The 57,671-nt window shown below is 30.7% G+C and carries 47 protein-coding genes, 1 tRNA gene and 1 pseudogene (1 of these 49 running past the window's edge); 26 read left to right on the forward strand and 23 right to left on the reverse strand.

Features of this window, described 5'->3' with window-relative positions:
• A pseudogene (locus N5D90_RS09865) lies at positions 1-419 on the forward strand (hypothetical protein); the annotation flags it as partial.
• 94 nt (positions 420-513) lie between these two features.
• Here the strand turns inward: N5D90_RS09865 and N5D90_RS09870 are convergent.
• From N5D90_RS09870 to N5D90_RS09880, 3 genes are read right to left on the reverse strand one after another with little or no spacing between them, the layout of a single operon-like run.
• Positions 514-2,106: a S41 family peptidase gene (locus N5D90_RS09870; RefSeq protein WP_280062343.1), complete on the reverse strand. Its 1,593-nt coding sequence runs from the start codon at positions 2,104-2,106 to the stop codon at positions 514-516.
• Between the two features lie 6 nt (positions 2,107-2,112).
• Positions 2,113-3,735 carry a S41 family peptidase gene (locus tag N5D90_RS09875; protein WP_114998017.1) on the reverse strand — a complete coding sequence of 541 codons (1,623 nt, stop codon included), beginning with the start codon at positions 3,733-3,735 and terminating at the stop codon, positions 2,113-2,115.
• Positions 3,736-3,784: 49 nt separating this feature from the next.
• A complete protein-coding gene (locus N5D90_RS09880) occupies positions 3,785-4,384 on the reverse strand; it encodes an HD domain-containing protein (protein WP_038336469.1) in 600 nt (199 codons plus the stop codon).
• Positions 4,385-4,555: 171 nt separating this feature from the next.
• On the opposite strand from N5D90_RS09880, the gene N5D90_RS09885 reads away from it, so the two are divergent.
• The 7 genes from N5D90_RS09885 (at position 4,556) to N5D90_RS09915 (ending at position 10,818) form a co-directional block, all read left to right on the forward strand.
• The gene (locus tag N5D90_RS09885; protein WP_038336467.1) at positions 4,556-5,083 is read left to right on the forward strand and encodes a 30S ribosomal protein S16; all 528 of its coding nucleotides are present in this window, start codon (positions 4,556-4,558) and stop codon (positions 5,081-5,083) included.
• Positions 5,084-5,107: 24 nt separating this feature from the next.
• The gene (gene rimM / locus N5D90_RS09890) at positions 5,108-5,632 is read left to right on the forward strand and encodes a ribosome maturation factor RimM (protein WP_038336465.1); all 525 of its coding nucleotides are present in this window, start codon (positions 5,108-5,110) and stop codon (positions 5,630-5,632) included.
• Positions 5,633-5,762: 130 nt separating this feature from the next.
• Complete coding sequence (locus N5D90_RS09895; RefSeq protein ID WP_280062344.1) at positions 5,763-7,445, forward strand: glutamine--tRNA ligase/YqeY domain fusion protein; 1,683 nt, start codon at positions 5,763-5,765, stop codon at positions 7,443-7,445.
• Between the two features lie 79 nt (positions 7,446-7,524).
• Positions 7,525-7,998 carry a hypothetical protein gene (locus tag N5D90_RS09900; protein ID WP_114998020.1) on the forward strand — a complete coding sequence of 158 codons (474 nt, stop codon included), beginning with the start codon at positions 7,525-7,527 and terminating at the stop codon, positions 7,996-7,998.
• Entirely contained in the window at positions 7,976-8,677 is a 702-nt protein-coding gene (radC, locus tag N5D90_RS09905; RefSeq protein WP_038336461.1) for a DNA repair protein RadC, read from the forward strand. Before N5D90_RS09900 ends, radC begins: the two co-directional genes overlap by 23 nt.
• A 27-nt stretch (positions 8,678-8,704) precedes the next feature.
• On the forward strand, positions 8,705-9,934 hold the full coding sequence (locus N5D90_RS09910; RefSeq protein ID WP_280062345.1) for a polysaccharide deacetylase family protein: 1,230 nt from the start codon (positions 8,705-8,707) through the stop codon (positions 9,932-9,934).
• Entirely contained in the window at positions 9,931-10,818 is an 888-nt protein-coding gene (locus N5D90_RS09915) for a hypothetical protein (RefSeq protein WP_280062346.1), read from the forward strand. The genes N5D90_RS09910 and N5D90_RS09915 overlap by 4 nt, the downstream gene beginning before the upstream one ends.
• Here the strand turns inward: N5D90_RS09915 and N5D90_RS09920 are convergent.
• Positions 10,792-11,565, reverse strand: a complete 774-nt coding sequence (locus N5D90_RS09920; protein ID WP_280062347.1) for a class I SAM-dependent methyltransferase — start codon at positions 11,563-11,565, stop codon at positions 10,792-10,794. The two genes, N5D90_RS09915 and N5D90_RS09920, sit on opposite strands and share 27 nt — an antisense overlap.
• 28 nt (positions 11,566-11,593) lie before the next feature.
• On the opposite strand from N5D90_RS09920, the gene N5D90_RS09925 reads away from it, so the two are divergent.
• From N5D90_RS09925 to N5D90_RS09935, 3 genes are read left to right on the forward strand one after another with little or no spacing between them, the layout of a single operon-like run.
• Entirely contained in the window at positions 11,594-12,469 is an 876-nt protein-coding gene (locus N5D90_RS09925) for a polysaccharide deacetylase family protein (RefSeq protein WP_280062348.1), read from the forward strand.
• A 10-nt stretch (positions 12,470-12,479) separates the two neighbouring features.
• The gene (locus N5D90_RS09930; RefSeq protein WP_160279605.1) at positions 12,480-13,751 is read left to right on the forward strand and encodes a protein O-mannosyl-transferase family; all 1,272 of its coding nucleotides are present in this window, start codon (positions 12,480-12,482) and stop codon (positions 13,749-13,751) included.
• A gap of 23 nt (positions 13,752-13,774) precedes the next feature.
• Positions 13,775-14,992 carry a hypothetical protein gene (locus tag N5D90_RS09935; protein ID WP_038336451.1) on the forward strand — a complete coding sequence of 406 codons (1,218 nt, stop codon included), beginning with the start codon at positions 13,775-13,777 and terminating at the stop codon, positions 14,990-14,992.
• On the opposite strand, the gene N5D90_RS09940 is transcribed toward N5D90_RS09935, so the two are convergent.
• Genes N5D90_RS09940 through N5D90_RS09955 form a run of 4 tightly spaced genes read right to left on the reverse strand, consistent with a single transcriptional unit; the run spans position 14,985 to position 20,799 of the window.
• Complete coding sequence (locus N5D90_RS09940) at positions 14,985-16,427, reverse strand: polysaccharide biosynthesis C-terminal domain-containing protein (protein WP_280062349.1); 1,443 nt, start codon at positions 16,425-16,427, stop codon at positions 14,985-14,987. The genes N5D90_RS09935 and N5D90_RS09940 overlap by 8 nt on opposite strands.
• 47 nt (positions 16,428-16,474) lie before the next feature.
• Positions 16,475-17,683: a glycosyltransferase gene (locus N5D90_RS09945; RefSeq protein WP_181816252.1), complete on the reverse strand. Its 1,209-nt coding sequence runs from the start codon at positions 17,681-17,683 to the stop codon at positions 16,475-16,477.
• Complete coding sequence (gene asnB, locus N5D90_RS09950; protein WP_280062350.1) at positions 17,680-19,545, reverse strand: asparagine synthase (glutamine-hydrolyzing); 1,866 nt, start codon at positions 19,543-19,545, stop codon at positions 17,680-17,682. The genes N5D90_RS09945 and asnB overlap by 4 nt, the downstream gene beginning before the upstream one ends.
• A gap of 3 nt (positions 19,546-19,548) precedes the next feature.
• Entirely contained in the window at positions 19,549-20,799 is a 1,251-nt protein-coding gene (locus tag N5D90_RS09955) for a lipopolysaccharide biosynthesis protein (RefSeq protein ID WP_280062351.1), read from the reverse strand.
• A gap of 51 nt (positions 20,800-20,850) precedes the next feature.
• Here N5D90_RS09955 and N5D90_RS09960 point away from each other — a divergent pair, with 51 nt between their 5' ends.
• From N5D90_RS09960 to N5D90_RS09970, 3 genes are all read left to right on the forward strand, one after another.
• Complete coding sequence (locus N5D90_RS09960) at positions 20,851-21,546, forward strand: YjjG family noncanonical pyrimidine nucleotidase (protein WP_114998029.1); 696 nt, start codon at positions 20,851-20,853, stop codon at positions 21,544-21,546.
• A gap of 76 nt (positions 21,547-21,622) precedes the next feature.
• On the forward strand, positions 21,623-22,219 hold the full coding sequence (locus tag N5D90_RS09965) for an LURP-one-related family protein (protein WP_280062352.1): 597 nt from the start codon (positions 21,623-21,625) through the stop codon (positions 22,217-22,219).
• 84 nt (positions 22,220-22,303) lie between these two features.
• A tRNA-Arg gene (locus N5D90_RS09970) sits at positions 22,304-22,377 on the forward strand.
• A 41-nt stretch (positions 22,378-22,418) separates the two neighbouring features.
• On the opposite strand, the gene N5D90_RS09975 is transcribed toward N5D90_RS09970, so the two are convergent.
• From N5D90_RS09975 to hisS, 3 genes are all read right to left on the reverse strand, one after another.
• Positions 22,419-22,862 carry a hypothetical protein gene (locus tag N5D90_RS09975; RefSeq protein ID WP_260392379.1) on the reverse strand — a complete coding sequence of 148 codons (444 nt, stop codon included), beginning with the start codon at positions 22,860-22,862 and terminating at the stop codon, positions 22,419-22,421.
• Positions 22,863-22,955: 93 nt separating this feature from the next.
• Entirely contained in the window at positions 22,956-23,876 is a 921-nt protein-coding gene (locus N5D90_RS09980) for a PfkB family carbohydrate kinase (protein WP_114998038.1), read from the reverse strand.
• Positions 23,877-24,014: 138 nt separating this feature from the next.
• The gene (gene hisS, locus N5D90_RS09985; protein ID WP_114998041.1) at positions 24,015-25,385 is read right to left on the reverse strand and encodes a histidine--tRNA ligase; all 1,371 of its coding nucleotides are present in this window, start codon (positions 25,383-25,385) and stop codon (positions 24,015-24,017) included.
• A 162-nt stretch (positions 25,386-25,547) separates the two neighbouring features.
• Between hisS and recF the strand changes: the two genes are divergently transcribed.
• From recF to N5D90_RS10000, 3 genes are read left to right on the forward strand one after another with little or no spacing between them, the layout of a single operon-like run.
• Positions 25,548-26,627 carry a DNA replication/repair protein RecF gene (gene recF / locus N5D90_RS09990; RefSeq protein WP_280062353.1) on the forward strand — a complete coding sequence of 360 codons (1,080 nt, stop codon included), beginning with the start codon at positions 25,548-25,550 and terminating at the stop codon, positions 26,625-26,627.
• Positions 26,624-26,926, forward strand: a complete 303-nt coding sequence (locus N5D90_RS09995) for a DUF721 domain-containing protein (RefSeq protein WP_180905351.1) — start codon at positions 26,624-26,626, stop codon at positions 26,924-26,926. The genes recF and N5D90_RS09995 overlap by 4 nt, the downstream gene beginning before the upstream one ends.
• Positions 26,927-27,889 (forward strand): YheT family hydrolase, encoded by a 963-nt coding sequence (locus N5D90_RS10000; RefSeq protein ID WP_280062354.1) that lies wholly within the window; start codon positions 26,927-26,929, stop codon positions 27,887-27,889.
• A 62-nt stretch (positions 27,890-27,951) separates the two neighbouring features.
• On the opposite strand, the gene N5D90_RS10005 is transcribed toward N5D90_RS10000, so the two are convergent.
• From N5D90_RS10005 to N5D90_RS10030, 6 genes are all read right to left on the reverse strand, one after another.
• Positions 27,952-29,496, reverse strand: coding sequence for a RagB/SusD family nutrient uptake outer membrane protein (locus tag N5D90_RS10005; protein ID WP_280062355.1), 1,545 nt, complete (start codon positions 29,494-29,496; stop codon positions 27,952-27,954).
• A 41-nt stretch (positions 29,497-29,537) separates the two neighbouring features.
• Positions 29,538-32,564 (reverse strand): SusC/RagA family TonB-linked outer membrane protein, encoded by a 3,027-nt coding sequence (locus tag N5D90_RS10010; RefSeq protein ID WP_280062356.1) that lies wholly within the window; start codon positions 32,562-32,564, stop codon positions 29,538-29,540.
• 310 nt (positions 32,565-32,874) lie between these two features.
• Entirely contained in the window at positions 32,875-34,362 is a 1,488-nt protein-coding gene (locus tag N5D90_RS10015; RefSeq protein WP_280062357.1) for a RagB/SusD family nutrient uptake outer membrane protein, read from the reverse strand.
• 13 nt (positions 34,363-34,375) lie between these two features.
• Entirely contained in the window at positions 34,376-37,384 is a 3,009-nt protein-coding gene (locus N5D90_RS10020) for a SusC/RagA family TonB-linked outer membrane protein (protein ID WP_280062358.1), read from the reverse strand.
• Positions 37,385-37,768: 384 nt separating this feature from the next.
• Positions 37,769-39,157: a DUF5689 domain-containing protein gene (locus tag N5D90_RS10025; protein ID WP_038337143.1), complete on the reverse strand. Its 1,389-nt coding sequence runs from the start codon at positions 39,155-39,157 to the stop codon at positions 37,769-37,771.
• Positions 39,158-39,183: 26 nt separating this feature from the next.
• Positions 39,184-41,919, reverse strand: coding sequence for a carboxypeptidase regulatory-like domain-containing protein (locus tag N5D90_RS10030; RefSeq protein WP_280062359.1), 2,736 nt, complete (start codon positions 41,917-41,919; stop codon positions 39,184-39,186).
• A 91-nt stretch (positions 41,920-42,010) separates the two neighbouring features.
• Here N5D90_RS10030 and N5D90_RS10035 point away from each other — a divergent pair, with 91 nt between their 5' ends.
• On the forward strand, positions 42,011-43,216 hold the full coding sequence (locus tag N5D90_RS10035) for an endonuclease (RefSeq protein ID WP_280050609.1): 1,206 nt from the start codon (positions 42,011-42,013) through the stop codon (positions 43,214-43,216).
• Between the two features lie 2 nt (positions 43,217-43,218).
• A complete protein-coding gene (gene trpA, locus N5D90_RS10040; RefSeq protein ID WP_280062360.1) occupies positions 43,219-43,986 on the forward strand; it encodes a tryptophan synthase subunit alpha in 768 nt (255 codons plus the stop codon).
• Between the two features lie 62 nt (positions 43,987-44,048).
• Here trpA and N5D90_RS10045 read toward each other — a convergent pair whose 3' ends face one another.
• Both N5D90_RS10045 and tyrS read right to left on the reverse strand, forming a co-directional pair.
• The gene (locus N5D90_RS10045) at positions 44,049-46,313 is read right to left on the reverse strand and encodes a family 20 glycosylhydrolase (RefSeq protein ID WP_280062361.1); all 2,265 of its coding nucleotides are present in this window, start codon (positions 46,311-46,313) and stop codon (positions 44,049-44,051) included.
• A gap of 134 nt (positions 46,314-46,447) precedes the next feature.
• Entirely contained in the window at positions 46,448-47,743 is a 1,296-nt protein-coding gene (gene tyrS, locus N5D90_RS10050) for a tyrosine--tRNA ligase (RefSeq protein ID WP_280062362.1), read from the reverse strand.
• A 129-nt stretch (positions 47,744-47,872) separates the two neighbouring features.
• On the opposite strand from tyrS, the gene N5D90_RS10055 reads away from it, so the two are divergent.
• The 3 genes from N5D90_RS10055 to N5D90_RS10065 are packed head-to-tail and all read left to right on the forward strand — an operon-like array spanning position 47,873 to position 50,865.
• Positions 47,873-48,775 carry a CorA family divalent cation transporter gene (locus tag N5D90_RS10055; RefSeq protein ID WP_280050043.1) on the forward strand — a complete coding sequence of 301 codons (903 nt, stop codon included), beginning with the start codon at positions 47,873-47,875 and terminating at the stop codon, positions 48,773-48,775.
• 6 nt (positions 48,776-48,781) lie between these two features.
• The gene (locus N5D90_RS10060; protein ID WP_280062363.1) at positions 48,782-49,783 is read left to right on the forward strand and encodes an NAD-dependent epimerase/dehydratase family protein; all 1,002 of its coding nucleotides are present in this window, start codon (positions 48,782-48,784) and stop codon (positions 49,781-49,783) included.
• A gap of 14 nt (positions 49,784-49,797) precedes the next feature.
• A complete protein-coding gene (locus N5D90_RS10065) occupies positions 49,798-50,865 on the forward strand; it encodes a diphosphomevalonate/mevalonate 3,5-bisphosphate decarboxylase family protein (protein ID WP_280062364.1) in 1,068 nt (355 codons plus the stop codon).
• Positions 50,866-51,129: 264 nt separating this feature from the next.
• Here N5D90_RS10065 and N5D90_RS10070 read toward each other — a convergent pair whose 3' ends face one another.
• A complete protein-coding gene (locus N5D90_RS10070) occupies positions 51,130-52,032 on the reverse strand; it encodes a ketopantoate reductase family protein (protein ID WP_280062365.1) in 903 nt (300 codons plus the stop codon).
• 88 nt (positions 52,033-52,120) lie between these two features.
• On the reverse strand, positions 52,121-53,275 hold the full coding sequence (locus N5D90_RS10075) for a hypothetical protein (RefSeq protein ID WP_280062366.1): 1,155 nt from the start codon (positions 53,273-53,275) through the stop codon (positions 52,121-52,123).
• 190 nt (positions 53,276-53,465) lie between these two features.
• On the opposite strand from N5D90_RS10075, the gene N5D90_RS10080 reads away from it, so the two are divergent.
• Positions 53,466-54,893: an amino acid permease gene (locus N5D90_RS10080; protein ID WP_280062381.1), complete on the forward strand. Its 1,428-nt coding sequence runs from the start codon at positions 53,466-53,468 to the stop codon at positions 54,891-54,893.
• A gap of 68 nt (positions 54,894-54,961) precedes the next feature.
• On the opposite strand, the gene trxA is transcribed toward N5D90_RS10080, so the two are convergent.
• Both trxA and N5D90_RS10090 read right to left on the reverse strand, forming a co-directional pair.
• Positions 54,962-55,318 (reverse strand): thioredoxin, encoded by a 357-nt coding sequence (gene trxA / locus N5D90_RS10085; RefSeq protein WP_084106970.1) that lies wholly within the window; start codon positions 55,316-55,318, stop codon positions 54,962-54,964.
• Between the two features lie 234 nt (positions 55,319-55,552).
• Positions 55,553-56,191 (reverse strand): suppressor of fused domain protein, encoded by a 639-nt coding sequence (locus N5D90_RS10090; RefSeq protein WP_280062367.1) that lies wholly within the window; start codon positions 56,189-56,191, stop codon positions 55,553-55,555.
• A 488-nt stretch (positions 56,192-56,679) separates the two neighbouring features.
• On the opposite strand from N5D90_RS10090, the gene N5D90_RS10095 reads away from it, so the two are divergent.
• The 3 genes in view from N5D90_RS10095 to N5D90_RS10105 are tightly spaced (at most 7 nt apart) and all read left to right on the forward strand, a layout consistent with a single transcriptional unit that may run on beyond the window.
• Positions 56,680-57,078, forward strand: coding sequence for a hypothetical protein (locus tag N5D90_RS10095; protein ID WP_225541428.1), 399 nt, complete (start codon positions 56,680-56,682; stop codon positions 57,076-57,078).
• A 7-nt stretch (positions 57,079-57,085) separates the two neighbouring features.
• The gene (locus N5D90_RS10100; protein WP_280062368.1) at positions 57,086-57,511 is read left to right on the forward strand and encodes a hypothetical protein; all 426 of its coding nucleotides are present in this window, start codon (positions 57,086-57,088) and stop codon (positions 57,509-57,511) included.
• Positions 57,512-57,517: 6 nt separating this feature from the next.
• Positions 57,518-57,671, forward strand: partial view of a hypothetical protein gene (locus N5D90_RS10105; protein WP_280062369.1) — the beginning only. It continues 281 nt past the right edge of the window; the window shows 154 of its 435 coding nt (coding positions 1-154); its start codon is at positions 57,518-57,520; the stop codon falls past the right edge of the window.

Below are 57,671 nucleotides of genomic sequence, written 5' to 3' on the forward strand. Positions count from 1 at the left end.
ATCTTATGAAATTAAAAAACTTACTCTTTTTGTCAGCTATATCATGTAGCTTTCTAACTACCTACTCTTGTAACGATGATAATTCATCGTCAAGTTTGAACGAAAATCAAAATGTTAAACAATCAAAAATATCCTTTGATTCTGGAAAAAAACTCTTGAAATTTTCTGGAAGAAAAAATGATATTAAAAAATATCAAGATTTAGTCGCGAAAGCTGTAAAAGAAAAAATGGTTATTGGAACTTTTTCCACAAACGGACCATTAAAATGTAGTGGTTTGGAAATAAAACAAAATGATGAAACTTCTTTAACTTCTACTTTTAAAAATAATTTTGAGAAAATAGATTGTTTTACAATTGATCATAAAACGCCGTTTGATACAATACAGAATTTTATTTTCTGTAGTTTTAACAGAAAATAAAATGCGTTAGGGATTGTAGTGGAAATCCTTTGCTGTTGAGCAAAGATTGAAACGAAAAGCCCGCTCGAACGCCCAGAATATAAAAATCATCTCCTTAATTCAGGAGATGATTTTCTTTTTTTAAAACTTTATTGTATTCGATATTTCCTTTTTTGATATCATTTAAAATCCATTTCAGTTCAGCATCGGTACGTTTAATTTTATCTTGCAAATTGGGCTGAATAAGTTGGTTTGGATAAACGCCATGCGCTTGTTCTTCTCGTTTTTCCGTTGGTGAAAGATATACTGTACCTACTGAAATTTTGAGTTTGGAATTGGGCAACGTGAATTTTGGCATCAACCCAGCAACTGTTCCATTAAAATCTCCTCCCGTTTCTTCACCTACAAAAAAAGCTCGATTTTTTAGTTGAAGATTAGCCGAAATCAACGCCGAAGCAGAGTAAGAACCGCCGTTTATGATCACATACAAATTGTGATGATACACAAGTTCTTTATCTACTTTAACATGGGAAAAAGGTATATTCAATTTGTATTCATTTTTAGCATTTTTGGACGTCGAAAAATAAGTATAACCCGAACCTAACCAAAGCAACGGATAGGAATAAATGGGAAAAAGATTGTACAACGACTTACCAAAAGAGGTTTTGTTCGCGACGATTTTTTCACCTAAAAACACCTTGGAATCATCGACCAAATAAGCGTATAAATAGTGTGAATCTTTTAGGTAACCACCACCATTGTTGCGTAGATCGAGAACTAAATTTTGGACTTTATAATTCTTGATATCCGTAAAAACTTCTTTATATAGTTCGCGTATTTTTCCTTTTCTAAAATCTGTTACTTTTAGTACCGCTATCGTACTATCATTCGTAGGAAAAGCCAAATCTTTGGAATAAGTTTTGGAACTTTTAGAATAGCCGTATTTCTTTTGTTTTATCCTTACTTTTCGCTCAACTTCTTTCTGCTCTTTTGTAATTTTTGGAATTTCTGTAGCCTTATCATTTTTAGGTTTAGAATAAGCACGAAATGTTTTTTTTCGGATGATTGAATTCCCCATTTTAAAGGTTAACTCAACCGAATCTTTAATTCCATTTTCTAAAGTAAAATAATTGAGAAAAGTTCGGTTAAATACATTATCCGAAAAAGTTTGATTTTTTCCATCACCATATATACTCTTCTTATATTTATCGTATAAATACTTTGTAGAAACACTATCTATATAAAGCAAAGCTGAACCTTGATTAATTGGATTTATTTTACTGTAATCTGCCACTAAAAAAACTGAATCATTTTGCCAAAAAAAACTATAATCACTAAACGCCGATTTTGACTCTTTATATTTCTTTGTTCGTTTTTTATCTAATCGTTTATATAACGGATAAATATCTGTATGACCATGTTCTAAACTTTCGAAAATCGGAAAAAATTTGACATAAAAATCATTTGGTTTCAGCGGTTGATTAATTGTTTTTTTTAGGCTATCAAATTTATAATCAATTTGTTCTTGAGAAGTGTATAAATCTAATTTTGGATGATATCTTTTTAGTTTTTTATAAACAAAATCTACATCTTTTTTCAATTTATTTGCAGGAATCTCTTTATCAATATGTGCATTATATTTCTCTACAGAAACACAACTGCCTATCAATAAAAATGACAAATAAATTAGAGTAGATTTTAGTTGCATAGAGGGTTATTGCTTAGCTTTTATATCATTTAATATCCAATCTAGTTGAGGATCTTTTTTATTTATTAAATCTTCAAAACTCATTTTAATTGGAATATCTGGAATAATTCCTCTTCCTTTTAACTCTCGAGAAGTATTTGGTCTATAGGTCATCAATCCAACATGTAATTTTAATTTAGATTCTGACAATTTGTAATCAATAAACTGACCAGCTACTGTACCATTATAATCACCTCCTGTTTCTTCACCAACAAAAATCGCTTTTCCATCATTTTGTATAGAAGCAGAAATTATACTCGATGCCGAATATGACATTCCATTTGTTAGAACATACAAGTTTCCTTTATATTTTTTATCTGGGTTTATTGCATATTTCTTCTTTTTAGTGTTCAAAAAATAATCATTATTCTCTTTCTTTATATCAAATAATGATTTTACCGAACCATATAAGACCAATGGTAAACCAAATGTATGTCCAATAACATTCGGTTTGTTGAAGTATTTATTAATCATCGTAAATTTAGATCCAACTTTTACTTCGTTTGAAATTGCCATTTTAACCTCATCATTGGCTTTCAAAAATGAATATAAATAGTTAATATCAGACACATAACCTCCAGTATTATTTCGAATGTCTAAAACTAAATTTTTTACTTTTAATCTTTCTATAGAATCAAAAATAAATGGATATGCTTCTTTCCCATGACCAATAGAAAAAGACTTTATTTTTAGGACTAAGGTTGTAGAATCTTCTGGGTTTGGAAAAAATAATTCACGTTGATAATCATTTCTAGATTTATTGTAACCAAAGTATTTCTTTATATCTTCTTTATGTTTATATCTTTTTTTAGCAAGTAACTTTTCTTCTTTCGTTAATTTCTTTTTCTCAGTTTTTTTGTCTTCTGATTTTACAACATCAACTTTCTTTTCGTCTCTTAAATTCTTACCTTTCTTTTTAGGATATTCTCTTCTAACTATTTCAGTAAAAATCGAATCATTCTTTACAAGCGATAGCGTAATAGAATCCGTATTTCCGATAACATTTCTCAACTTTGCTGTGTAATAAACTGGTAACAAATATTCATCTAAAGAAGTAATGAAACCATCTCCTTTTCTTACGCCTATATTATCTTTTCGAAAATCTTGATAAGAAATTCCATTAATAGCCAAAATTTCTCCCTGCTTGATTAAACTTGAATCTTTAATATTTTTATTTTTCTCGAAAAAAAGTCTACCATCCAATGTTTTCAATTCAATTAAACTAAAAGGTGATTTTGTTTTCTTATATTTTTTTGCTTCAGCTTTTTCGGTCCTTTTTCTTAACATGGATAATGTAGTGTGTCCATGTCCAAATGAGGAAATAACTTTGGAAAATTCGCGCGAAAAATCATTTGGCAACATTGGTTGATGAATAGAATTTTTAAAACTATCTAATCTATTTGCGATAATCTGTTTTGAATGATACAAATCGATATCAACGTGTTTTGTTAATAATTTCTCTTTTGTATAATCAACATCCTGTTGCAATTTGTCTACGTCAATTTTCTTATCAATATGCGCATTATATTTCTGAACAGACACACAAGAACTGAAAAAAGTAACGATTAAAAGCGTAAAAATTTTATTCATAATCAAGGTTTTAAACAATAGACGGTTGGTTTAATGAAAAGTTACAATATTATTTCACTTCTTGATAAAATTCTTCGATAAAATTTTCCATATACTGATGACGTTTTAAAGCTATTTCTTTCGCTGTTTTGGTATTCATCAATTCTTTTAATCTAAATAATTTATCATAAAAATGTTGCACGCTCGACGCATCTTTCGAATTATCATAAGGATTATACAAAATATTACCAACACTTCCGCCATATGCAAAACAACGCGCAATACCAACCGCTCCAATCGCATCTAAACGATCAGCATCTTGTACAATCTCCGCCTCGATAGTTGTTGGTTTATTTCCTTTGCTAAATGAAACTTGCGAAACAATTTCCAATACTTTCAGGATTGATTCTTCTTCGACATGAATTGATTCTAAAAATTCCCTAATTAATTCCTCCGATTTATCAACTCCATCATGCAATTTATAATCACCAATATCGTGTGTCCAAGCTGCTAATTCAACCAAAAAAGAATCTGCATTCTCCGTTTCCAAAATCTTCTTTGCATTTGTCACCACACGTTCTATGTGAAAATAATCGTGACCTGTTCCTTCATCTAAAAACGTTTTTTTGATATATGCTTGTGTCTGAGTAAGTATTTCTTGTTTGTTCATTTTTTAATTTATTTCTGAGTTTAAAAATACGTCAGAATCATTATTCAAAAAACTTGATTTTTCGGAATTAATTTAATAATCACTTTTAAAATAATTATTTATCAAAAATATTGTATATTTGCACCTCAAATTTGTAAAACGGGACGAGTTCCCAAAATAATTAGTTATACTATGGCTACAAGAATTAGATTACAAAGACATGGTCGTAAAGGAAAACCATTCTTTCACATCGTAGTTGCTGACTCAAGAGCAAAACGTGATGGTCGTTTCATCGAAAAATTAGGTACTTACAACCCAATTACTAACCCAGCTACAATTGAATTAAATGTTGATTCTGCTGTAAAATGGTTACAAACTGGTGCTGAACCTACTAACACAGCTAAAGCTTTATTATCTTACAAAGGTGCTTTTATGAAAAAACACTTATTAGGTGGTGTTGCTAAAGGTGCGTTTTCTCAAGAAGAAGCTGACAAACGTTTCGACGCTTGGTTAGAAGCTAAAGGTGAAAAAGTTCAAGCTAAAAAAGACGGTTTAACTTCAGGTGCTGCTGCTGCTAAAGCTGCTGCATTAGAAGCTGAAAAAGCTGTTAATGAAGCTCGTGTAAAAGCTGCTCAGGAAGCTGAAGCTGCTGCACAAGTTGAAGAAACTCCTGCTGAAGAAGCAGAAGGTACAACTGAAGAAGTTGCTACAGAAGAATAATTTTTAAGTTCAGAGAAGGTCCAAATGACAAAAAATGATTGCTATTATTTAGGTAAAGTTACTAAGAAACATGGTTTCAAAGGTAATTTAATCATTCACTTGGATACAGACGAACCAGAATTATACGATACTTTGGAAGCAGTGTTCATCGAGCAAGATGGTGCACTGGTTCCATTTTTTTTCGAAACTTCTCAGTCTTATCAAGGCACAAAATTATTAGTAAAGTTTGAAGATGTTGAAGACGAAGATGTCGACAAATTGATCAATCGCGAACTTTATTTACCTCTAAAATCATTACCAGAACTTTCTGGAACAGATTTTTATTACCACGAAATCGTTGGTTTCACTATTTATGATCAAACAAATACAGAAGTTGGTACTATAAAATCTGTTAACGATTCTGCAGCGCAAGCTTATTTCGAAGTTGATGCGAATGGAAAAGAAATCTTGATTCCGATGATTGACGAATGGATTCTTGAAGTTAATCGCGAAGAAAAAGCAATGCTTATTCAAATTCCTGATGGGTTATTAGAAATTTATTTGGGATAACTTATCCATTATAAATCACTTATTTACTTCTATTTTTTGATTGAATTTTTCTAATTGTAAAATCCGAAATTTTCGACATTATATTTATTGTCAATTTCGTACCTTTGCAAACTCAATCGTAATTAAAAAAATGGAAGAAGAAAAAAAATCATTGAATTTTATTGAGCAAATCATTGAAGATGATTTAGCCAACGGGATGCCAAAAGAAAATTTACGTTTTCGTTTCCCACCAGAACCAAATGGTTATTTGCATATCGGGCATGCAAAAGCAATCTGCTTAAACTTCGGTTTAGGACAGCGTTACAATGCACCTGTAAACTTACGTTTTGATGACACTAATCCTGACAAAGAAGAGCAAGAATTCGTAGATTCTATCCGCGAAGATGTGAAATGGTTAGGTTTCGAGTGGGCAGAAGAACGCTATGCTTCTGATTATTTCCAGCAGCTTTACGATTGGGCTGTTCAATTAATTAAAGAAGGAAAAGCGTACATCGACGACCAATCTTCGGAAGTAATTAATGAACAACGTAAAACACCTTTTGAACCTGGAATCGAGTCTCCTTTCAGAAATCGTTCTGTTGAAGAAAATTTAGATCTTTTCGAACGAATGAAAGCGGGAGAATTTGAAGAAGGTACACATGTTTTACGTGCAAAAATTGACATGACTTCTCCTAATATGAACATGCGCGACCCTGTTATGTATCGTATTTTGAAACGTCCTCATCACCGCACTGGCGATACATGGAAAATGTACCCAATGTACGATTGGACGCACGGAGAATCTGATTATATCGAAGGAATTTCTCACTCATTATGTTCGTTAGAATTCAAAAATCATCGTGATTTATATGAATGGTATGCGAATAATGTTGAGTTGCCAAATCAACCTCAAAAACCAAAACAACGCGAATTTGCTCGTGGTAATGTTTCGTACATGATTACAAGTAAACGTAAGTTGATGAAATTGGTTCAAGAAGGGGTTGTAACAGGTTGGGACGATCCACGTATGCCTACAATTTCAGGTTTGCGTCGTCGCGGTTACACACCAGAGTCTATCAAGAATTTCTGGAATACAGCCGGTGTTGCAAAACGTGATAATGTATTGGATATTTCGTTATTAGAATTTTCTGTTCGTGATCATTTAAATAAAATTGCTCCTCGTGTTTTTGCTGTCATTGATCCTGTAAAAGTTATCATCGAAAATTATCCTGAAGGGCAAGTGGAGGAATTAGAAATTGAGAATAACCCAGAAGATGAAACTGCTGGAACTCGTATCGTTCCTTTTACTCGTGAAATCTATATCGAACGTGAAGATTTTATGGAAGAAGCGCCTAAAAAATTCTTCCGTTTATCATTAGGAAACGAAGTTCGTTTGAAAGGTGCGTATTTCATTAAAGCTGAAAGAGTAGAAAAAGATGCTGAAGGAAATATCACCACAATTTATGCAACTTACGATCCTGAAACGAAGTCTGGAAGCGGAACTGAAGCTTCTAAACGTAAAGTAAAAGGTACATTACATTGGGTTTCTGCAACAGAAAATATTCCAATCGAAGTGCGCGAATATGACCGTTTATTTACAGTTGAATCTCCTGATTCAGAGAAAGATGTTGACTTTTTACAATTTGTCAATCCAAACTCTTTAACTGTAAAAGAAGGTTTTGCTGAGCCTGCTTTGAAAGAAGCTAAAGTCGAGGATAAATTCCAATTTCAACGCATTGGATATTTTGCTTTAGATCGTGATTCTTCTACAGAAAAATTAATTTTCAATAGAACAGTTACGCTTAAAGATACTTGGGCAAAAGTCAATAAATAAAAAATCTATTTTATTAAATATCAAGCTCGAACAAATTTGTTCGAGCTTTTTTTATTATATTTAATCCAAATTCTTAACCATGAAAAATAAAATCACTTACATCATATTTACTGCATTTATCGCCTTATCAAGTTGCAAATCAACCAAAGCGACAATAGAAGAAAAAGCGAATGATTCTACTGATAAAATTGAAAGAACGCAAGAACCAACACTTATCGGGAGATGGAAATTGGTGAAATTATCAGGCGGAATCGTTGGTCGAGAACAATTGCCTCCAGTAAATAGAGTAACTGTGATAGAATTTACGCCTACCGAAATGATTACCATTATCAACGGAAAAGAGACAAATCGTGTAACTTACTCGATAGGGCAAGGGAAAAGTATTCACAAAACAGAACCTGTTCCAATGATTTATACCAACGGAATTACATCGATGGGAAAAAGTTTTCGTATTGAAGGAAATACTCTTGGAATTAGTGAGGAGTTTCATGACGGTTTTTATTATACCTATATAAAAATTGCGAACGACGATGACGGATTACTTAGAGAATAAAAATTCGATAAAAAACTGGAATGAAGATGATCGTCCTCGCGAAAAATTAGCTTTAAAAGGACGTTCATCGCTTTCTGACGCAGAATTGTTAGCGATTATCATGGGAAGCGGAAATCGTGAAGAATCGGCTGTAGAATTGGCAAAACGAATCTTAAATTCTGCGAACAATAATTGGAATGAATTAGCTAAATATTCAATTGTAGATTTATGCAAATTCAAAGGAGTTGGAGAAGCAAAAGCAATTTCGATAATCACTGCAATGGAAATTGGTAGAAGAAGAAATTCGCAAGAGGTTTTGGAGCGTGATAAAATTACTTCGAGCAAGGACGCAGCGATCATTTTACAGCAACAAATTGGCGATTTACCAAACGAAGAATTTTGGGTGATGTTTCTGAATCAAGGAAATCGAATCATCAAAACTGAGCAAATTTCGCGAGGTGGAATTAATCAAACCGCCGTCGATATTCGAGTAATTTTTAAGCGCGCCTTAGAATTAATGACAACTGGAATGATACTTTCTCACAACCATCCGTCTGGAAATCTTACTCCAAGTCAGTCTGACATACATATTACTCGAAAAATTAAAGAAGGTGCTACGCTTTTGGATATTCAAGTTTTAGATCATGTAATTGTTTCTCAAAAAGATTTTTATTCGTTTGCGGATGATGGTCTAATTTGATATCTTTAAGCTTTATTGAAAACTATTTTGAGTCAAGAAATCATCATATTTACAGAGAAAATTACAAATCGAATTGAATATATTTTTGATTTTATTTTTCATGATTTTTCTGGAATTGACTACAAAACGACTACAGATTTTGAAGAATTTTCACAATCAATTTTACCAAAAATCAACTTTTCAAATCAATTTTTAGAAAATGAAATCAATTATAAAGTTGATGATATTTTATTAGAAACAACTATTCGAAAAGATATTGATTATTCAATTTTAAATGAATTTGGAAAATGTTTTTTTTGGCTTTCTCGTTATGAAGAATACATTGCAAAACCAGAACAATTTGATCAACATGATCGTTTTTTAGGTTCGGATTTAGATTATTATAAGCCAATTGTAGATGAAATTTGTATTGAAATTCAAAAAAAGATAAAATCTAAATTTTCTGAAATTTATTTTAAACAGAGAGTATTAAAACAGATTAATACACATGATGTTGATTATACATGGAAATACCTAAATCATTCTACTAAAGTAAAATTTGGCTCACTTTTTAAGAAAATTATTAAAGGAAATTTTTCGGAAGCAAAACAGCAAATCAAGATTTTAAATCAGAAAGAAAAAGATCCTTATGATACATTTGATTATTTGAAAGATTTAGCTGAAAAACATCAAATCGAAACAGTTTTCTTTTGGTTATTGGGTGATTATTCAAATTTCGATAAAAATCATCATTGGAAAAATAATGCTCAAAAAGATTTAATGAATAACATTTCAACTTGGGCAAAAATTGGAATTCATCCTTCTTATCAATCTAATTTTGAAGAAAATAAATTAACAACTGAAATTAATCGATTAGAAAAAATCATCAATCAACCGATAAAAAAATCACGTCAACATTTCATTAAATTGAACTTTCCATACACTTATCAACAATTGTTAATAAACGAAATTTCGGAAGATTACACCATGGGATTCCCACATCAATTAGGCTTTAGAGCTGGTACTTCTACTCCATTCAAATGGTTTGATTTATCAACAAATCGACAAACATTGTTAACAATATATCCTTTTGTCGCAATGGATGTTACATTGAAAAATTATTTAAAATTAACACCACAACAGGCTTTAGAAGAAATAAAACGATTGAAACAAACAATTAAAGCCACAAACGGAACGTTTATAACATTATTCCACCAATCAAACTTGAACGAAGATTGGGCTGAATGGCGAAAAGTTTACGAAAGTATTTTTGAATGATAAAAAGAGTTTCTCGAAAAAAATTAGATGTTAATAAATACACCGAATGTCTCAACAGATCGGTGAATTACCGCATTTATGCAGAAGTTTTTTATTTAGATGCTTTAGTTGAAAACAATTGGGATTGTTACGTTTTAAATGACTATGAAGCCATAATGCCTTTACCTTTTGTAAAGAAATTTGGGTTTAAATTCATTGTTCAGCCAATATATTGTCAACAATTAGGGGTTTTTCATCAAGCAAATTTCTCGAAAGAAACTTTCAAACGTTTTGAAAAAAAACTGCATCGAAATTTAGTGAGAGCTTATGCTTTTAATGAAGAAAATACGGAGATGTTTGAGCCGAAGGGACAGAAAAAGGTTAATTATATCTTAGATTTGGGTCAAGATTATGAAAGTTTATTTTCTAATTACAGCAGAAATCGAAGAAACAAAGTTAGACAAGCAATAAAATTTGATTATAACTTAAACAAAACTAATCAATTAAATAACTTTCATAAAATAAATTCTTCTTACGAGTATATGACTTCAAATAACTTAATTAACTATTCAAAAGATAAACTTGAGCAGTTATTAAGTAAAAAAATCATTAATGTTTATGAAATTTTTGACAATGAAAAGAACTTACTTGGTTGTCAATTAATCATGATTTCTAAAAATAGAATTTATAATTTTGCTTTCGCAAGAAATAAGAATTCGAAAAGTAATTTTGGATCAGACTTTATGATAGATTACATTATCAAAAATTTTTCTAATTCAGAGTTAACACTTGATTTCGAAGGTTCTATGGTTCCTTCTATAGCTAAATTTATGCAAGACTTTGGTCCTATAGAAAAGCATTATACAAACTATTCTAATTTAGATTTTTTGACAAAGAAAAATTAATTCACGGTAACCATTTCCAACAGAAAGTTTCTTCGCTAAGTCATAATCAATTTTATTACGATAATCAATTTTTTCGATTAGCATATTTTCACGTTTTAATCGTTCTTGAAAATCTTGACCATGTAATCGTAATAAATCTTTTTCACCATAATTTTTTAATCGTTCTTCTTCCGTCTTAAGTTCAGCATTTTCAAACGTATTATTTATTGGATGAATAGGAGTTTGAATCAATGCTTTTCCTCCTTTTTTTAGAACGCGAAACAATTCATCAATTGCCTTTTTTTCATCTGGAATATGCCCTAAAACATGACAACAAACTATATAATTAAATGTGTTATCAGGATAATTTATTGATGTAATATCCATTTCTTCATCAGCAAGATTGATGTTAATATCTGCATTGACATAACGTAAATTATCGGTCTGTTTAAAAATATTTTTCAAAGCATCTTCTGGAGCAATATGCAATAATTTATTAGGCCTAGCCAATAAATCTGTTTCGTTTTTTATAAATTCTAACAAAACTCTTGTCCTTTCTAATGAACCGCAATTTGGACATTCAGCATTCTCTCGGTTATCTATACCGTTTGATTTATCCAAAAATTTAGAAAAAGATTCTTGACAACAATTGCAATAAAAATTATTTCCTTTCAGAAATAATCCATTCAATTTCTTCAAATTTTTTCTATTATTAATTCTTATCTTTTCAGAAAATAATTTTTTATAAAATGTTTTAATTGCATTCATTACTTACAAACGTTAAGACTGCTATTTTATGATATTAAATTTATTCAAAAAAAATATATTTCCTTTTTACCACACAGTTTCAGATAAACGATTAATTCATATCGATCAATTATATCCATTAAAATCTGTTGATCAATTTCAGCGTGAATTAGATTTTTTTCAGAAAAATTATGTCAATATTTCTATGATTGAATTAATTGATTTGTACAAAAAAAATGGTTCTATTCCTCAAGAAAATTACTTTCATCTTAGTTTTGATGACGGTTTGAAACAATGTTACTCTATAATTTCACCAATATTAAAAGAACGAAATTTAGATGCAACTTTTTTTATCAATCCGAATTTTATAGACAATCAAGAAATATTTTATCGGTATAAAGTTGCTTTCATTTTAGAAAATATTACAGACAATAACCTTAAAAAAGAACTTTTAAATTATTCTATTCATGATCTTAAAAAAATTGATGAATTAATTAATGAACAAGAAATAAAACTAAATGAAGCTGAAATCTATTTGAATGAAGCTGAAATTAAAGCCTTAATTCATCAAGGATTTACAATTGGTGCACACTCGATGAATCATCCTTATTATCGCGATATTTCTTTCGCACAACAACTTTTAGAAACGAACGAAAGTTTAGATTTTATCCAACAAAAGTTTAATTTAGATTATCGAGTTTTTTCTTTTCCTTTTACAGATGACGGCGTTTCTAAAAACTTTTTTAATACTATAAAATCCGATTTTACATTTGGTACAGCTGGAATAAAAGATGATGAATTTTCAACAAATATTCAGCGACTTCCGATGGATAATTGTATTTCTAATCCTGCAATTTTTGTCCAAAAAAATCGTTATAAATTCTATATTCAAAAGTTACTACAAAAACATATTGTATCTCATTAACACAAAAAGAGTGAAAAAATTTTACCATTTATTTCTTACATTATTTTTCTTAATCATTTATCGTTTAGGAAGTTTTAGTAAAATAACTTTTGGTGATGCTGCTGGAAAAATATTGGATATAGAACGAAATCAATTTACGTATGAAACATATTCATTAACTCATTTTTTGTATTTCAACTTCAATATTCTAATTCACAAATTATTTCCTTTTATAGATACCATTGAGATTGGACGTTGGGTAAATATTATTTCTGCTGTAATAGTTTTAAATATTTTATTTTCTATTCTTCAACTCTTAAATAAAAAACTTTGGATTTCTCTTTTAGGTACAGTTGCATTTGGATTTAGCTTTACTTTTTGGAAAAACACTGAAAATATAGAGGTTTACACTTTTTGTTTAATTTGGATTTCACTTTACGTTTTATTTGCGATAAAATTTGTTCAAAATAAACAATCTAAAACGCTTTTATTTGCAGGAATAATGCTTGGAGTCAGCTTGTTTTCTCATGTACAAGGTGTTCTATTAATTCCTTCTTATTTTTATTTATGCTACTTGGCTTTTAGAAATAATGTTAAAAACAGACTAATTTTCAGTTATTTTTTTATTCCTTTTCTATTTTTAGCATTGCTTTATATTTATCCAATTATTAATAACGAATCTCTGAAAAATGTTTTATCATCTTCGGAAAAATCATGGGTTTCTGACTCATTAAAGAAAGATTTAGTAAGCTATTCAAAAGATTTAATGAAAGCATTAGGTTATATTATTTATAATTTTTGGTTTCTTAATTTTGCCATATTCTTTATTCCAATTAGAAATTTTATTAAAGACAAATCATTACTTTTTTTAATTATTTTCGGTTTACCTGTTTTTTGTTTTTCTACTATTTATGCTGTTAGCGATAATTATGTCTTTTTCTTAAATTTTAATTTAGCCTATTTGATTATTTTAAGTATTGGTTTAAACAATTTTATTACAAAATTTCCGAAGAACACTTCATTAATTTCTATTCTTATTTTCTCAACACCGCTTTATTATTATTCGGCCAAACAACTTGCTATGCAAACAACAAAAGGGAAAGAATTTCATCAACAAAAAGCATACAAAGACGGATTAAATTATTATTTGCTTCCTTGGATGAATAACAATAAAGGTATTTTAGAAGTTATTTTGAATAATGAAGAAACAAATGAAGATATTGAATGGATGAAAGAAACAGGTCAAAAATTAATTGATCTAAAATCCAAAACAATGACAAAAGAAGAAATAAAAAAGTTGTAAATTAACGTACAAATCAATTGTTTATGAGAACGTTATTTTATATTATTTTTTGTTTTTCTATTTTTTCGTGCAGTAGTCAACAAGGTGGTTTAGTTTTTCCAAATCAATCAACAACTTCAAATTCGGTAAGTTCTACAAACCAATCTACAATCAAAAATTTTATTATCACAGATGATTTACAGCCAATCACTTTACAAGTAAATGTAATTGTTCTGAAACGAGATGATGGAACGGGAAATTATGATTTAAAAAATCCAGAAGAGAAACAGGCTTTAGAAAATTTCATGAATGCAAGCAATGACGTTTGGAGCAAATTTACTCAACCAAATGACTTAAATGGCTGTTATACTGGAAAAGATTTTTATCAAGATGCTAAAATTCGTTTTAAATATAATTACATTGAAATTAAAGATAACTATGCTTGGAATTATAAAAATAGTGGTGCTGATTTACAAAATATGAAATACAACGGATTTACACCGTATAGAGGTTGGTATTTAACTTATATAGATGATAAAATTTCTCAAGACGCTACAATGCCTAAAGGAATAAATGTATATCTAACAATGGATGCAGATAATTATGATCGTTTATATAAAGTAAAAAGCAAAGATTTTGATTTAAAAGAAGTTGCAGCAGCAGAATCCCCAAGTAGTAACTTATCACAAAGTATTAGCATTCATATCCCTAACCGATATTTAAAATATCTTTCTCATCGATTTCAAGATCCCATTCGTTTTAATAAAACGGTTGAAGAAACAATGTCATGGGATTTAGGAGATGCTCGAGGATTAGCTCACGAAATTGGACATAGCCTTGGTTTAAATCATAGTAATGAATACCACAATACAAATGCGTGCAAATTTTCTATAATGTCTCAAGTTGGTTCGGATCCTAAAAATTATCTTCAACCAACAGAAATTTTAAAGGCTCATAAAAATCTTAGAGAGACTAATTTAATTCAATTTGTAACAGAAGATTCTTTTTTAGGAAATACATTTTTAATCAATGAAAATACAAATTGGGATAAAACACTACGTTTTTATTCAAATTTAAAAATTGAGAACAATGTAATCTTAACAATTTCAGAACCAGTAATTTTAGCTCCAAAAGCAAAAGTAATCTTCGGAAATAATTCAAAGTTAATTTTCGAAAAAAATGGAAAATTAATTTATCCAAATGGAAAAGAATTTAATGAGTATATCAACAAGAAAAATAGTTCTATCGTAAAAATCAAATAGGCATATCTAATGATTGATATTTTTTACGGAAAATTAAACCTATTAAGACAACAAAAACAATTCCTTCTAAAATTGCAATCCATATATTAAAATCAATTATTCTTCTAAAAACTTGATCAATACCGAACATTAAAATTAAAACTATCAACTGCTCTGCAATAGATTTAATATATTTTTTTTGTTTAAAAAAGCCTATTGATTCCTTATAAAAGAACAAACATAGCATCACAACATAACTTATTAATGTTGTAATTGCAGCTCCAATGTATCCATAAGTCGGAACAACAAGAAAGTTTAATATAACATTAATAATTAAACAAATAATTAATATTTGAACGATTGTTTTTAATTTATTTCTGAATTTTAATTTGTTTTGGTTAATCGTAATTATTCCATAAATAAACGCACTAAAAAAAACATAAGGCATGATAATGTAGCCGTTTCTAAACTCTTCTCCTAAAAGAATTTCTGAGATTTCTTTAGAAAAAATAGAAATTAAAAACGTAATCGGCAATAAAGTAAAAATATAACCAAATAAATACTTTTGAAGTAAATTGTCTGCTTCATTTATATTATGAGATAATTCTTTGTTCATTTTAGGATTAATAACACTAAAAAATACAAAAACAAACGCTGTAATAGAGATTTGTGCAATATCATAAACTTTGGTGTAAATACCTACATTTCGCATATTATCATACATGGCCAAAATATATCGATCGCTTGAAACTAACAATAAAGTTATTATACTTGAAATAAGAACAAACGAACCAAAATTTAGAAATATTTTTAAATATCGCATTCTAACTAAATTAAGGTTCAGACTTTGTATTTTTTTATGATAGATCAGATAAAATCCAATTCCAACAACAAAGATTAAATCTATAATAATAGAACTACTAATCAATGAAGTGATATCAAAATCTAAAATAAATGCAGAAAATAATAAAACTATAAAACTGAATACAACTTGCGTTATCAACAAAATATTATTGAGCTTTGCATAGCCTTTTATTCTCAAAATCACATAAAATAATCCTAACAATTCTTTCAAAACAAAATGAAAAAAGCTAAGTATGATTAACTTATAAACCAAAGAAGGTGAATGATAAAATGCAATAAACATTAAAGAGCATAGAAACATCACCACGCTCGAAATCAGATATAAAAAAAGAAGATTTGAATAGAATTTATTTAAAATTTTCTTTCTTTCAAATGAATTATAAAACCGCCAAATACAGCTTGATAACCATGAATAGGAAACAGTAGATATATATAAAAATATCCCCATAACTAATCCTAAATATCCGTAATCTTCAGCAGAATAATGTCGTGTAAAAATTGGTGTTTTTATGACATTAATTCCCATTGGTATTATCATTCCTAATAAATACCAAAACGTATCCCGAAAAAAAACGTTTTTAGAATTATTCATATTTTTTTAAAATAAATGATAATTAAAAATTCAATTAAAGAAAGGAACTATTGCTTTTCATTTAACAAAAATTGATATGTTTCTAATAACATTTCTTCCATAATATCCCAATTATATCTTTCATCAACAGCCTTTATTCCATTCTTTGCAAATTCATCAAAAGCTTTTCGATCATTTAACAAATCTAAAATTGTATTGGCTAATAATTTTTCATCATTTGGTTCAATCGCAATTCCAACATTATTTTCCAGCACATATTTTTTCATATAACCAAAATTGCTTGTAATAATCGGAATTCCAAAATTCATGTATTCAAATAATTTAATCTGAATAATTTCTTCATGGGTTTTAGCAAAAAGCAGAGGATTTAAACCTATTTTTATTTGATTAAAATAATCTGAAACTTCTTGATGAGGAACAAAATCTTTTAAAATTACATTTTTTTCTAAATTATTTTGTTGGATAAATTGCTTTATCTCAAATTCAAATTTTTTATCATACACTTGCCCAAGAAAAAGCAATTTATAATCTGGCAATTTCTCAACGATATATTTAGTAGATTTCAAAGCAACCAAAGCTCCTCTCATTTCAGATAAACCTCCTACATATGCTGCATCATATATTTTATCTTCGTAAGTTAAATGTTTACGTTGATCCTTAAGATTTGTAAAGTTATACATTATTTTTATCGGAACATTCGGGACATTCTTCTTAAAACGATTATATAATCCATCATCTACTGTAAAAATATAATCATAATCTTTTACCTTTTTATATTCCCAATTTTGAATATAATCTGCATAAGTATTTGTGATTATTTTAGGTATTTTTGAATCCTTAAAACGATAATCTTTCATATTTTTATCCAAAGGCTCCCGTCCATCGTAGATAAATTTAGGATTATTTCCTATTTTTTTTAAATCCCCTAAAATCCTATTTATTCTTGCATCATGAATATGATAGAGATCTGCTTTTATTGACTGACAATATTCTAAAGCTTCATCATATTCTGTTTTCACAAACGAAAGCCTTTTGAAAAAATAATTCAACAATAAAGTTGGTAAATACTTTTTACGTTTCAATTGTAGATAATGAATTCCTTCCTTTGTGATTCCTTTTCCACTAACATCTCCAATCGTAATATAATGAACATTATACCCATTTTTAACTAAAGATATAGCCTGTTTCCAATATATTCTGTCATCGTATAAAGTATGTAAATCTGCTAAAAAAACGATTGTATATGTCTGTTTCATTTCTTTTTCATTAATAAGCTCGTAGAAATTAAAAACCATTTTTTTGAAGGATGATCTATCCAATTTTTATAATTTTCTCCAAAATAAGTCTTTAATTCAGGAAAATCTTGTTCTAAATTAACACTTTCTAACCATTTTGAAGTAGGCATAGAAAATCCTTTTTTTTTCATAGAAAGCACATCTTTTGGTAAAATAGTTTGCACATTTTTTCGTAGAAAAGACTTATTGTTTTCTTTTGATAAATCTTGATCTAAAAATGAACAATTAAAATATTTCTGAACAAATAAATGATCCAAATACGGAAAACGCATTTCGATTTCGTTTTTCATCGCTGGTGAATCTGTTCGCAACGAATGATGAGAACTGATATAATAATAAAAATCCAAATAAGAGATTTTCTTTAACAAAGGCATTTTCTCAAAATTGATATTTGTAGATTTTACCTTATTCATCAAAACCGAAATTGGATGTTCCCAATCAGCACTTCCATGCATCGAAAATAATTGTTGAATAGCTTTCCAAGAAGAAAAACTTCTCATAATAAAAGGTGTAGCTTCTAAGCCAAACGTAGAGATTTCTTCGTATTTATTTCTCTTCGATCCTGTAAGAAAATATCGAAATGATTTCCATAAAAACGCTTGATATTTTTCTAATTTTTTGGCTTGATTGTAATAACCGTAACCATAAAATAATTCGTCCAATCCAAGTGCATTATGCAAAACGGTATAATTATTTTGTTTCGCTTTTTTCGTTAAAAAATAAGCCGGTTCTGGAGAAGAATTAGGCTCTTCCTCTGCAAAACAACATTCTTTTATCGTTTGTAAATCAACTTGATTTTCGATCTCAAACGCTTTGATATTCAAATTTGCATTTAGTGCATTACTTTTTGCAAAAGCTAACTCATTTTGTTCTGGAACAGATTCGTTATAAATTGTCAATGCATCAATATCAGAATTTTTCTGCCCTATCATATACGCCAATAATCCTGAATCTAATCCTCCACTCAGCATTATTGCTTGCTTCACATCTGAAACAGAACTAAGGTTAACAACTTTATCTACATCGTTTAAAAATTCTTCTGAAGAAATTAATTGATGATTCGGTTGATAATTTAATTGCCAATATTGGTTTTTCTCAGATTTAAAATTTGATAAATCAACTTTTAATTGAGTAGCAGCTTCTAAGGAATAAATATTGTTATAAATTGTATTTGGAGCGAAACTCGAATTGAGATAAAATGTATATGCTAAATGTTTAAAATTGATTTCCTTTTGAACCAAATCTGTCGCAAAAATCCCTTCTATTTCTGAAGAGAAAATAAAATTTTCTTCATCTAAAAAATAATAAAAAGGCTTAATTCCAAAACGATCTCGCCAAATATTTACTTCATTTTTTTGATAATCAACGATTACAATTACAAACATTCCACGCAAATATTGCACAAAATCGATTCCAAGCTTTAGATACAATTGAAAAGCAACTTCAGAATCTGAATCGGAAATAAAATCCACATCGCTTAAAAATTCATTTCGAAGTTCTTTAAAATTATAAACTTCTCCATTCATCATAAACGAAATTTTCGCGTCGTTATCGTAAAATGGTTGCATCCCATTATTTGACAAATCAATAATAGATAGACGATTAAAACCTATCCAATTATTTGCTTGTATTCCATCCGAATTTCTTAAATCAAATTGTGTTCGTTTATCAGATAATTGACTTGAATAAAAATGAATTTCTTTATCAAAAAAACTGGTATGAATGGTATTATTCGGACCACGATGTTTGATCGATTTTAAAGAATTTAGAATCGATGAACCGCTTAACTTATTTTTAGAAAAAATACCAGAAATTCCGCACATTTGCTACTTTTTATAACGTTTCAGCTCTTTCATTACAAAGTAAAGTTGAACCAAATAGCCCATTCCCGCAAAGAAAGAATATAGGGATAACGTCAAAAGTATGTTTTTATTTAGTCCGCCAATCACACAAGTAATCAATGTGACGAAAACCAAATAAATATTGAAGTATAGTGCGTAATGATTTTTCTTAATCACCACAACAATTTGCTGAATAGGATTCATTGCAGAACGACACAAAATCCAAAATGAAAGTATCCATATCATAATATGTAAACCTCTCCATTCTGGTCCAAGCATCCACTCGAGAATAAAAATTCCGATACAATTCATCAACAAAAGAAAAACAGCAATTGCTCCAACGTTGTACAGCACCACTTTTTTCGATAAATCATATAATTGATGCGAACGATGATCAATCATTGCAGCAGATTTCTGAAAGAAAACTTTCGACATCGAATTGGAAAGTAATGTCAAAGGAACAACCAAAATTTTAGCTGAATTTCCTACAAAAGCTACATCTTCTTTCATAAAATAAATCGCGATCATAATGGGGAGCAAATTGTTCGCAATTGCATTCAACGATTCTGAGGGTAATGTATATTTTATGATTTCTTTGTTCTTAGAAATTGTTCGTTTAGCCAAACCAAAATCAATCGAAGAAAATCGTCCTTTTGTAATTGAAAAATAGTATGCACAAGACAAAACTGTTCCGAAAATTGTTCCATAAATCAATCCTGTTTCTTTGTAACCCATCCAATAAAAAATGAACTGAAAAAAAACCGAAAACAGCGCATTAATCACAAATCCTGTCGAAATACTTTTGAATAATTTATACTTCGTAAACAATGTATTTTGAACATTATTCCAAGCTGTAAATAATCCTGCAATACAACTTAAGAAAACAATAAATAAGGAAGTTTTGAATGTGAAAATTTCTTCTAAAATAGCATAACCCAAAAAGAATAAAATCGTTACAATACTACTCACTAATAATAAGGTTGTGAACAAATTTCGAATCGCTTTTGATGATTTCGAAATCACGAAAATATTCTCTAAACGAAATGTTGTCAAAATAGCTAGAATCGCCACAAAACTCAAAAAAGCATTATACGTTCCCGACGCTTCTGGACCATAAATTCGAGCCAAAATAATTCCGCCAATAAACATAATCACTTGCGCAATTGTGTTACCTGCCAACAAAGACAAAACACCTTTGGCATTCTTCGTTTTAAATTTTTCTAACTTCGCTTTCAATTGATATTTTCTTCATCAGCAAATCTACATAAAATCCTTAGCTTTGCATTTATGAACACAATAAAACACGTTTTTTTCGATCTTGATAACACACTTTGGGATTTCAGAAAAAATGCAAAATTCGCGCTAGATGAGCTTTACAAAAAGTATGATGTAGAAAATAGATATGGTTTTACATTCGAGGAATTTCATCCATTCTATCACGATAGCAATGAAGGACTTTGGGCTTTGATTCGTGACAAAAAAATTACAAAAGAAGAATTACGTGCACGTCGTTTCAAAGAAGCTTTCGATAATCTTGGAATTGATAATGATGCTTTAGCAAAGATTTTTGAAGAAGAATACATGGAAACGATTACCAATTATAATGAAGTCGTGGATGGCGCGATGGAATTATTGGATTATTTGAAGCCAAAATATAAACTACATATTATCACAAATGGTTTTATCGAAGTTTCGAAACGTAAAATTGAAACATCAGAATTAAATGGTTATTTTGATACGGTGACTTATGCAGACGAAATCAAAATCTTGAAACCTGATCCTCGTATTTTTTCTTTGGCAATGGAAAAATCTGGTGCAAAAAAGGATGAATCTATTTATATTGGAGATGATTGGATTGCAGATGCTGTTGGTGCAAAAGCTTTCGGAATGTCGGCTATTTTCTTTGATCGATTAGATGATAATTTTTCGATGGATGATGTTCCTACTATTACACATTTAGATGAAGTAAGAGAATATTTATAAACTTAAGGTTCAGAAATTCTGAACCTTTTTTTATGTCGAAAAAAAATCTATTTTTGATAAAAATTACTCAACACTTATGAATTTAAACAACCTAAAATTTCCGCTTGATATAAAGTTTCATATTGCAACTTTTTCCAATGATTTTTCTGTAACGGACGCTAATAATCAACCTGTGTTTTATGTACGCGAAAAAATTCTTTCGTGGCGAGACGTGATTAAAATCTACCGTGATTCATCGAAAAAAGAAGAACTTTTTCAACTTCGTTCGAATAAAATCATCGATTTTCAACAAACTTTTACCATTACAGATGCGAACGGAAATATTGTTGGTAAAGCAAAACGAAAAACTTTCAAATCCTTTTGGAAAGCGACTTTTCATATTTACGACGCAAATAATAATCATTTATTTACAATCAACGAACGTAGTGGTTTTACGCGCATGATGGACGGATTTGTTGGCGAAATTCCCGTTGTAGGATTTTTCTCTGGTTATATTTTCAATCCAAAATATGTTTTAACTGATTTACAAGGAGGAGAAATGATGGAAGTGTCAAAAGAACCTTCATTCTTTGGACGAAAATTTAAATTAAATCAATATCAATCATCTGAAAATGATACACTTTTTGTATTAAGTTTTATCTTGATGTTAATTACAGACAGAGATCGAGGATAATTTTATTTGAAAAATATTTGCAGATTCAAAAATAGTCTTTATATTTGCAGTCCAAAATAAGAACAATAGTTTCTTATCAGGAATGGCCGAGTGGCGCAACTGAATAGCGCACTTGATTACGGCTCAAGAGGTTACAGGTTTGAATCCTGTCTCGGTCACAAAAGCAAAAGCTCATCAAAATTTGATGAGCTTTTTTATTTTAATACACTTCTGTTTCTTGTGGAATTTCTTCTACTTTTTGAGATTTTTTTGTCATAAAGAATATACAATTCCCAAACCATGTAAACCAAAAAATATAAAATCCGAAATGGAACGTCTTTTTCAATAAACGATGTGAGGTTTCAGTAAAATCGTAATAGCAATAAATTAATCCAATAATTCCCATAAAAAGGAAAATGAGAGGCAATAACAAACGTTTAAAACGTTTCGTTGTTTTCTCATTCCAAATGGATAATACAATAAAAATAACAGCTTGTATGACAAATAATAACAAGGCTGTTTTCCACCACGATTTCAGGATCGTATATTCGTTGTAAATAATTGTGATTCCAACTTTTCCGATAAATGACATTTTCGAAATCATTATTCCAGAAAGTAAAGAGGAAAATGCTAATATGAGAAGATGTATAATTTTGTTTTTCATGATTAAAATTTATTAATTCAATTTACACAAAAATTAATCCATAAAAAAACCTCGAGAAGTTCTCGAGGTTAAATATTTTGATGAATAATTCTCTTATAAATTAATTGAGAAATCCATTAATTTTTTGAATGCTTTCAAGCGTTCAGCTAAACCATCACGTGTTAAATCACCTAATGATTCAGTACCGAATTTTTCACATGTTACAGATGCTAACGCAGATCCATAAACAATTGCACGTTTCATATTATCGAAAGAGAAATCGTTTGTTTTTGCTAAGTATCCAGAGAAACCACCTGCAAATGTATCTCCTGCTCCTGTTGGATCGAAAACATCTTCTAATGGTAAAGCTGGTGCAAAGAAAACTTGTTCTTCTTGGAATAATAAAGCTCCGTGTTCACCTTTTTTGATGATAACAGTTTTTGGTCCGAATGTCATAATTTTTTTAGCCGCTTTCACTAAACTATATTCACCTGACATTTGACGCGCTTCTTCGTCATTAATAGAAATTACATCAACATCTTTGATCACATCCATCAACTCGTTCCAAGCACAATCCATCCAAAAGTTCATTGTATCTAAAACAACCAAACCTGGACGCTTTTCTAATTGTGTCAACACTCCTTTTTGTACCAATGGATGTAAGTTTCCTAACATCAAAACGTCTGGAGATTTGCGATCTTGAGGAACAACTGGATTGAAAGTTTCTAAAACATTCAATTCTGTTGCTAACGTATCACGTGTGTTCAAATCGTTGTGGTATTTACCTTCCCAAAAGAATGTTTTTCCTTCTTTTACGATTTCTAAACCATCTAAATTAATTCCTTTTGAAATTAATAAATCGATGTATTCTTGTGGAAAATCTCCACCAACAACTGAAACGATTGCTGTATCCACGCCCAATAAAGAAGACGCCATACCGATATATGTAGCGGCACCACCTAAGATTTTATCTGTTTTCCCAAAAGGAGATTCTAATTTATCAAAGGCAACTGTACCAACTGTTAATAAACTCATTTTATATTCTTGATTAAATAGTTTGCAAATATATTGAATAGATTTGAATTAAGGCATAATGCCTATTTATTATTTTGTATCTAAACCTTATTTAACTTGTTATATATTAAACAAATACAATTAGATTCTTTCCAAAATCTATAACGCATTAGCCAAATCAGCAAAAGCAACTTCAGTTTGTTCTCCCGAAATCATATCTTTTACAGTCGCTTTTTGCTCTGCAATTTCTTTCTCACCCAAAAGAATTACTTTCTTAATTCCTTTTTTATCAGCATATCCCATTTGTTTTTTCATTTTTGAATCATCAGGATAAACCTCTGTATTAATTCCGCTTAGGCGTAATTGTTTCACCAATTTCATTGCTTCAGTAGCTTCTTTCGTTCCGAAATTAATGAACAACGCTTGAATATTTGTTGAATCTTCTAAAGCTGGGAATAAATTATTTTCTTCTAAAACTAAATACGTACGATCTAATCCAAAAGAAATTCCAACACCAGAAATATCTTTCAATCCGAAAATTCCTGTCAAATCATCGTAGCGACCTCCACCCCCAATAGATGAAGAGAATTCTCCGATTTTCGCTTTCACTTCGAAAATAGCTCCTGTATAATAATCTAAACCACGCGCTAAAGTTAAGTTTAATACTAATTCAGCAGATTGTAAACCAATAGTTGTTGTATTTTCAAAAACAAATTCTAATTCTTCAATTCCTTTTAATCCAGTTTCCGAAGATTTTAAAATTTCTTTTAATTGAGCAAATTGTGTTTTACAATCTCCATTCATTGAGAATAAAGGTGATAAAATTTCAATCGCAGAATCAGAAATTCCTTTTCCACGCATTTCTTCTTTCACCGCTTCTTCACCAATTTTATCCAACTTATCTAAAGCCACAGTAAAATCAATCAATTGAGCCGAAATATCTGCTACTTCTGCCAAACCTGATAAAATTTTACGGTTGTTAATATGAATTTCAACAGGCGTTTTTAATTCTGTAAAAACTGAATCATATAATTGTATAAAATCAACTTCTTGTAATAACGAATCCGAACCTACAACATCCGCATCACATTGAAAAAACTCACGGAAACGACCTTTTTGAGGACGATCGGCACGCCAAACTGGTTGAATTTGGTAACGTTTGAAAGGAAATGTAATTTCATTCTGATGTTGTACCACATAACGCGCAAAAGGCACGGTTAAATCATAACGCAACGCTTTTTCAGAGATTTGCGCAATTACTTTTTGACTATTTCTATCTGTTAACAATTGCTCATCAACTTTTGCTAAATAATCTCCAGAATTCAAAATCTTGAAAATTAATCGATCTCCTTCTTCTCCGTATTTACCTGTTAAAGTTGATAAATTTTCGAATGATGGAGTTTCGATTGGAGAGAATCCGAATAACACGAATTGTTTTTTAATCGTGTTGATAATATATTGACGACGATTCACTTCTAAAGGCGAGAAATCTCTTGTCCCTTTTGGAATCGATGGTTTTTGAATTGCCATTTTTCTAAATCTTTCTTTTAAAGATGCAAAAATACATCATTTTGATTTTTAACTCGACATTTTGTTTCAAAATCATTGTTTTAGGATTGAAAATCATTATAAAAAATCATAAATCAAACTTCTTCAAACGTAAATCTTAATTAATATCGTAATTTTGCTTTTATGTATTTGAAAGAACTTAAAGCGCGACAATTCAAGAATTTTGATGAAAATAATTTCGAATTTTCACCAAAAATTAATGCATTTGTAGGACAAAATGGAAAGGGCAAAACCAATGTTTTGGACGCTATTCACTATTTGGCTTTAAGTAAATCGTATCTGAATCATTCGGATGCGATGAATATTCAATTCGATTGCGATTTTTTTACCTTAGAAGGAACTTTTGATCGAAACGAATCTGATGATGTGATTTTTTGCTTGGTTCGTTCTGGTCAGCCCAAACAACTAAAACGAAATTCGAAATCGTATGATCGTATTTCTGATCACATTGGGCAATATCCTCTGGTGATGATTTCGCCTTATGACAACGATTTAATCAAAGAAGGAAGCGAAGTTCGACGCAAATTTTTGGACAATATTATTTCGCAGTCGAATAAGCAATATTTAGCTGATTTGATGCGATACAATAAAGTTTTAGTCCAACGAAATGCGTTACTAAAATACTTTGCTGCAAATAATACATTTGATTCAACTTCTTTGGAAATTTATGATGAAGAATTAATTCATTTAGGAAAAAAAATATATGAAGTTAGAAAAGAATTTATTCAAACTTTTTTGGATGCTTTCCTAAAATATTACAATGAAATTTCGGAAGGTCGAGAAAAAGTGAACATCGAATATGTTTCTCAGCTTAATGACGCACCTTTTGAAACGGTTCTGAAAGAAGCTTTATACAAAGATCGTTCGGCACAATACTCGACTGTTGGAATTCATAAAGATGATTTATTGTTTACGATTACCAATTATCCAATCAAGAAATTTGGTTCGCAAGGTCAACAAAAATCGTACTTAATTGCTTTGAAATTAGCACAATTAGAAGTTATCAAATCATCCTTAAATATTACTCCTTTATTATTATTAGACGATATTTTTGATAAATTGGACGAACATCGTGTAACACAATTGATTAAATTAGTGAACGAAGAACGATTTGGTCAAATTTTTATCACCGATACACATCCCGAAAGAACAGAGCAAATCATTAAACAAATTAATTCTGAAAGTAAAGTTTTCCGTTTATGAAAAAGTACGAAAAAAGAAGTAATCAGCAAACGCTTGGTCAAGCTTTGGAGCATTTTATTAAACAAAGTGGAAAGGAAGAATTGATTTGGGAAGTGAAAGCAGAAGAGGCTTGGCAAACGGTGATGGGAAAGTTTTTCGAGAAATATACGGACCGAGTTGAAGTAAGACAAAGAGTTTTGTATGTAAAAATTAATTCTCCTGCCATGCGACAAGAATTATTGATGGGAAAATCGAAGATTTTAGCTAATATAAATGAAGAAATTAAAAAGGATTTTTTAGTTGACGTAAAAATATTTTAAATGCCTTACATCGAACATTCTACTTACCTTACACCTAATTTCATCAACAGAAATGCACATCTTTCTACCATTTTTCCGGCGAAATTCAAGAAATACCCTGTTCCAGATTACACAAGAGAAAAAATGGAAACCGATGATGGTGATTTTCTGAATTTGGATTGGCGATTTCAAAATAATAAAGACAAATTAGTTATACTTTTTCACGGATTAGAAGGCGATTCGAAACGAACGTATCTTAATTCGTGTTCAGATTATTTTTATGATAAAGGATTTAATATTCTAGCTTGGAATCATCGTTCTTGTGGAGGCGAAATGAACAAAACTTGCAGACTTTATCATCATGGTTCGATTGACGATGTACACAGAGTTGTAGAAAAAGCGTTGAAAGAAAATTATCAAGAAATTTCTTTGATTGGTTACTCGATGGGCGGCGCATTAATTTTGAATTATCTTGGAAGTTATGAAGTTTCGAACAAGATAAAATCTGCTGTAGTTTTTTCTGCACCAATTTCTTTAAAATCAAGTTCAGATACTTTAAAAAAGTTTCCAAATACAGTCTATTTTAAAAATTTTAAGCGAACACTTGTTCCAAAATTTAAAGCAAAAGCTAAACAATTCCCTGGAAAGTTAAATGAGGAAATGATTGATAAAATCAAAACTTTTGATGAAATTGATGCTTATTTTACTGCGCCAATGCATGGTTATAGCAGTAAAGAAGATTATTACCACAAAGCTTCTCCTGCAACTGTTTTGGACCATATAAAAACACCCTGTTTGATTGTTAACGCTGCTAATGATCCTTTTTTAGGGGATGATTGTTATCCTATCGAACGTTTTAAAAACCATAAATTCTGCACATTTGAAATGCCAAAATATGGTGGACATTGTGGTTTTCCTCTTAAAAATAATAAACATTCTTGGGCAGAGATAAGAGCTTGGGAGTTTATAGAAAATATTAAATAAATAATAAAAAACCCTCGAAGCAAGCTTCGAGGGTTTTTGTCTATTATAAGAAATTTTTCTTATTATTCGTAACCTGGATTTTGTTTCATATTCTTATTTCCTGAAAATTCTGATACTGGAATTGGAAAAGTATACTTATAACTTCCATTGTCTAAGTTTTGAACTGTCTCATTTGCTAGAACAGCATCTCTAACATTTCTATCCATTGTAACGCCAGCTTTTACCGCTAATCTCTTAAGGTCTGTATAACGTTGTCCTTCTAAAGCTAATTCTACTCTTCGTTCTTTCAATATATCTGCATATGCTACTTGAGAAGATGTATAAGCAGGTGTACTAGCTGTTCCTTTGTAATTTCTTGCTACTCTTATTTTTTGAATTAAAGCAGAAGCTTCAGATAATTTATTTTCTTCTACTGCTACTTCAGCTAAAATGAAATACATTTCTGATAATCTAAAAACTTTAACATCATTACGAGTAGCCGCACTTGTTTTTCCAGGATATTTATCAATAACAAGTTGATCTGTATTTCTTGGATTAACACTTGTTAAATAATTAGGATCTATTTTAGACGTTGGGTCTACATATGCATAACGGCGTACATCACCATCTGTATTATAAAAAATATTAAATAAGTTTCTTCCCCAAAACCACATAGGACTACCTGTTACACTTGATTGATTAGTATTAAAATAATAGCCAATATTATAACCTATTCCTGTTGCTGTTCTATTTAAAGAAAATATAACTTCACCTCTTGATGAATCATCCCAAATCTTTCTGTAAGGATTAAACGAATTAGAAGTTGCATAAAAAGCAGTATTCCAAGCAGCAGAACCAATTTCATCTGTTGATCCTGTAGGTTTAATTGGTGTAGCTTGAGTTAATTCTAGTCCAGATTCGTTTAATACCTTTTCTGCATATTTTTTTGCTTCACTATAATTTCCTTTGTACAAATTAAGTCTTGCATAAATTGCATTTACTACATTAATATCCGCTCTATATTGGTCAGAACCTTTAGTTAAAATACTACTTGCATAAGCTAAGTCACTTTCAATAACATTATAAACTTCTTTATTTGAGCTTCTAGGAATTGCATCTGAAGTTAATGGAATATCCGGCGTAATGATAACACCTAAACCACCTTCATCTTTCATATCAGGAGCAAAGTATTTTTCAAGCTCTAGATAAGTATATGCTCTAACAACCCTAGCTTGTGCTAAAACATTATTGTATTTAGCCTTTTCAGCGTCAGTTTTAGGAGTTATTTTTTTTGCTCCCTCAATTAAACGATTTACTCTGTTAATAGTTCTATAATAACCATACCATATGTCTGTTATGTAATCATTACTCCCATCAATAAAATGCCTATACAAACCTTGTTCTTGCCCTCCATTTTGAGAACCAATTTTTACTTCATCACTTAAGACAGAAGATATGTATATTGAATAAGTTGGATCTAATGATGCATATACAGATCCATTTAAATAACCTTCTAGTGTTGAAACACTTGTAAATAAAGCATCGTTGTTTAATTCTCCTGGTTGCACAATATCTAAAGCGTCTTGACAACTATTAAATGTCATCATTCCTGCAAGAACAGAAGTCAAAAATACTCCTTTAATTATTATTTTTTTCATTTCTTTTACAATTAAAATTCAACATTAAATCCTAAAGATATAGATCTTGGATTTGGATATACACCTAAAGAATAACTTTGAATCGGTTCTGGATCATATCCTTTCCAATCAGTCCAAGTAACTATATTCTCCGCGCTAACAAATACTCTCATATTTTTCACAGGAAGTGATTGTAACTGTTTTTTCGTAAAATTATATCCAACTGATACATTTTTCAATCTCAAAAAGTCAGTTTTATATAAGAAACGATCTGATGAACCTTCAAGACCAATATTTGTAGCTGTAACTGCTGGAATGTTTGAATTTGGGTTCGTTGTTGACCATCCTTTTAAAATATCAGCTGAACCATTATAAGCAGCAGCAGTAGATGGATCCATTAACCAACTATAAAAATTATCATACGACCATCCTCCTGTTTGGAAAGAGAATAGTGTTGCAGCATAGAACCCTTTGTAATCAATATTAAATCCAAATCCACCTTGGACTGGTGCATAGTATGATTTACCTGTTAACTGTCTATCTGCAGAAGTTGGAGCTTCTGTAATATTACCATCTTTATCTAAGAATTGTTGTTCTCCAGTTTTTGGATTAACACCGACATATTTATATAAATGCCATTGATAAGCAATATCTCCTACTGCATTAACAACATCCCCTGATAAATCTTCTGTTCCTAAAGACTCAATTCTATTTTTGTTGTATGCATAATTTGCGAATACATCAAATTTAAAATCATCTTTATTCACTATATTGAATTTCAAACCAGCTTCTATACCTCTGTTTGACATTTCTCCATTATTACCTCTCAAAGTTGGTACCCCATTTGTAGCTGAAAGTGCTATAAAATCAAACATACGTTCAGTACGTTTGTCATATACATCAATTGTTCCATCTACAAGTCCATTAAAAATACTAAAATCTAAACCAATATTCGCTTGAATAGATTTCTCCCATTTTAAGTCATTATTTTCAATTTGAAGAAGAGTATATCCTGGTAGATTCATATAACCAGTAGTAGTAGTATTAAGCGTCTTATATAAGTTTGCTCCTCCAAATAAAGGGTTTAAATTATCTACTGTTCTAATTAAGTTTTGGTTACCAGTTGTACCATAAGATGCTCGAAGTTTTAACATACGAACTGAAGAACCTCTTAAAAACTCCTCTTGATCAATGTTCCAACGACCTGCTACAGACCAAAATGTTTCCCATCTATTTGCCTTATAAAATCTATAAGAACCGTCTCGTCTTACAACACCACTCAAACCATATTTACCAGCATAATCATAGTCTAATGTTCCAAAATAAGCCAATGTTCCAGCATTCAGTTTATCTGCTGTTACAATTCTTTGATAAATATTTGGAGTTGCAGGATTAAAAGGAACATATCCTTTACCTGAACCAAAAGAATAAGTTAAAGGATCTAATCCATTTACACGTTGATAAGAAGTTTGATAATGTGCTTTTAAATAATCTAAGTATCCTGCAATTGTTAATGAGTGATCACCAAACTGTTTATCAAAAGTAATATTAGATACTGAACTGAATGTAAAATCATTAGTGTTTGTAAAATCTTCAAACCCTCCATATTGAGCACCTTGACTTGCGGCAACATTTACTGATAAATATCCATTTGGAGTACGAGCAAAAACTCTTTGATTATACTTATAATCAATACCCGTTTTATTCCCAACTGATAACCAGTCTGTTAATTTATAATTACCACTTACATTAGCTAAGATACTTGTTTCTGTAAATCTATTTTTTACACCTCCATTAATAATATCATAAAGAATCCATGCAGATCTACCACTAGTATTACTTCCTATTTGATTATACATATCTCTACCATCAGCAAATCTGTATGGAGCTAAAGATGCAGGGCTTAAAAGTGTTCCAAATAATGGGTTTTGTACAACATTATTATTAACACCTGTATTTGTTTCTTGATCTAATTGATTTCTTTTAGAATAACCTAATGCCAATTGAGAAGTATAAGTAAACCTTCCATTTGATGATTTACCATTAATATTATTTCTAAAAGTAAAACGTTTAAAATCTGTTGATTTAACATTACCTGCTGCTTCTAAATATCCAGCAGAAGAATAAACTGTTACATTTTCTCCTCCAAATTTCAAACCAACATTATGCTGTTGAGCTGCAGCTATTTTCAAAAATTCCTTTTCCCAATTTGTATTTGTTGTATAATTAGCAATCTGCTCATCTGTCATTGATGCGCCAGCTCCCAATCCAATCATCTTATGAATTGTTAATAATTCTTTTGCACTCGCTAAATTATAATCAGTTTTAGGAATTAAACTAAATGATGTTAAAGCATCATAATTAACCGCTAAACCAGAATTATATCTACCTGTTTTAGTAGTAATTACAACAACTCCATTTGCACCTCTATTTCCGTAAATAGCCGTTCCTTGTGCATCTCTTAATACAGAAACTGTCTCAATATCATTTGCATTTAAATTTCTAAATTGAGATCCTGAAGAAATTAATCCATCTATAACATATAAAGGATCTGTACTTGCATTTAATGATGACAATCCACGGATACGTACATTAATTTTACCTGACCCTGGAGAACCAGAAGCTGAGTTTATTGATATACCCGGAGCTGAACCTTGTAAAGAATTCAAGAATGTAGCATTAGGTCTATTTGCTAAAACTTCAGATGAAACTGTTGTAGAAGCAGCCATTGATTTAGGTTTCGTAGACGTCAATCCATAACCTAATACTACTACCTCTTTTAAATCTGCATCTTCGGCATATTTTAAAGCTCCTAAATTAGTAGAAGTTACTTTAAATTCTTTTCCATTGATAATTAAAGTATCACCAACTTTAGCATCAATGTTAAAATTTCCATTTTCGTCAGTATACGCAACTTTATCTGTACCTTTTACAGTAACCTCAACGTCTGACTCTGGGAAATTGTTACCATCGTTAACTACACCCGTTACTTGAGCAAAAGCAACTGTTCCTAATCCTAGGAAAGCTAGTAAGCCCAAAGATGTTAATCTTCTCCTCATAGTTTTATATTTTATAACATTTTGGACAAAACTCTAACTTTTTTTTAAGATTTCCAAAAAGTTATCTATATTTTTTTATTTATCAACATCTTAAAAAAATAGCTGTACATTATTACATTTATTACTAAAATATAATATTAACATCTATAAAACTGATAATTTCAATAAAATAATTATAAATCTACCTATTATAGATATTGCTTATCCATATTAATAAATTAAAAATAAAAGTTAAAATTTTACAATAAAAAAAAGAGACTACCGAAAACGGCAGCCTCTCTTTTTGCTAAAAAGCTATAAAAACTTATAATTAGTACCCAGGAGTCTGAGTCATATTTTTATTTTTATTTAAAACAGTTTGCGGAATTGGTAATTGCCACTCTTTTGCTCCTACTTTCAATGTTTGAACTGATGAAGGAACTCCAGATCCATCTGCTAAATACCCATTACCACTACGTTGAATACCACTTGTGTAAACAGAAGAAATACCAGTAACTCCTTGTAAACGTTTTAATGTAAACCAACGATCTCCGTTTTCAAAAGCTAATTCTTTACGACGCTCTAATTGAATTGCATCAAAAATTGCAGTTCCAGTTTCTCCTCCAGTATAAGTAGAGTAACGTACATCTCTTAATTTATTTAGTGTAATCAAAGCAGCACCTAGATCTCCTGATAAATATTGAGCTTCTGCTAAATTAAGAATTGCTTCTTCTACACGTAAGTAACGTCCGTTATTCAATCCTAATTTTACTTTACCATTGATATATTTATTAACTGCGATAACAGCTTGACTATCGTGGTTACTAGGGTTGAAAATTTTGAAATACGCATTTATACGCTCAGATTCTGTTTTTTGATTATACAAAGCATAGAAATCTTTATCTACTGCATATTCAATTACAATATTTTCGTTCGTTGCCCCTTGGCTATAGTTTGTACCAATTGTCGGATCGCTTGAATTGATAAATGCAATTTCAAATAATACACCATCACTATTTTTAGAAGTCCATAATCCAGCTAATTGTTCTTGTGATGCTGGAGCAACTGCATCTACAGCAGGTTGAGAAAATTCGATCGATTTTTTATAATCTCCTTTATATAAATATACTTTTCCTAATAAAGCTTGTGCTGCAGATTTCCCCATAACAGAACTTTCTGAAGAAGCTTCTAAATTTGGAATCGCATCTTCTAAATCAGCAATAATTTTATCATAAGATTCAGCAATTGTTGCATCACGTTTTGGAGCTGCCTGAGGATCATATTTATCTACATAAGCAATACCTACAGTAGATGCAGCATTTGCAGCTTGAGTTGGAATCTCAGCATATGTACGAGCCACCTCGAAATGGGCTAATGCACGAAGCGCTTTTGCTTGCGCAATTACATTATTTTTGAAATCACCGTCTTGTAAATTATCAACATTAGACAAGATCATATTAGCTCTTGAGATAATATTATAAGAAGTTGAGTAAATATCTGTAGGAACAGAATTCGAATTATATGACCAAGTATGTGCTCTTTGACCTGCACGACGTCCGTTAGGATCTAGAATTAAGTTGTCTGCCATGATATCTCCAACAGAAACTAAATCGCTAGCATTACTCAAACCAGCATAATAACCTGATTGCGCGAAACCTTTATAAACCCCATTTAACGCGTTTGTAAAATCAGCTTCTGTTTTAAAGTAATCGCCAACTTCGATCGCATCATATGGTTTTTGATTGATATCGTCATCACTACAAGATGTAAAACTTAATGCACAAGCTAACAACGATAAGACTAAAATATTTTTTTTCATTTTGTTACAATTTTTAGAATGACACATTAAATCCGATAGAATATGAACGAACTAATGGGTAAGAGAATGCGGTAAAAGAGTTTGACACATATCCTGACGAACCTACTGCACTACTTTCACTTGTTCCTGTTCCTGCAATTGGATTCCCATGGTAATTTGTCCATAATGCTAAGTTTTGAACTTGAGCAAACATTCTTAAGTTTTTGATAAACGTTCCTTTTACTAAATCTGTAAAGTTGTATCCTAATGACAAACTACGGAATGCGATGTAATCAGATTTTTCTAAATATTTTGTAGAATATTCTGGCCCTGTTGTATTTGGTAGAGCGAATGACGCATTATCACCAGCTTGCTTCCAATAATCAGCAGCTTCAACAACATGGTTATCTAAAGATGTCGGATCTGTTAAATAAGCATATGTATTGTTGTACATGTATCCTCCTGCAGAATAAGTAAAGTCAGCGTTGATATCAAATCCATAGAATTTAGCATTCAAACCAAAACCACCCATTAAAGTTGGGAGAGAAGATTTGTTTGTTGCGACTGCATCTCCACCATCATAAACGTCAGTTATATTTCCATCTCTGTCCAAGTATAAATCTTTACCTGTATTTGTATCAACACCTGCATAACGAACCATATAGAATTGATAAGGTTTCCCTCCTTCTACGTGAATCATGCTTTCGTATGAATCTGGCATTATTAAATTATCTCCATCTGCTAATTGATTTACTTTATACTTTAAGCTGGTTACGTTACCATATAGAGATAAATCGAAGTTTTTAGAACGAATCACATCATAGTTTAATTCTAATTCAAAACCTTCTGTTTTAATTTCTCCTGCATTAATAGTTGTAGTATATCCTCCAGCCTCTAAAGGTAATTGTTTGTTAAATAAGAAATCAGATCTCAAATCGTGGAAATATGCCATAGCACCAGTTAAACGATTTCCAAAGAAGCCAAAATCCAACCCAATGTTAAATTTCTTATTTGCTTCCCAAGTAGCATTGTTATCTGCTAAAACTGTTATAGGAAAACTTGCTGGATTACCATTATATGTATTTAAAATATTCATCAGATTCATATTTGCATAAGCAGCTAAACCTGAATCATCTCCTACTTCCCCATACGAAGCTTTAAGTGTTAAATTATTGACAGCTTTAGAATCTCTTAAGAATCCTTCTTTTGCTATATTCCATCCTAGAGACACTCCCCAGAATGTTCCATATTTATTATCAACACCTGCTAAAGAAGTTCCGTCACGACGAATATATGCATCAACAAAATATTTATTTGCAAAATCATAAGAAGCCGCTCCTAAATATCCAAACTTAGAAATTCTCCATCTGTTTGTTTTTGAATCTTGTTCAATTAAAGTAGCTAACCCTTGTGTTTGTAAATAATCATTAGGGAAACCAATTCCGTACATTGTCATAGAATATAAACTTTGATTGATATATTCTGATGCTGCTGTTACACGTAGATGATGTTTACCTGCAAAAGTATTTTCGTAAGAAACCTCATTACGCCAGTTGTAATCAAAACGGTCTGTACTTCTATCTGTTTTAGAACCTCCGTCTCCTAATAATTGAGATAAAACTGAAGATGGTTTTAAGAAGTTTTCGTACTGTGTACGATTATAAGTAGCACCTAAAGTTGTACGAGCTGTTACATTTTTAGCAAGATCTGCTTCAACGAAACCAGTTCCATAAATACGTAAATATCTTGTTTGAGCATCCGTTTTTTCCATTTCATCTGCAACAGGATATCCCATATAGTTCGCATTAGGATTGTAAACTTTATTTCCATCTGCATCTAAAACTACATTTCCATTCGCGTCCATTGAATAAAAAGTCTCGTAAGGACGATTTAACAATGTATTATAAAATGGAGATTGTGCATTAACACGATCACGTGGAGAATCTAACGTGGTATAAGACCCGTTTAAATTAATTCCGTAACGTAACCAATCTTTTACTTTGGTTGTATTATTGAAAGTAGCTGTAATTCTTTCCATACCATTATAATATCGAACAGCTCCTTCATTTTTATCATAACCTACAGAAAAATTATTTGATGTATCACCATCATTTTTATTAATCGTAATAAAATGTGATGAAGTAAGTCCATTTTTGTATAGATCATCAGACCATTTATGGTTATTTTTTGATAAAGTTGCAATCTCTTCAGATGTACGAGCTTGCCCTAAACCTAAATTACCAATAGTACTTAAACCATTTTGATAATTTAACAATTGCTCGGCATTCATCAAGTTGATATTTGGCAAATCAACCATTTGGTTCACTCCAATACGAGATGAATAACTTACTGTAGCTTCACCTTTTTTCGCTGATTTTGTTTTCATGATGATTACACCATTCGCTCCACGAGAACCAAAGATTGCTAATTGAGAAGCATCTTTTAACACCCTTACTTCTTCAATATCAGCCGGATTAATAGCAACAACATCTGTTGCTGTCATATATGTACCATCAACAACATATAATGGAGATTTTACACCACCATTCAAACCAATTGCACCACGAATTGTAACATTAGCAGTTGCACCAGGAGCTCCACTCATCGCTTGAGATGATAGACCTGCAACTTTACCTCCTAACATTTGGTCAATAGATACAGATGGATTCATCTGTTCTAAATCTTTTGCTTTTACAGTTGTAACACCTGATTTAGATGGAGCGTTGAAAATAGATTTCACAACAACTTCACTTAAATCAACCGTAGAACTTGTAGCAGCAGCGTACTTTAATGTACCTAAAGCGTTACTTGTAACACTAAATTCCTTTCCATTAACAACTAAAATATCTCCAATTTTAGCATCAATGTCAAATTTTCCGTCTTGGTCAGTATAGACAACTTTGTATGTACCTTTTACAGATACTTCTACATCCGCTTCCGGAAAATTATCTGCATCATTTACAACACCTGTTACTTGAGCAAATGCAGCCGTTCCTAAACCTAAGAAAGCTAACAAACTCAAAGATGTGATTCTTCTCCTCATAGTCTTATTTTTATAAAATAGGGGAACAAATCTGAACATTATTTTTTAGAGAAAAAAGCAAAATGATATATAATTAACATTTTATCCAAATAAGACATAAATTGCTTTTTTTTATCAATTATCCATTATTAAATACTTATTAAATGATTAATAAATCTTTTTTTAACTTTTTTTAATAAAATTAAAATCGATTTTATGTTAATATTTTTTGAATTAAATAAAATCAATACTCATTAACAGATAATTTTTATTTGAATTTTATACATTTCAGAATGTGAAATCACGTTAAAAAATGAAGAATATTTAGGAGTTTATTAACCTAATAAAAACAAAAAAAGGCAACCAATTGGTTGCCTTAATTATTATAATATTTAAACTGATTAATTAGTCAATTTTGATATTATCGATAACTAAATCATAAGCTTCATCTTTTCCTACTTTTAGTGCAAAAATATTTTCACCAGCAGTTTTTTGAATATCTACTCCTTCAATATTTAGAGTAACAAGAACCCATTCGCCTTTAGTATCAATTTTACCTGTATATTGATTTGCATCAATTGGTGATAAAGATACATTTGCATTCGATAAATCTCCTACATTATATACTACGTATTTTTTATCAGATTTATACACATTTAGTGACAATGATTTCCCAGATGTTCCTTTTACATAAAATGTAATTTTCTTTGGAGTTGCAGGAATTGTATTATTTACAATAGTTGTAAATACGTAATCATTAGCTTTTGGTGTTCCTTTTAAAAGTAATGCATTTGTGTTATCTCTACCAACACCAACTCCGCTAGTTGCATAGGTATCTTTCACTAAGCCAAAAGAGTTAATAGAAGATAAAAAGTCAGCCCAAACATTGAAATCAGAACCTTTGAACAATAAATTAGTTGCTTCTGTATTATTTCCTCCACCTGGATTTTGGCCTCCACCTACATCAAAACGAGGTTGATCGAATTTTACATCTTTTGTATCGCGGATATAAACTTGGTAAGTTGAATTGTAAATACTAACAACTACAGTAATCTCTCCACTACCTTTAGGTAATTCTTCATTGTACCATTTAGCATATCCAGAATTACGTAAGTCAACTGTTTTACCTGTTTTATCTACTAATACACGATTAACAGTTGTAGCTTCCACTCCATAAGTTTTATCTGTATCTGGAGATTGAAACTGAATATTTTTTATTGTTACCAATGTATTCAAATTCCCAGCATTTAAAGCTTCCGACAAACTATTAAATACTTTTGGAGTAATTGTTTTTACAGGGTCACATGTTTTGATCATATATTTCTTCATATTTATAGAAGGTATACGACCAACTGCATATTGCGGGTCAACAGATCCTATTTTCATAATTCCTCTATCTTTCGCTACAACTAAACCTTTCAATCTAATTTGGATTCTCGCTCCTAAAGGATAGCTTGTGTATAGATTAGATCCATCAATTTCAATCTGAATACCTGATGTTGGGTTTTCTACTTTATCTTGTAATGAAATTGTTTTATAAAAATTTCCTGTTTCGTCACTTGAAATTACATAAGCGTCCATTACAAGATCCTCTGCTATTGCTCCATTTGAATCAAGTTTTATCTGCCCAGAAGTTACTTTAGTTGTTAAATCAGCTATTGTAATATTTGCTGTTAATTTATCAGCACAATCGATTGGCGGAGTTGCATAATCATCATCTTGTACACAAGATTGAGTTATAAATAAGCCTAAGCTCAAAAGACTTGCTATTGTTAATTTTGATATTGTATTCATTTTAAATTGTATTCGTTGTTAATAAATTAAAATCTGAAATAAATGTTTGCGAAATAAGTTGTTCCCATTCCATAAAACATCTTTGGACCAAATAAAGTTCTATAATTTGTATCAATCGCTTTCTCGTAGTTACCAATTCTTAATTGCTCAAAACCTCCAGTAACGTAGTTTTTATTATTCAACACGTTATTAATAGTTCCTGAAATACCTGCAGAATATTTCCCTATACGAAATGTTTTTCCCATGTTAATATTTAACATGATTTCGTTACTTAACTTTTCTTGTTTTAAAATCTTTTTTAAATCTTCATTGTTTACGTCTAATAATTCTCCTCCTTCAGCCTCACTTTTTGTAAAAAAGTTTACAGTTCTTCTATATGCGGCTGGATCAATATAATTGTTAGCTAATAAGTTTCCTGAAGCTCCAATCCACCAAAATTTAGGATCACGGTATTCTGCACTTAAAGTAAAACCAGACTGAGGTCCACTTCCTACTTTATAGTTTTTAAGATATGCAGTCCCAAAATTTCTATAAGGTAAAGCATCATTACTGTAATCATCTGAATATAAATTATAGTTTGGATTATCTTTATATAAATATTGACCGATAGAAGCTACAGCTGAAAGAGTTAAAACAGGTAAAACCTGAGCTTCAATTGCTAATTCTGTTCCTAAATATTCTTTTCCAACACCTGTCATTACTTCTGAAACGAATACTTGATCATTTGCTCCGTCGATATAACCAAAAGCTTTTTCAATTTCGTCTTTTGTTCTTGTATAAAATGCCGTAGCACGCGCTTTAATACGTGGAGCTCTTAAAATATATGATAAATCACTTGAGAATATTTTTGCACTCTCAACACCATCAACAGTTACATTCGTTACACGAGCATTTGGAAAAATCTCATCAGAAGTTGGTGCTTCTGTTTGATACATAACATTTGCCTGAATAAAATTACGACCATCTAATTTTACTAAGAAATTAGATTTCACTCCAAAATCTAAGAAATCGTAAGTTTTACTTTTTCCATAAGAAGTAGTCTGATAAGATTCGTGCATCCATTTACCTTCACGATAAAACTTAGTCAAAGCAGCTTTCATACCAATTGTTACGTCTAAAAATTTTCCTTTTATTTTAGATTGCATGAATAAATCTGCATAATCACGATTAATTTCATAATTATATCCTTGACGCTGTCCTTTTGTTGGCTGATAGTCAGGATCTAAAATGTTAAATCTAGCATGAGTAAAGTTATCTTTATTCTCAACATATTGTCCACCTAATAAATCTTGTATTTCACGATATAGTTGAGATTTCGTATTTTGATAAGATGCTGCAATTGTTAAATCTATGTTAGGCGCTAACTCTGTCTGAAAATTCGTATAAGCAGTTGCTGTTTTATCTTCGTTAACATCTGCAGTCAACCAATAAACAGATCTCCCAGCATTGTTAATATTAGCTTCATATAAACTTGTCCAATCTATTTGAGAAATTTGGCCACTTCTCCATAATTCAGTTTGATTGTTTATAGCACTTTGACTTGCTCCACTATATGCAAAATAAGATGGTAAATTACGATAGTAAACTGGAGAAGGATTATTTCCTGCAAACCAATCTAAACGAGAACTACTTTCTTTACCAAATTGATAAGAAACTGTTGTTGTTAATTTTGATTTATTGTTAATATTCCAATGATGCGTCAACATATTAATAGGCTCGAATGTTTTCTTTACACGCTCATTACGTTTTTCACCATCTTGCCATCCCCAATAAGAATTGTAATAAATCCCCATCATATCCACAACTTCTTGTGTATTAGGTGAACCTGTAGAACGACGAGTTGGCGCACCAAAACTTGTAAAGTTTAAGGTATGTTTTTCATTAAACTTTTTCTCAACTCCTAAGTAGTAAGCGTATGCATCATAAAAAGTACCTTCTATAATACCTTCTTCTGCCCAACGTCTACTTCCAGAAACCATAAACGCCCAACCATTATCCATCAATCCCGTATTATATGTAGCCATTACACGGTTTCTGTATGAACGATTTGTACTAGAATAAGCCAAACTTACTCCCTTACGCATTGTTGAAGGTCGAGTATCAAAATTTGTAACTCCACCTAAATCACCAAAAGCATAATTAGAAGGTTCAATTCCGTATGTTAACTCATCTGGACGACGAGTTACATCATTCAAACCTCCCCAGTTGTTAAAAGTTGCACGACCATTATCCATTTTGTTCATACGAACTCCATTGAATAATACATCATTATATTTGTTGTCTAAACCTCTTGGTTTAAACCAATACGAACCTAATTCGTACGCAGAAACGCGAGCAAAAACATCGCGTGAAGATTGTAAAAGTCCTGAATTTGAAGCTGTCGAACTTTCATCATCAGATAATTCATCATCTGTTAATGTAATAATTCCAACTTCTGCTGTATTTGGATTAAATGTTAATTTAATATCACCTAAGTCAAGCTCTTTTTGCCCTGCTACTGTGATTTCTTTTTCATATGGGTCATAGCCCACGCCATAAACTTGTAATTTGTACGTTCCATCCGGAATATCTACAAACTGAAAATATCCTATACGATCGGTGATAGCAGCATCGCTTACTGCTCCTCCGTCCAAACGTACAGTGAGGTTATAAACCTCTTCACCTGTAGCAGCATTTTTTGCTACCCCAGTAACCTTTGTTTGCGCCTGCGCCATAGCGACAGTTGCTGCAAAGACTGAAAGACTTAACAATAATTTGTTCATTCAAACGAATTTTTATTTATAAATTAGCTATTTATTTCCTTCATCAGAAAAAATAGGACAACAAATTTAGTAAATTCATAATTAATAACATATGTTTAAAATTAATAAATCTTTAACTTTATTAATAATTTTTAATTTATTCTTAACGTTAAATGTTAAAGCTCAAAGCAAATATTCAAGTGCAACTGTAGCGTTTTACAATGTCGAGAATCTTTTTGACACCATAAAATCAGTTGGATATGTAAATGGAACTTTACCTTTTAATGACAAAAATTACCACATTCAGATTGCAGAATCTGACATTTCGAAGTACGAAACAGAAGAATTCAAACAAAGTTATACGTACGAAAATATAAAAGGAAAGAAAATTATCCGCCCATTAATTCTTCAAGAAGAATTTTTACCAAACGGAAATAAAAGATGGAATACAGAAAAGTATTTCCAGAAAGTCAATAATATTTCAAAAGTTATTAGCGAATTAGGCGCAGATGTTACAGGTTCTGCTCCAGTAATCGTTGGTATTTGTGAGATCGAGACAAGAGAAACTTTAGAAGATTTAGCAAAAAGCTCTGCTTTAAAAAAATACGATTATGGTGTTGTTCATTTCAATTCATTTGATGCACGTGGAGTTGATACAGGTTTATTGTATCAAAAATCTCGTTTCAAAGTAATTGATGCAAGACCTCATCCTATTTTCAATTATGATGCTGAAGGTAAACGAAAATATACACGTGACATTCTACAAGTTACAGGTTTATTAGACGGTGAAGAAATCACTTTTTTAGTGAATCACTGGCCTTCTCGTAGTGGAGGAGAAAAAGTTTCGATGCCAGCTCGTATGGAAGCAGCAAAAGTTATGAAAGGAATTTTTGATGAGTTAAAATCTAAAAATCCAAATGCAAAAGTAATTGCAATGGGTGATTTTAATGATGATCCTATTTCTCCAAGTATTAAAAATACATTTGATCCGGCTGGAGAAATTGCTAAAGTTTCGGATAACGGATATTACGACCCTATGTTACCTTTATACAAAAAAGGTGTTGGTACTTTAGCTTATCGTGATGCTTGGAATCTATTTGATCAATTTATCTCGACTTCATCATTGGTTACAAAAAATAAAGATTATTCAACGTATAAAATCTTCAAAACTGAAATTTATAACAAAGATTATTTAAAAGCTACAGAAGGTGCATATAAAGGATTCCCTAACCGTATGTGGAGTGGCGATACTTATCGTGCAAACGGTTATTCTGACCACTTTCCAGTCTATACAATCTTATTAAAACAAGCAAAATAAAAATGAACAAATTAGAGCAATTATTTAGTCAAAAAAATAAAAACCTCATTACAATATACACAACAGCTGGGTATCCGAATTTATCGGATACCCCTGTTATTTTAAAAGAATTAGATCAAAACAATGTTGACATTATCGAAGTCGGTATTCCATATTCTGATCCTTTAGCTGATGGTCCAACAATACAAGCTACAAGTGAAAAAGCGTTAGCAAATGGAATGACATTGGATATTTTGTTTGAGCAATTAAAATCAGTTCAAAATGAAATTTCTGCGCCGATTGTTTTGATGGGTTATTACAACCAAGTAATGACATTCGGATTAGAAAAATTCTTACAAAATTGTCAAGAAAGTGGAGTTTCAGGCTTGATTTTACCTGATATGCCGTACGAAATTTACTTGACGCAACACAAAGAATTATTTGAGAAATACGATCAAAAAATTACATTTTTAATTACACCTTTAACAACAGAAAAACGCATTAAAGAGATTAATGATGCAACTTCTGGATTTGTTTATATCGTTTCGAGTTCAGCTACAACTGGTGCTACACAATCTAATTATAATGAAGATTTTTTGTCAAATGTTAAAAATTTAGGTTTAACAAAACCACATCAAATAGGATTTGGAATTTCGACAAAAGCTGATGTAGAAAAAGCTTGGAATTACGCAGATGGAGCAATTATCGGAAGTGCTTTTTTACGTGTTTTAGAAAATTCGAATGGAAATCTTTCTGGAGCAATTAAAGATTATCTTTCAGAATTGAGATAAAAAATAGTCAAACCAAAAAGCAAGCTACAAGAGCTTGCTTTTTGGTTTGACTATTTTTGTGTTTATTCAACCGAAATTTCATCAATAAATAACCATGCCTTATTTCCTGCACCAGCTTGTCCATCTGGAATTATTCCTAAATTTTCAATCACAAGCTTAAGATATTTGGCTTGTTGTTTTTGTAAATCAATCTTCATTATACCATTTGATTTTTCGATTTCAGAAGATGAAATAGTTTTAATTTCTTTAAAATCTTTTCCATTATCCGAAATCAACACTTTAACAGATTTCGGAAGATAAATCCAACTTCCTTTGCGATCTAAGGTAGAAAATTGAATAGTAGAAAACTCCATTTTAGTTCCGAAATCTATTGTTGCAATCACATCTTTTCCAGAAAAACCTAACCACGATTTACCATGATTTTTAAGACTTCCTTTTATTCCATCCACCAAAGTAGATGCTCCACCAACCGAATATGCCTCAGCAGGTTGATGTTCTAATGTAATTTTTTTAGCAGTCGATTTCGTAATTACAAAATCCTGAGAAGTTGTTGCGCTTACTTTTTTTCCATCTTCAAAATAAGCCGATTTTACAGTTTGAGATTTCGTAATTTCTAACGGTTTTTGATACACATTCGAATTAATAGTTGGCTCTGAACCATCTGTTGTAAAACGAATTCTTGAAGGTTCATTCGCCGAACTCAACTCATATTTTATCTTTCCATTTTGCTCAACAGAAGCCTTTCCATCCACTTCATAAATTGCCGTACTATGTTTGATTCCTTTTTCATCTAAAATCGCAAAATGACGAATTACACGATTCTCAAAATTCTTGTATTCATCAGGTTTTGAAGTTCCCCAAGCAACTTCAGAAAGTGCCATCATACGTGGAAAAATCATATGTTGAATATGCGGAAAATCTAAAATATATTCTGTCCACAAATTCCCTTGCGTTCCCCAAATATACTTTGCTTCTTCTTCCGTCAATTCTTTCGGAATAGGATTATAGGCATACACTTTTTGCAAGCGTAAATTTCCACCAATAGACAAAGGTTCAGTTTCAGGATTTCCTTGATAATAATCAAAATAATTGGTAGAAGTTGGCGTCATAATTGCCTTGTGTTTTGTTTTCGCTGCATGAATTCCCCCTTCAATTCCTGTCCAACTCATCACCGTTGCATTTGGTGCTAAACCTCCTTCAAGGATTTCATCCCAACCAATAATTTGCTTCCCTTTACTATTGATGTATTTTTCCATTCTTGTGATGAAATAACTTTGCATATGCAACTCATCTTTGATATTCAGTTTTTTCATCAAATCTTGCACAAAAGCACTTTCTTTCCAGCGTTTTTTTGGTGCTTCGTCACCTCCAATATGCACATATTCGTAAGGAAAAAGCGGAATTACCTCATCCATTACATCTTGCAAAAACTGAAAAGTTTCTTCTTTTGGACAAAAAATATCTTCCGAAACTCCCCACGTTTTCCACACTTCCAACTTCTCATCTGTACAACCTAAATTAGGATAAGCCGCCAACGCAGCCTGCGCATGACCTGGCATTTCGATTTCTGGGATAACATCTATATGCAATTTAGCCGCATAAGCCACCACCTCTTTTATCTGCTCTTGCGTGTAAAATCCACCATATTTTTTATCATCAAATTTCATATCCGAATACGCACCAACCTGCGATCCGTTTCGCCAAGCCCCAACTTCTGTTAACTTCGGATATTTCTTGATTTCAATTCGCCAACCTTGATCATCAGTCAAATGCCAATGAAATTTATTGTATTTGTAAACCGCCAAATAATCCAAATAATTCTTAACCTCATCAACCGTAAAAAAATGACGACAAACATCTAAATGCATTCCGCGATACGCAAATTTTGGTTCATCTTTTATTTTGAGATAAGGTAATTTGAGATCTTTTTTATGTTCTTCGATTAATTGTAAAAGCGTTTGTATTCCGAGAAAAATCCCTCGATTTGTAGGCGCAGCAATCGATATTCCATTTTGATTAATATCCAATTCATAATATTCTTCACTACGGTTTTCTGGTCCAGCTAAGTAAATTATATTAATTGTATTATCGAAATTGTTAGAAGTAGTTTTCGTTAGATTTTTTCCCGAAATTGATTTGAATTGTTTCATCAAATAATCTATTTCAGGAAAATTTGGATCTGGATTAATCGTGATTTTATTTCCTAAAACAAAAGTTCCTTTCTTCAATTCTAATTGTTGAGGTTGAGGAATAAAACTATTTTGAGCAGAAACAAAATTGGAAACCGCAAGTGTGGCTAATAGAGAAAAAAATGAAAGTTGTTTCATGTGTTAATTTTTGATAATGACTAAGATAAACTTGTTTTATCAAATAACAACGACGCAACGAGCAAAACATTCAAAATAAAAAAGCAAGCTTAATTCAGCTTGCTTTCTATTTTGGAAATGTTTTATCTAAAAAATTATTCAACGATTAAGATGAAATAATTCTTTTTACCTTTTTGTAATAAAACGTATTTATCTGCGATCAAATTTTCTGTTGTTAACACAAATTCTTCCGCTACTTTTTCTTTGTTTACAGAAATTGCGTTTGCTTTCAATTCACGACGCGCTTCTGAATTTGATTTTAAGAAACCAGATTTTTCAGCTAAAGCAGTTACAATATCCAAACCAGCTTCTATGTCAGCTTTTGCAACTGTTGCTTGAGGCACACCTTCGAAAACTGATAAGAAAGTATCTCCATCTAATTCTTTCAAATCTTCTGAAGTTGATTTTCCGAATAAAACTTGAGATGCTTTTTCTGCTTTGCGTAATTCTTCAACACCATGAACTAAAATTGTAATTTCAGTTGCTAATTTACGTTGTAATTCGCGTAAATGTGGCTCTTGACGATGACGCTCGATTAAATCATCAATTGCTTCTTTTTCTAAGAAAGTATAAATTTTGATGTAACGTTCAGCATCTGCATCCGCTTGATTTAACCAAAATTGATAGAATTTATAAGGAGATGTACGGTTTTTATCTAACCAAATATTTTCACCACCTTCTGATTTTCCAAATTTAGTTCCGTCTGCTTTAGTTGTTAATGGACATGTAAAAGCAAAAGCTTCACCTTGTACTGTACGACGAATTAATTCTGTTCCAGTTGTGATATTTCCCCATTGATCAGAACCTCCCATTTGCAATTTTGCACCTAATTCTTTGTACAAATGCAAATAATCGTATCCTTGAATCAATTGATATGTAAATTCTGTGAAAGACATTCCGACATTCGATTCAGAAGAAAGTCTAGATTTTACAGAATCTTTCGCCATCATATAATTTACAGTAATGTGTTTTCCGACATTACGTGCAAAATCGATGAACGAAAAATCTTTCATCCAATCATAGTTATTAACCAATAAAGCTGAATTTCCATTATTCGTATCAAAATCTAAGAAACGAGATAATTGTGCTTTAATTCCAGCAACATATTTATTCAATGTTTCTTCGTCTAATAAACTTCTCTCTGCCGCTTTACCAGTAGGATCACCGATAAAACCAGTTGCACCACCAACCAAGGCGATTGGACGATGACCGTGACGTTGCAAATGAACCAATAAGAAAATAGGAACCAAACTTCCCACGTGAAGAGAATCTGCTGTAGGATCGAAACCTACATAACCAGAAGTCATTTCTTTATTTAGTTGTTCTTCTGTCCCTGGCATAATATTGTGAACCAGTCCTCTCCAAGTCAATTCTTCAATTAATGGATTCATAGTATTTTAATATATTTTTTATCTAATTTTTACAAGATACAAAGTTATGATTTTTCAGTTGATTATAAATGATCTGTCAAAATAAAACTTATTTGATATATTTATTTAAAATTTGAATAAAAGGAATACATGCAAACACTTTTCGAGAACGAAAAATTCAAATGGATTAATTTACAAAATCCTACAAAAATTGAGTTAAATGAAATTGCTACAAAATATTGTTTTCAGAAATTAACGATTGAAGATAGTTTGGAGCCTGGACATTTACCTAAATATGAATCAGATGATTCAAAAGTTTCGTTTTTGTTAATTCGTTTTTTTGATAAAGAACACCGTATGTTGAAAAACACTGTTCGAGAATTTAGTCACAAAATCAGTATTTACATCGGAGCAGATTTTATTGTGACTGTTCATCAAAAGGAAACGGATATTTTTGAAAAAATTCAGAAAAAATATTTAGCTAATACTGATCCTTCTAAAATCATTATCAAAGGAATTTTGTATCGTATTATTTCCGAAACCATCAAAACGTATGAAGAACCAGCATATCAAATGGACGAAGAAGTCAATCAACTCGAGCATTTGATTTTTACAGATGATTTTAGAAAAATTAAACTTCCTACCTTATATAAAATCAAACGAGAAGCCACAGCTTGCAAAAAAATATTAGATTATACACTTGAAGCACTGAAAGAATATCGAGCGGATAACAAAAAGACAAGTTCATCACAGGATTTGTACGAAGAAAACGTAAAAATGTTACACTTGCATTCACAAATTGTAGATGACGTACAAAGTTTGTTAACAATTTATCTTTCCTTAAATGGACAGAAATCTAACGAAATCATGCAAACGCTTACCGTTTTTTCTGCATTTTTCTTACCCTTAACTTTTATCGCTGGAATTTATGGAATGAATTTCGATTTCATGCCCGAGTTAAATTACAAATTAGGCTATCCAATTTGTTTACTTGTCATGTTATTAGTGGTAATTTTTATTTACTTTTGGTTCAGGAAAAAAAAATATTTATAATTCAGTATGATTTTCGTAACGGGAGGAACAGGTTTGGTTGGCGCGCATTTGTTGGTAGAATTGGCAAAAAAGCAACAACCTATTCGTGCCTTAAAACGAAAAACATCTAACACAGCAACCATCGAAAATTTTTTTGCGGAACAAAATGCTTCGCAATTTTATCAATTTATTCATTGGATTGATGGTGATTTGTTGGATGTTACTGAACTTCCAAATTTATTAGACGGAATCGAAACAATTTATCACGCTGCGGCTTTTGTTTCGTTTGATGAACGTCAAGAAGAAGAAATTTTCAATACAAATATTTTAGGAACTGAAGCTTTGGTAAATGAAGCGATTGATTCTGGCGTGAAAGAATTTTTCTTCATCAGTTCTATTGCTTCGATGGATGATTTGAATCCTGCAACTAAAATGATTGACGAACGTTCTGGTTGGAACAATAGCTTGACACATTCTTCTTATTCTATATCAAAATTTAGAGCAGAAATGGAAGTTTGGCGTGCTTCACAAGAAGGGATTAAAGTTATTATTGTTAATCCTGGTGTAATCATCGGAACATTGGATACTAAACGTGCAAGCGAAAGTTTGTTTCAACAAAATTCGTCAAAAAGCGATTATGCTCCTTCGGGCGGAACTGGTTTTGTTGATGTTCGCGATGTCGTGAAGATTTTTTTAGAATTAATTAATCAACAAGTTTACAATCAAAAATTTGTGGTAATTTCTGAAAATAAAAGTTACCGAGAAGTTTTTGATTTTGTTTCGATTAATAGCAAACGTTCAGTTAAAAATGTTTCGAATACAACCTTGAAAATCATTAAAAATCTATCTATTTTTAGTCGAATTTTTGGTGGAAAATATATGACAAAAGCGAATTATTATTCGTTAACAAGTTATACCAAATACGACAATTCTAAAGTTAAAAACTTGCTTCAATACGAATTTATTCCAATCAAAGAAGCAATTGATTATCATTATAAACGCTTTCAAAAGCTGAATTCTACAAAATAGTTTACTTTTGTTTTATGGAACAACAATTCATTTCAACACTTTCAATAACTGCTTCAGAATTAAAATCAGGAAGCGTTTCTGCTAAAAGTCCATCAAATATTGCGTTGGTAAAATATTGGGGAAAAAAGAAAAATCAAATCCCTACAAATAGCTCTATCAGCTACACATTAACAAATAGCTACACAGAAACTGAATTAAAATTTTCGCCAAAAACGTCAGATACTTTCGAAGTTGAAGTTTATTTGGAAGGTGAATTGAAAGAAAGTTTTGCTCCAAAAATCATTACTTTTTTCGAAAGAATTACAACATATATTCCATTTTTGAATCAATTCAAATTTGAAGTTCACACACATAATTCTTTTCCACATAGTTCTGGAATTGCTTCTTCAGCTTCGGGAATGTCGGCAATGGCTTTGTGTTTAGTTCAAATTGAGAATATTCTTGGCGCTAATTTATCTGAAAAGGATGCTTTGAAAAAAGCTTCTTTCTTGGCTCGTTTAGGCTCTGGAAGTGCTTGTCGTTCGGTTTACAAAGGTTTGGTTGAATGGGGCGAAAATGATTTTATTGAAGGGAGTTCAGATTTATTTGGAACAAAATATCCTGATGCTGAAATTCATGATGTTTTCAAAACTTTTCATGATACCATTTTATTGATTCACGAAGGTCAAAAATCGGTTTCTTCTACTGTTGGACACAATTTGATGAATGGACATCCATACGCAGAATGTCGTTTTGTGGAAGCAAACGAAAACTTGAAAGCATTATTGCCAATTTTAAAATCTGGCAATATCAAAACATTTGGAGAATTGGTAGAACACGAAGCGTTGACATTACACGCGATGATGATGATGTCGAATCCTGCATTTATTTTGATGAAACCAAACACAGTTGCAGCTTTAGAAAAATTGTGGGAATTCCGTCGTGAAACAGGAAATCATTTGTATTTCACTTTAGATGCTGGTGCAAATGTACATTTATTATATCCTGCGCAAGATGCGGAAGCCATTGAAATCTTCATCGAAAATGAACTGAAACAATTCTGTCAAAACGGAAATTATATAAAAGATAAAGTGAGTTTTTAATCGCTTCTAAAACAAAAAAGCAAGCTACAAGAGCTTGCTTTTTTAGTTTGACTATTTTTGTCATGTTGAATTCATTTCAACATCGCATATTTTATGAGAATCTGAAACAAGTTCAGATTGACAACGATTTCTTTTAATTTTTTATCTATCATCCCAAAAATAACCAAACTCAAAAAAACACTCATTCCTATAACAACGATAATATTTCCTAAAGAAATTTCAAATAAAAAAGTAATCCAAAATTGAATGACTTTATGACTATTTTTAATATGTTTCTTCGATTGATTTTACCATATTATAAATGAACTCGTTGTAAGGTGTCGGAATATTATATTGTTTTCCTAAACTGATAATTTCGCCTGCAAATTCATCCACTTCCGAATATCGTTTTGCTTCGCGATCTTGTAACATCGAAGTTTTACCAAATTCATCCACAATTTTCATCGTAGATTTCATTCGATCCACTTCTTCTTGACCAATTGCAACTCCATGCGCATTCCCAACCGCAAGAACTTCGTTAGAAATCATATCCATTAACAACTCGAGATGCTCATTGGTACGAAATTGTCCATATGGAAACTCCAATAAAAACGTCAATTGATTTCCAACAACATTCACCAAATATTTCGCCCACTGCGCTTTCTGAATATCATCCGATAATTGATTTGGAATTTCAGCATCATTCATCAATTCATGTAAATCGACTAATTTATCATGGTTGATTGAATCCATTTTCCCAAAAATAATTTTTCCTATACTCGAAAACGTCACGCGATTATCAACTTTTACCGCATCCATGTACGCAACAGCATTCACTACACGATTCCATCCAAAATGATCTGCCAAAACACGTTCAGAAGAAATTCCGTTCATCAAACTTACAATCATTGTGTTTTCACCAACAAAAGGCTTCATATCTTCTATCGCTTGCTGTAAATGCGAACTTTTAACGACTAAAAATATATAATCTGGATAATTATTCTCCTCGATTTTTGTGACATAATTAAAATCATACGCTTTATCATTCACAAAAATTTGCGATTTTTGGTATCGATTTTTTCGCTCTTCATCTACAATTACACTTACAATTTCTGGATTATATTCATAAAAACTCGCTGCATATTTTGCTCCTAAAGCTCCCAATCCAAGAAAATAAATTGATTTCATTTTTTTGTTATTTAGAAGATAAATTTAAAATAAAATCTACAACATTTATGAATTTAAGTCTGTGAAAAATATAACATTTCGGCTTTAATCAATTTTGATAAACCTTAGACAACTCTTTTGGATTGAGATACAAATAATAAATCAAATTACGCAAATCATCAAGATTTGAATTAGAATCTACAGCTATTTCATTGTCTTTTTGAAAATTCTTTTTAAAAACATCGTACAATTGATTTATTTTCTTCCAATTATCTTTTGCAGCAATTTTTTCAACAGATTTATTGTTCGCCGATTTCGCTAATTGCGAAGGCGTTTTCTGAATCGCATCAAATAAAACATATAAATTATTGACATGATTGATATAATTGTATGTTTCGTTTACAGCAAAATAATTCAGAAGAATTTTCTCTTCATCCGAAATTTTCAAGCTCGAAATTAACTTCATTTCCTCACCCAACCATTCATAAGCCGACAATCCAATTTGAGAAGCATTTGGCGTCACAACCATTCTTGGAATTGGTTCTGCATTTGCAATTTTATTTAAAATAAATTCTGTTTTTTGATTCAAAACATCCAATCGATTATTTGCTGGAGCAAGACATTTCAAAACATAATCGCAATTATATCCTAACGTGATTATCTCCTCAAGTTCAGAAAAAATATCGGCAGAAGTATCATTATTGAAACTCTCAAAATTTTGCAAACAATTATCTTGGTATTTCTCTTTAAAATCATTCATAGAAGAATAATCTTTTTTATCATCCTCCCAAATAAGATTAAAATTATAAGCAAAAACATTCACAAATTGCATCGTTTTACTTTGAGGATTTTCATCAACAAATTTTTGATACACTTCTACTTTAGGAGATTCTGTATCATAATCATCCATCAACGCAATCAAAAATCGTTCATTGATTGGAGTTTTCGTTCCAAATTTCTTTCCAACAGATTTTTTAAATTTCTCTTTATAATCAACAAAATATGATTTCTGATTATCATTTACCACAAAATAAACTTCGAGTTCAGAAAGAAGCCCAACTTTTTTGCCTAATTCGATATTATTATCCAACAAATATTTTTCGAAAGTAGAATAATCAATTCCTTTTTCTTTCGTTTTTTCTAAAATCGTATCATCAGGATAAGCTCTCGAACCAAAAGGCAAAGAATACAAAAAAGGACCATCTGCAAAAAGTTGAACAGAGGTAAATAGAGTCAATAGAAAAGTAAAAAGTAGTTTTTTCATAAGGTTGATTTTTATAAAATTAGAAATTTTATTGAATATTTTTTCAAGTTTTAGATGATTTAACATGAATAAAAAAGCGTTAGAAATCATTTTCTTAATATTAATTCAAACAAGACAATTCTTCAAATTGTTCTTTTTAAAAATAGTTTTTACATATATTTAACAAATTAATACATCACACGTGAGTCAAATAAAAAATACCGAGGAAAAAGAATTGCAAAGAGGTCTTACAAACCGACATATTCAATTGATTGCTTTAGGTGGCGCGATTGGAACTGGTTTGTTTTTAGGAATTGGACCTGCCGCTGTTTTAGCTGGACCATCTGTTATTTTAGGTTATGCAATTGCAGGAATTATTGCGTTTTTCATTATGCGTCAATTAGGAGAAATGGTTGTTAACGAGCCTGTTTCTGGAAGTTTCAGTCATTTTGCTTATAAATATTGGGGATCTTTTGCCGGATTTGCATCTGGTTGGAATTATTGGATTCTTTATGTTTTGGTAAGTATGTCCGAACTGACTGCGATTGGAATTTATGTGCAATTTTGGTGGCCAGAAATTCCATTATGGGCGTCGAGTTTGTTCTTTTTTATCGTTATTAATGCATTAAATTTAGGTTCAGTAAAAATGTTTGGTGAAGCTGAATTTTGGTTTTCTATCATCAAAGTTATTGCGATTATTGCAATGATTATTTTTGGAGCTTACCTTTTAATAAGCGGAACTGGAGGTGAACAAGCAACAATACAAAACCTTTGGAACAATGGAGGTTTTTTCCCTAAAGGTTGGTTATCTGGTAATAGTGAAGGTGGTTTTAGCGGATTGTTTGCCGCAATGGCTCTTATTATGTTCTCTTTTGGAGGTTTAGAATTGATTGGAATTACTGCTGCTGAAGCTAAAAATCCAGAAAAAACAATTCCAATAGCAACTAATCAAGTAATTTATAGAATTTTAATCTTCTATGTTGGAGCATTAATTATCTTATTTTCGTTAGCTCCTTGGGAAACGATCACGGATAAAAGTAGTCCTTTTGTGATGGTTTTTGAGAATTTGAATCATTTGAAACTAAATATTTTTGGTAATACGATTGATTTTTCAAAATTAATTGCAAACGCACTAAATATTATCGTTTTGACAGCGGCTTTATCAGTTTACAACAGCTCTGTTTACAGTAATAGTAGAATGTTGTATGGTTTGGCAGAGCAAGGAAATGCTCCTAAATTCTTGAAAAAATTAAACAAAAATCACGTGCCTGTTATGGCGATTTTAGTTTCATCTTTTTTCGCTGCAATTTGTATTTTGATTAATAAAATAATTCCAGAAAACGCTTTCCATGTATTGATGTCTTTAGTGGTTTCTTCGTTAGTAATTAACTGGATTATGATTTCGATAACACATCTTAAATACAGAAAACAAAAGAATTTAGAGAACACAAAAACATTATTTCCATCTTTCTTGTATCCTATCAGTAATTACATTTGTCTAATTTTCTTATTTGGAATTTTAGTAATTATGTGGTTTACAGGACTTAAAATTTCAGTAGAATTAATTCCAGTTTGGTTGATCTTCCTTTACATCGCTTATCGAATTGTAAAAGAAAATAAAAAGAAAAATTCTTTATAAGAAGAAACAAAAAATCCGCTCAATGAGCGGATTTTTTAATCGACTTTGGTTGCAAAGCAAACCTATTTTTAAATATATTTTTTGATTTCTGTCACCAATTGTTCTTTTGGTCGTGCTCCACTTTGTTTCCATAATAATTCACCATTTTTGAAAATGGCAAAAGTCGGAACTCCTTGCACTTGATATCGTGCAGCTAAATCTTGATATTTATCAACATCCACTTTTAGGATTTTGACATCATCTCCCAATTCTTCTTTCACTTGTTGCAAAACTGGACCCATCATTTGACAAGGACCACACCAAGTTGCAAAAAAATCTAACAAAACTGGTTTATCTGAATTAATAATTTCTTCGAAAGTCATTGTTTTTGATTCTTCTTTGTTATTTGATTGATTTTTATTTCGGTTGAATAAATTTTTAAACATCTTTATTTTTTCTTCTTAAATATACTAAAAAAAGCACTTCCGAAGAAGTGCTTCATAATTAGCTTTACTAATTATTAACCTAACCTATGAAAAATTTATTCTACTGTTAGTGCTACTAACATTTAGATATAATCAAAACAAATACCAAGTTTAAAATACTGACAATCTGTTTTTTACATTTAACATAATTTAAGAAATAGGTTAACGTAAATATGTTTTATTTTAGAAATTCTACTATAATTCACACACAAATTTTGGATTAACTGACTTTATTTCAGCTATCACTGACATTATTTCTTCTTTGGTTGAATTATCTTCCAATCTTTTCAATTGTTCCGAATTCAAACCAATCATTTGTATAAATGTAACTTTTCCATGTGGCGTATCAATTTCATCTAAATCGTCATCCTTGATAAAAGCCAAACCAACAATGTCCGTTTCCGAATCTGTACGAATTGGTCCTCCTAATGGTAAAAATTGGTATTCATCAAACCAAACTTTAGTTTCATTGACAAATCGACCCAAGTTATTCATCAGCTGAACTACCCAGAAAGGATCTTCTCCGTTGTCATCTTTTACAGGTTTTACACGAAACGAAAATTCAAATCCCCATTTACTAAATTCTGCTCCTACACTTTCTTCCGAATAATATAAATGCGACATTCCATAGCTCACCAAATGATAATAACCGTTCACATCAAATACAGCCACTCCATCAATTGGATCATCTCCACCTTGAAACGACATTACTTGTGGCGAATAAAATCTTGGTTCTAAAGTTCCATAGACTTCTTTTAAACGATTTTCGATTGCAATCGCACCAACAGCTTGATCTGATTTATATTGTTTTTTATATTCTTCTACATTCATCATACAAAAATAGTTTATCCAAATTAATTCGAGAAGTTAAGACATAAAAAAAGAGAGTTTCTTGTTAGAAACTCTCTTTGTAGTCGTTTTGAAGAGCACAAAATGTTCTACCAAATACTTATAACTTCTTTATACTCTTCTTTGATCTTTTACGATTTTAGAAAAATATTTTTTGATCATAAACTATTATTGAATAGGTAATTTTTCCTATTTTTACTGAGTTACGTTTTGGTTACTTTTGTAATATTTCGTAATATTCAAGAAAAGAAAAAAACTCATTATAGAAGGTGATAATATAAATGAGGATTCTTGATGACAAAAAATAATATCTATCATAAAGATATTGTAGATTATAATTCAGATAATGGAAATTTGACCTTGCATTCGAGAAATCCTAAATCGAAGATTTTACGATTAATCTAAATGATGTGTACCGGATCTTCTATATTATAAAACGAACTTTTTAAAAAAAATATTATAAAACGCTAATTATGAATAATGTTGACAAATTGGATGATATTATGTATAATGAAATTGAATCATTAGAGGATAAAAAATGGTATAAGTATGAATTTGAAAAGAGTAAATTTAAAATAAAAAAAAACAATAACAATATAAAAGTGTTGCCTTATGTAAATTTTTGGTTACGTGCTATTTTTATCGCATTGTTTATAGTTTCTTTCAACATACTTGTAGATTATTTTTTGGAGAAAAGTATTGAAGAAGTTTCTCATAGTCAAAAATATCTTGAATTCATTGATAGGTATATTATAGTTTTTGTAATACTAATTTGTTGTATAATTAATTGGTTGTTCATTGTGGCTAATAAAGATAATGTATATGATAAATTTTGTTCTTTGTTAGAAGAAAAGGGTTTTAAAGTAAGTTAAATAAATTATGAATAGTAATAATGATATATGGATAGTACAGAGAATATTACGCTATATTCTTGCATTAATATTGGGAGGAGTTGTTTTTTTATTAATTTCTTTTTTAGATATTCTATTTATAGAAAAAATATCACCACAATCATTAGAAATTTTATTAGGGAATTATGTAATGCCATTTATAAAAGGTTTTATTTACACTTATGTAGTAATGAAAATTTCTATAGGTCAAAAAGGTAGAATAATAATGGGTTTAATATCTGTATGTTTTATAATTTTTTTTATTTTGGGTAGTTATTATTATGAAATTCAAAATCTACCAATATTTTACAGATTGTTAGGGAATTATACAACAATTATAGGTTCATTATTGAGTTTTATTATGGGATGTAAATTTTTAACTGATAAAAAGAAACTTAATTCGACTGTAAATTAAATAAATATGAAGAAAATTTTATTATTGATACCTATTTTGCTTTTGATTTCTTGTGGAGATAGTCAAGAGATAAAAAAAGATAAAAGTAAAGATGTTAAAACTAATTTAGACACAAGTTTTTTGGACAAGGTTGATGAAGATAAAATAGCATTAATTTCAG

Origin of the sequence: Empedobacter sp. GD03797 (assembly GCF_029842105.1) — a bacterium.
Classification (GTDB): domain Bacteria; phylum Bacteroidota; class Bacteroidia; order Flavobacteriales; family Weeksellaceae; genus Empedobacter; species Empedobacter falsenii_C.

Coding starts and splice junctions, on each gene's coding strand:
- N5D90_RS09925 (WP_280062348.1), top strand. CDS start 11,594: ATGATATTAAATTTATTCAAAAAAAATATATTTCCTTTTTACCACACA.
- N5D90_RS10020 (WP_280062358.1), bottom strand. CDS start 37,384: ATGAGGAGAAGAATCACATCTTTGAGTTTGTTAGCTTTCTTAGGTTTA.
- N5D90_RS10095 (WP_225541428.1), top strand. CDS start 56,680: ATGAATAATGTTGACAAATTGGATGATATTATGTATAATGAAATTGAA.
- N5D90_RS10010 (WP_280062356.1), bottom strand. CDS start 32,564: ATGAGGAGAAGATTAACATCTTTGGGCTTACTAGCTTTCCTAGGATTA.
- N5D90_RS09935 (WP_038336451.1), top strand. CDS start 13,775: ATGAGAACGTTATTTTATATTATTTTTTGTTTTTCTATTTTTTCGTGC.
- N5D90_RS09920 (WP_280062347.1), bottom strand. CDS start 11,565: ATGAATGCAATTAAAACATTTTATAAAAAATTATTTTCTGAAAAGATA.
- N5D90_RS09945 (WP_181816252.1), bottom strand. CDS start 17,683: ATGAAACAGACATATACAATCGTTTTTTTAGCAGATTTACATACTTTA.
- N5D90_RS10060 (WP_280062363.1), top strand. CDS start 48,782: ATGATTTTCGTAACGGGAGGAACAGGTTTGGTTGGCGCGCATTTGTTG.
- N5D90_RS10035 (WP_280050609.1), top strand. CDS start 42,011: ATGTTTAAAATTAATAAATCTTTAACTTTATTAATAATTTTTAATTTA.
- N5D90_RS09885 (WP_038336467.1), top strand. CDS start 4,556: ATGGCTACAAGAATTAGATTACAAAGACATGGTCGTAAAGGAAAACCA.
- N5D90_RS10090 (WP_280062367.1), bottom strand. CDS start 56,191: ATGATGAATGTAGAAGAATATAAAAAACAATATAAATCAGATCAAGCT.
- N5D90_RS10030 (WP_280062359.1), bottom strand. CDS start 41,919: ATGAACAAATTATTGTTAAGTCTTTCAGTCTTTGCAGCAACTGTCGCT.
- N5D90_RS10100 (WP_280062368.1), top strand. CDS start 57,086: ATGAATAGTAATAATGATATATGGATAGTACAGAGAATATTACGCTAT.
- N5D90_RS10000 (WP_280062354.1), top strand. CDS start 26,927: ATGCCTTACATCGAACATTCTACTTACCTTACACCTAATTTCATCAAC.
- recF (WP_280062353.1), top strand. CDS start 25,548: ATGTATTTGAAAGAACTTAAAGCGCGACAATTCAAGAATTTTGATGAA.
- N5D90_RS10075 (WP_280062366.1), bottom strand. CDS start 53,275: ATGAAAAAACTACTTTTTACTTTTCTATTGACTCTATTTACCTCTGTT.
- N5D90_RS09900 (WP_114998020.1), top strand. CDS start 7,525: ATGAAAAATAAAATCACTTACATCATATTTACTGCATTTATCGCCTTA.
- asnB (WP_280062350.1), bottom strand. CDS start 19,545: ATGTGCGGAATTTCTGGTATTTTTTCTAAAAATAAGTTAAGCGGTTCA.
- N5D90_RS09940 (WP_280062349.1), bottom strand. CDS start 16,427: ATGAATAATTCTAAAAACGTTTTTTTTCGGGATACGTTTTGGTATTTA.
- N5D90_RS09895 (WP_280062344.1), top strand. CDS start 5,763: ATGGAAGAAGAAAAAAAATCATTGAATTTTATTGAGCAAATCATTGAA.
- N5D90_RS09870 (WP_280062343.1), bottom strand. CDS start 2,106: ATGCAACTAAAATCTACTCTAATTTATTTGTCATTTTTATTGATAGGC.
- N5D90_RS09965 (WP_280062352.1), top strand. CDS start 21,623: ATGAATTTAAACAACCTAAAATTTCCGCTTGATATAAAGTTTCATATT.
- trxA (WP_084106970.1), bottom strand. CDS start 55,318: ATGTTTAAAAATTTATTCAACCGAAATAAAAATCAATCAAATAACAAA.
- N5D90_RS09960 (WP_114998029.1), top strand. CDS start 20,851: ATGAACACAATAAAACACGTTTTTTTCGATCTTGATAACACACTTTGG.
- radC (WP_038336461.1), top strand. CDS start 7,976: ATGACGGATTACTTAGAGAATAAAAATTCGATAAAAAACTGGAATGAA.
- N5D90_RS09980 (WP_114998038.1), bottom strand. CDS start 23,876: ATGAGTTTATTAACAGTTGGTACAGTTGCCTTTGATAAATTAGAATCT.
- rimM (WP_038336465.1), top strand. CDS start 5,108: ATGACAAAAAATGATTGCTATTATTTAGGTAAAGTTACTAAGAAACAT.
- N5D90_RS09915 (WP_280062346.1), top strand. CDS start 9,931: ATGATAAAAAGAGTTTCTCGAAAAAAATTAGATGTTAATAAATACACC.
- N5D90_RS09880 (WP_038336469.1), bottom strand. CDS start 4,384: ATGAACAAACAAGAAATACTTACTCAGACACAAGCATATATCAAAAAA.
- N5D90_RS10065 (WP_280062364.1), top strand. CDS start 49,798: ATGGAACAACAATTCATTTCAACACTTTCAATAACTGCTTCAGAATTA.
- N5D90_RS09975 (WP_260392379.1), bottom strand. CDS start 22,862: ATGAAAAACAAAATTATACATCTTCTCATATTAGCATTTTCCTCTTTA.
- hisS (WP_114998041.1), bottom strand. CDS start 25,385: ATGGCAATTCAAAAACCATCGATTCCAAAAGGGACAAGAGATTTCTCG.
- N5D90_RS09995 (WP_180905351.1), top strand. CDS start 26,624: ATGAAAAAGTACGAAAAAAGAAGTAATCAGCAAACGCTTGGTCAAGCT.
- tyrS (WP_280062362.1), bottom strand. CDS start 47,743: ATGAATCCATTAATTGAAGAATTGACTTGGAGAGGACTGGTTCACAAT.
- N5D90_RS10015 (WP_280062357.1), bottom strand. CDS start 34,362: ATGAAAAAAAATATTTTAGTCTTATCGTTGTTAGCTTGTGCATTAAGT.
- N5D90_RS09875 (WP_114998017.1), bottom strand. CDS start 3,735: ATGAATAAAATTTTTACGCTTTTAATCGTTACTTTTTTCAGTTCTTGT.
- N5D90_RS10070 (WP_280062365.1), bottom strand. CDS start 52,032: ATGAAATCAATTTATTTTCTTGGATTGGGAGCTTTAGGAGCAAAATAT.
- trpA (WP_280062360.1), top strand. CDS start 43,219: ATGAACAAATTAGAGCAATTATTTAGTCAAAAAAATAAAAACCTCATT.
- N5D90_RS10045 (WP_280062361.1), bottom strand. CDS start 46,313: ATGAAACAACTTTCATTTTTTTCTCTATTAGCCACACTTGCGGTTTCC.
- N5D90_RS10025 (WP_038337143.1), bottom strand. CDS start 39,157: ATGAATACAATATCAAAATTAACAATAGCAAGTCTTTTGAGCTTAGGC.
- N5D90_RS10055 (WP_280050043.1), top strand. CDS start 47,873: ATGCAAACACTTTTCGAGAACGAAAAATTCAAATGGATTAATTTACAA.